Annotated in this window: 51 protein-coding genes (2 of these 51 cut by a window edge); 10 read left to right on the plus strand and 41 right to left on the minus strand. The window is 50.2% G+C overall.

All coding sequences use genetic code 11. The features are described 5' to 3' along the window. From KI362_RS05140 to KI362_RS05180, 9 genes are all read right to left on the minus strand, one after another. Nucleotides 1-36: the 5' portion of a beta-mannosidase gene (locus tag KI362_RS05140; RefSeq protein ID WP_301625395.1), read on the minus strand. It extends 2,502 nt beyond the left edge of the window; the window shows 36 of its 2,538 coding nt (coding positions 1-36); its start codon is at nucleotides 34-36; the stop codon falls past the left edge of the window. Nucleotides 37-216: 180 nt separating this feature from the next. Continuing rightward, the gene (locus KI362_RS05145) at nucleotides 217-378 is read right to left on the minus strand and encodes an aspartyl-phosphate phosphatase Spo0E family protein (RefSeq protein WP_233500767.1); all 162 of its coding nucleotides are present in this window, start codon (nucleotides 376-378) and stop codon (nucleotides 217-219) included. 252 nt (nucleotides 379-630) lie between these two features. Next, the gene (locus KI362_RS05150; RefSeq protein ID WP_301625397.1) at nucleotides 631-2,049 is read right to left on the minus strand and encodes a helix-turn-helix domain-containing protein; all 1,419 of its coding nucleotides are present in this window, start codon (nucleotides 2,047-2,049) and stop codon (nucleotides 631-633) included. Nucleotides 2,050-3,554: 1,505 nt separating this feature from the next. Continuing rightward, complete coding sequence (locus KI362_RS05155; protein WP_301625399.1) at nucleotides 3,555-4,442, minus strand: aldo/keto reductase; 888 nt, start codon at nucleotides 4,440-4,442, stop codon at nucleotides 3,555-3,557. Between the two features lie 31 nt (nucleotides 4,443-4,473). Further along, complete coding sequence (locus KI362_RS05160) at nucleotides 4,474-5,868, minus strand: aldehyde dehydrogenase (protein WP_301625401.1); 1,395 nt, start codon at nucleotides 5,866-5,868, stop codon at nucleotides 4,474-4,476. A gap of 370 nt (nucleotides 5,869-6,238) precedes the next feature. Beyond that, a complete protein-coding gene (pyk, locus tag KI362_RS05165; RefSeq protein ID WP_301625403.1) occupies nucleotides 6,239-7,657 on the minus strand; it encodes a pyruvate kinase in 1,419 nt (472 codons plus the stop codon). Nucleotides 7,658-7,759: 102 nt separating this feature from the next. Next, nucleotides 7,760-8,887, minus strand: a complete 1,128-nt coding sequence (locus KI362_RS05170) for a threonine aldolase family protein (protein WP_301625405.1) — start codon at nucleotides 8,885-8,887, stop codon at nucleotides 7,760-7,762. 198 nt (nucleotides 8,888-9,085) lie between these two features. Next, nucleotides 9,086-9,211 (minus strand): hypothetical protein, encoded by a 126-nt coding sequence (locus KI362_RS05175; protein WP_301625407.1) that lies wholly within the window; start codon nucleotides 9,209-9,211, stop codon nucleotides 9,086-9,088. A 2-nt stretch (nucleotides 9,212-9,213) separates the two neighbouring features. After that, nucleotides 9,214-10,938 (minus strand): methyl-accepting chemotaxis protein, encoded by a 1,725-nt coding sequence (locus KI362_RS05180; RefSeq protein ID WP_301625408.1) that lies wholly within the window; start codon nucleotides 10,936-10,938, stop codon nucleotides 9,214-9,216. Between the two features lie 251 nt (nucleotides 10,939-11,189). On the opposite strand from KI362_RS05180, the gene udk reads away from it, so the two are divergent. Next, nucleotides 11,190-11,825, plus strand: a complete 636-nt coding sequence (udk, locus tag KI362_RS05185) for a uridine kinase (protein WP_044480505.1) — start codon at nucleotides 11,190-11,192, stop codon at nucleotides 11,823-11,825. Between the two features lie 15 nt (nucleotides 11,826-11,840). Here the strand turns inward: udk and KI362_RS05190 are convergent, their stop codons facing one another. The 4 genes from KI362_RS05190 to KI362_RS05205 form a co-directional block, all read right to left on the minus strand. After that, nucleotides 11,841-12,806 (minus strand): GGDEF domain-containing protein, encoded by a 966-nt coding sequence (locus KI362_RS05190; protein ID WP_301625410.1) that lies wholly within the window; start codon nucleotides 12,804-12,806, stop codon nucleotides 11,841-11,843. Nucleotides 12,807-12,989: 183 nt separating this feature from the next. Further along, complete coding sequence (locus tag KI362_RS05195; protein ID WP_301625412.1) at nucleotides 12,990-13,994, minus strand: HD-GYP domain-containing protein; 1,005 nt, start codon at nucleotides 13,992-13,994, stop codon at nucleotides 12,990-12,992. A 147-nt stretch (nucleotides 13,995-14,141) separates the two neighbouring features. Then, nucleotides 14,142-14,774, minus strand: a complete 633-nt coding sequence (locus KI362_RS05200; protein ID WP_301625414.1) for a polysaccharide deacetylase family protein — start codon at nucleotides 14,772-14,774, stop codon at nucleotides 14,142-14,144. A gap of 10 nt (nucleotides 14,775-14,784) precedes the next feature. Continuing rightward, complete coding sequence (locus KI362_RS05205) at nucleotides 14,785-16,173, minus strand: MATE family efflux transporter (RefSeq protein ID WP_301625416.1); 1,389 nt, start codon at nucleotides 16,171-16,173, stop codon at nucleotides 14,785-14,787. A gap of 251 nt (nucleotides 16,174-16,424) precedes the next feature. Between KI362_RS05205 and KI362_RS05210 the strand changes: the two genes are divergently transcribed. Then, nucleotides 16,425-17,333, plus strand: coding sequence for an EamA family transporter (locus KI362_RS05210; protein ID WP_301625417.1), 909 nt, complete (start codon nucleotides 16,425-16,427; stop codon nucleotides 17,331-17,333). A 316-nt stretch (nucleotides 17,334-17,649) separates the two neighbouring features. Here KI362_RS05210 and KI362_RS05215 read toward each other — a convergent pair whose 3' ends face one another. The 3 genes from KI362_RS05215 to hemH all read right to left on the minus strand — a co-directional run bounded on the left by KI362_RS05215 (nucleotide 17,650) and on the right by hemH (nucleotide 22,121). Continuing rightward, nucleotides 17,650-17,862 carry a DUF378 domain-containing protein gene (locus KI362_RS05215; protein ID WP_044480508.1) on the minus strand — a complete coding sequence of 71 codons (213 nt, stop codon included), beginning with the start codon at nucleotides 17,860-17,862 and terminating at the stop codon, nucleotides 17,650-17,652. Between the two features lie 333 nt (nucleotides 17,863-18,195). After that, entirely contained in the window at nucleotides 18,196-20,976 is a 2,781-nt protein-coding gene (locus tag KI362_RS05220) for a glycoside hydrolase family 3 protein (RefSeq protein ID WP_301625419.1), read from the minus strand. 110 nt (nucleotides 20,977-21,086) lie between these two features. Then, on the minus strand, nucleotides 21,087-22,121 hold the full coding sequence (hemH, locus tag KI362_RS05225; RefSeq protein ID WP_301625783.1) for a ferrochelatase: 1,035 nt from the start codon (nucleotides 22,119-22,121) through the stop codon (nucleotides 21,087-21,089). 281 nt (nucleotides 22,122-22,402) lie between these two features. Here hemH and KI362_RS05230 point away from each other — a divergent pair, with 281 nt between their 5' ends. Together KI362_RS05230 and KI362_RS05235 are read left to right on the plus strand one after the other, a co-directional pair. Then, entirely contained in the window at nucleotides 22,403-24,121 is a 1,719-nt protein-coding gene (locus KI362_RS05230; RefSeq protein WP_301625785.1) for an ABC transporter ATP-binding protein, read from the plus strand. Further along, nucleotides 24,111-25,940: an ABC transporter ATP-binding protein gene (locus KI362_RS05235; protein WP_301625421.1), complete on the plus strand. Its 1,830-nt coding sequence runs from the start codon at nucleotides 24,111-24,113 to the stop codon at nucleotides 25,938-25,940. The genes KI362_RS05230 and KI362_RS05235 overlap by 11 nt, the downstream gene beginning before the upstream one ends. Nucleotides 25,941-26,090: 150 nt before the next feature. Here KI362_RS05235 and KI362_RS05240 read toward each other — a convergent pair whose 3' ends face one another. The 7 genes from KI362_RS05240 to KI362_RS05270 form a co-directional block, all read right to left on the minus strand. Further along, nucleotides 26,091-26,939 (minus strand): aldo/keto reductase, encoded by an 849-nt coding sequence (locus KI362_RS05240; protein ID WP_301625423.1) that lies wholly within the window; start codon nucleotides 26,937-26,939, stop codon nucleotides 26,091-26,093. A gap of 161 nt (nucleotides 26,940-27,100) precedes the next feature. Further along, nucleotides 27,101-28,396 (minus strand): glycoside hydrolase family 125 protein, encoded by a 1,296-nt coding sequence (locus KI362_RS05245; protein ID WP_301625425.1) that lies wholly within the window; start codon nucleotides 28,394-28,396, stop codon nucleotides 27,101-27,103. Between the two features lie 38 nt (nucleotides 28,397-28,434). Further along, on the minus strand, nucleotides 28,435-29,280 hold the full coding sequence (locus tag KI362_RS05250; protein WP_158297345.1) for a carbohydrate ABC transporter permease: 846 nt from the start codon (nucleotides 29,278-29,280) through the stop codon (nucleotides 28,435-28,437). Continuing rightward, the gene (locus KI362_RS05255) at nucleotides 29,280-30,134 is read right to left on the minus strand and encodes a carbohydrate ABC transporter permease (protein ID WP_158297346.1); all 855 of its coding nucleotides are present in this window, start codon (nucleotides 30,132-30,134) and stop codon (nucleotides 29,280-29,282) included. The genes KI362_RS05250 and KI362_RS05255 overlap by 1 nt, the downstream gene beginning before the upstream one ends. Before the next feature lie 146 nt (nucleotides 30,135-30,280). After that, nucleotides 30,281-31,579 carry an ABC transporter substrate-binding protein gene (locus KI362_RS05260; RefSeq protein ID WP_301625429.1) on the minus strand — a complete coding sequence of 433 codons (1,299 nt, stop codon included), beginning with the start codon at nucleotides 31,577-31,579 and terminating at the stop codon, nucleotides 30,281-30,283. A gap of 97 nt (nucleotides 31,580-31,676) precedes the next feature. Next, on the minus strand, nucleotides 31,677-33,446 hold the full coding sequence (locus KI362_RS05265; protein WP_301625430.1) for an L-fucose isomerase: 1,770 nt from the start codon (nucleotides 33,444-33,446) through the stop codon (nucleotides 31,677-31,679). A gap of 50 nt (nucleotides 33,447-33,496) precedes the next feature. Next, on the minus strand, nucleotides 33,497-34,693 hold the full coding sequence (locus KI362_RS05270; protein WP_301625432.1) for an ROK family protein: 1,197 nt from the start codon (nucleotides 34,691-34,693) through the stop codon (nucleotides 33,497-33,499). A gap of 287 nt (nucleotides 34,694-34,980) precedes the next feature. Between KI362_RS05270 and KI362_RS05275 the strand changes: the two genes are divergently transcribed. The 3 genes from KI362_RS05275 to KI362_RS05285 are packed head-to-tail and all read left to right on the plus strand — an operon-like array spanning nucleotide 34,981 to nucleotide 37,762. Then, nucleotides 34,981-36,144: a hypothetical protein gene (locus tag KI362_RS05275; RefSeq protein WP_301625434.1), complete on the plus strand. Its 1,164-nt coding sequence runs from the start codon at nucleotides 34,981-34,983 to the stop codon at nucleotides 36,142-36,144. Further along, nucleotides 36,144-37,100 (plus strand): ribokinase, encoded by a 957-nt coding sequence (locus tag KI362_RS05280; RefSeq protein WP_301625435.1) that lies wholly within the window; start codon nucleotides 36,144-36,146, stop codon nucleotides 37,098-37,100. Before KI362_RS05275 ends, KI362_RS05280 begins: the two co-directional genes overlap by 1 nt. Continuing rightward, nucleotides 37,097-37,762, plus strand: coding sequence for a ribulose-phosphate 3-epimerase (locus tag KI362_RS05285; protein WP_301625437.1), 666 nt, complete (start codon nucleotides 37,097-37,099; stop codon nucleotides 37,760-37,762). The genes KI362_RS05280 and KI362_RS05285 overlap by 4 nt, the downstream gene beginning before the upstream one ends. A 115-nt stretch (nucleotides 37,763-37,877) precedes the next feature. Here KI362_RS05285 and KI362_RS05290 read toward each other — a convergent pair whose 3' ends face one another. Together KI362_RS05290 and KI362_RS05295 are read right to left on the minus strand one after the other, a co-directional pair. Next, complete coding sequence (locus KI362_RS05290; RefSeq protein ID WP_187375167.1) at nucleotides 37,878-38,054, minus strand: hypothetical protein; 177 nt, start codon at nucleotides 38,052-38,054, stop codon at nucleotides 37,878-37,880. Between the two features lie 69 nt (nucleotides 38,055-38,123). After that, entirely contained in the window at nucleotides 38,124-38,639 is a 516-nt protein-coding gene (locus tag KI362_RS05295; protein WP_301625439.1) for a hypothetical protein, read from the minus strand. A gap of 611 nt (nucleotides 38,640-39,250) precedes the next feature. On the opposite strand from KI362_RS05295, the gene KI362_RS05300 reads away from it, so the two are divergent. Next, nucleotides 39,251-40,507, plus strand: coding sequence for a saccharopine dehydrogenase family protein (locus KI362_RS05300; RefSeq protein WP_044480527.1), 1,257 nt, complete (start codon nucleotides 39,251-39,253; stop codon nucleotides 40,505-40,507). A 1-nt stretch (nucleotide 40,508) separates the two neighbouring features. Continuing rightward, a complete protein-coding gene (nspC, locus tag KI362_RS05305) occupies nucleotides 40,509-41,636 on the plus strand; it encodes a carboxynorspermidine decarboxylase (protein ID WP_301625442.1) in 1,128 nt (375 codons plus the stop codon). Between the two features lie 157 nt (nucleotides 41,637-41,793). On the opposite strand, the gene KI362_RS05310 is transcribed toward nspC, so the two are convergent. From KI362_RS05310 to KI362_RS05350, 9 genes are all read right to left on the minus strand, one after another. Then, nucleotides 41,794-42,852 carry a suppressor of fused domain protein gene (locus KI362_RS05310; protein ID WP_301625443.1) on the minus strand — a complete coding sequence of 353 codons (1,059 nt, stop codon included), beginning with the start codon at nucleotides 42,850-42,852 and terminating at the stop codon, nucleotides 41,794-41,796. A 209-nt stretch (nucleotides 42,853-43,061) separates the two neighbouring features. After that, complete coding sequence (locus KI362_RS05315; RefSeq protein WP_301625445.1) at nucleotides 43,062-44,777, minus strand: ABC transporter ATP-binding protein; 1,716 nt, start codon at nucleotides 44,775-44,777, stop codon at nucleotides 43,062-43,064. A gap of 49 nt (nucleotides 44,778-44,826) precedes the next feature. Continuing rightward, nucleotides 44,827-45,846 carry an ABC transporter substrate-binding protein gene (locus KI362_RS05320; RefSeq protein WP_374705627.1) on the minus strand — a complete coding sequence of 340 codons (1,020 nt, stop codon included), beginning with the start codon at nucleotides 45,844-45,846 and terminating at the stop codon, nucleotides 44,827-44,829. A gap of 86 nt (nucleotides 45,847-45,932) precedes the next feature. Beyond that, nucleotides 45,933-46,694, minus strand: a complete 762-nt coding sequence (locus tag KI362_RS05325) for an ABC transporter ATP-binding protein (RefSeq protein WP_044480531.1) — start codon at nucleotides 46,692-46,694, stop codon at nucleotides 45,933-45,935. A 4-nt stretch (nucleotides 46,695-46,698) separates the two neighbouring features. Continuing rightward, entirely contained in the window at nucleotides 46,699-47,700 is a 1,002-nt protein-coding gene (locus KI362_RS05330; RefSeq protein ID WP_374705628.1) for a FecCD family ABC transporter permease, read from the minus strand. Between the two features lie 264 nt (nucleotides 47,701-47,964). Further along, nucleotides 47,965-48,708: a PLD nuclease N-terminal domain-containing protein gene (locus KI362_RS05335; protein ID WP_301625447.1), complete on the minus strand. Its 744-nt coding sequence runs from the start codon at nucleotides 48,706-48,708 to the stop codon at nucleotides 47,965-47,967. Further along, a complete protein-coding gene (locus tag KI362_RS05340; protein ID WP_301625449.1) occupies nucleotides 48,698-48,991 on the minus strand; it encodes a hypothetical protein in 294 nt (97 codons plus the stop codon). Before KI362_RS05340 ends, KI362_RS05335 begins: the two co-directional genes overlap by 11 nt. A gap of 25 nt (nucleotides 48,992-49,016) precedes the next feature. After that, complete coding sequence (locus KI362_RS05345; RefSeq protein WP_301625450.1) at nucleotides 49,017-49,544, minus strand: RNA polymerase sigma factor; 528 nt, start codon at nucleotides 49,542-49,544, stop codon at nucleotides 49,017-49,019. Nucleotides 49,545-49,780: 236 nt separating this feature from the next. Further along, a complete protein-coding gene (locus tag KI362_RS05350; protein ID WP_301625452.1) occupies nucleotides 49,781-50,155 on the minus strand; it encodes a hypothetical protein in 375 nt (124 codons plus the stop codon). A 223-nt stretch (nucleotides 50,156-50,378) separates the two neighbouring features. On the opposite strand from KI362_RS05350, the gene KI362_RS05355 reads away from it, so the two are divergent. After that, nucleotides 50,379-50,831 carry a hypothetical protein gene (locus tag KI362_RS05355; protein ID WP_301625454.1) on the plus strand — a complete coding sequence of 151 codons (453 nt, stop codon included), beginning with the start codon at nucleotides 50,379-50,381 and terminating at the stop codon, nucleotides 50,829-50,831. On the opposite strand, the gene KI362_RS05360 is transcribed toward KI362_RS05355, so the two are convergent. The 7 genes from KI362_RS05360 to ahpC form a co-directional block, all read right to left on the minus strand. Next, on the minus strand, nucleotides 50,798-51,580 hold the full coding sequence (locus KI362_RS05360; protein WP_301625456.1) for an IucA/IucC family C-terminal-domain containing protein: 783 nt from the start codon (nucleotides 51,578-51,580) through the stop codon (nucleotides 50,798-50,800). The two genes, KI362_RS05355 and KI362_RS05360, sit on opposite strands and share 34 nt — an antisense overlap. After that, entirely contained in the window at nucleotides 51,522-52,370 is an 849-nt protein-coding gene (locus KI362_RS05365) for an ABC transporter ATP-binding protein (protein WP_301625457.1), read from the minus strand. Before KI362_RS05365 ends, KI362_RS05360 begins: the two co-directional genes overlap by 59 nt. A 15-nt stretch (nucleotides 52,371-52,385) precedes the next feature. Next, nucleotides 52,386-53,429 carry a FecCD family ABC transporter permease gene (locus KI362_RS05370; RefSeq protein ID WP_301625459.1) on the minus strand — a complete coding sequence of 348 codons (1,044 nt, stop codon included), beginning with the start codon at nucleotides 53,427-53,429 and terminating at the stop codon, nucleotides 52,386-52,388. Further along, complete coding sequence (locus KI362_RS05375; RefSeq protein ID WP_301625460.1) at nucleotides 53,426-54,436, minus strand: FecCD family ABC transporter permease; 1,011 nt, start codon at nucleotides 54,434-54,436, stop codon at nucleotides 53,426-53,428. Before KI362_RS05375 ends, KI362_RS05370 begins: the two co-directional genes overlap by 4 nt. 73 nt (nucleotides 54,437-54,509) lie before the next feature. Beyond that, entirely contained in the window at nucleotides 54,510-55,529 is a 1,020-nt protein-coding gene (locus KI362_RS05380; protein WP_301625462.1) for an ABC transporter substrate-binding protein, read from the minus strand. Nucleotides 55,530-55,832: 303 nt separating this feature from the next. Continuing rightward, on the minus strand, nucleotides 55,833-57,362 hold the full coding sequence (gene ahpF, locus KI362_RS05385) for an alkyl hydroperoxide reductase subunit F (protein ID WP_301625464.1): 1,530 nt from the start codon (nucleotides 57,360-57,362) through the stop codon (nucleotides 55,833-55,835). A 13-nt stretch (nucleotides 57,363-57,375) separates the two neighbouring features. Further along, nucleotides 57,376-57,671 carry the 3' portion of an alkyl hydroperoxide reductase subunit C gene (gene ahpC / locus KI362_RS05390; RefSeq protein WP_044480542.1) on the minus strand. It continues 268 nt past the right edge of the window, so the window shows 296 of its 564 coding nt (coding positions 269-564); its start codon lies off the right edge, out of view; it ends in the stop codon at nucleotides 57,376-57,378.

Raw genomic sequence — 57,671 nt, forward strand, 5'->3', positions numbered from 1 at the left:
TCTAAATTGCCAATCCTTCAACTTAAGCTCTAGCATCTTATAAAGCAGCTCCTTCTGGTGAAATAATAACTATCTTATATCTTTGTTATTGTTTTGTTATTCTATCATTATAACAAAATTATTGTATAATAAAAATAACAAGAGCCATGTCCTCATATAGGCACGGCTCTTGTTAGTATTCCCTTCGATATCCATTAAGAATGATTAATTGTTTTCTCATGCAATCGGCTGCTTTCTTTTTAAATCATCATATTTGATCTTATTGTATTTATTAATTAATGTATCCAACAGCATGGATTGATGAAGAACAGCTTTATGGCGAACCCCGTATTGCTCAGCCAATTGATTGAGCTTCTGTCGCTCCTTCTCAATAGTCATCTTCATATGCTCCTTATTATTCATAAGTTTCTCACCCTATGAATATATTAGTCATTGTTGCTAAAAACTGCATATTGAAACATTTTGCAACTGATAAAATATCCCAAATTTTGAAATCAAACCTTTTCTGATAGGAAGGAAATGGGATTGGCTGGTTGCCAATCCCATTCTCAAGCTTATTTGATTAACTGAACTGCTTAGCCCCAACCATGCATAAAAGTTGTAATAACATTCGAACCTACTACCGCGAAACTAAACATAAGCGAAGCCGAAACCACCCAAGATATTTTCTTTTTCATTTTCCCACACCTCTCTACAAAGTTTAGAATATTCCTTGCACTGTGCCTCTGAAGCATACTGTCTGTAAAGCTCAAAGATCGCCATGCTATTAGTAAGTAGATCCTTGCTGCTCAATTTTAGGGACACTCTCATGCTGTATAAAATATCCTTAATCCCTTCCCGAAACAGACCTTTTCTGAAATTATACAGGGCATAATCCTGAAAAAAGACAGAGTATCTGAAATAGTAAGGAGGTGCCTTGGTGTTATCATCTGTACTCAATCTGCTGGATAGCCAACGATCCTTGCCGGTAAGCCGGTATTTCTCAATCTGGCTTGAAAATCTAGTGATGGCATCATCGACAAAAAAATGATGGCGATTTGCCGACTCTACTAAAGTAATCAATCCTTCAACAATCTCATCCGGATGCTGCTCCAAAAATTCAATATATTCCGGAATTCTTGAGCGATTGCCGGATTTGATATCCAAGCAAATAAAGTTTGCCCTTGCAAAGATTTTTAGTTGTTCAATCTCTGCTTTCCCCGCCTCATCCAAGCCTTCAAACCAACTCAGATCTGCATACTCGTCAATCCATTTTCGGGATTCCTCGTATCGTCCCCGATACTCATAGGCACCAGCAATATATAATGCGGCTTTCCCATAGTAATAGACGAGCGATTTCACAGGGGTGAATTCGGGGTCTTTCCATATTTTCTTATCATACATCACTCTGGCCAACGTCCTAAGTTCACAGGCATAATTCTCAACCTCTGCCCAATCCAGCCTGACTGCATAAGTCTCGGTCAGCATCAGCAAGCCATCCAGAGAGATAGCTTCAGGCACGCGATACCTGTAAGGCAAAAATTGCATCGCAGCCTTGAATCCTTTAATGACGTCGTTCTGAAAAATTTGATACAGCCTGAAGTAGCTCATAGCCAGCCGTTCGGAGTGATTGGATCTCTCGCATTCGATGACGCTTTCATACAAAAGAGAAGCGGCTTGCTTCCAGCCTTCGCTGAACATCATCTCGGCCGTATCATAAATACCGCCAATTTGCTTCAAGTCCTCCAACAAACAGTTCAACACTTGCTTGAGACAGTCGTATCTCTCCAGCTCGGCGCATCGAAGCAAAAAAGGTCTAAGACGCCGCCAATGGGCACCGGGTGGAATCAGGCATTCATTGACATACAAATCGTAGAAATGCCCTTCCGGAAACCCCATAACTGTGGTGATTCGATCCAACTGTCCTACTGAAATTGGTCGATTTCCACTGATAATGCCGCTTAAGGTTCCGACATTCACTTCCGCAAGTTCCGCAAACTGATGAAGGGTTGTCCCCCTCTGCTTGATGTGATCTTCAATTTCTGCGCGAATCGTGGTTGTGGAAATCAAATGGCTATCACCCCCGGAATCTCGCATATTGGCCTCAAAACTCTTCATCCAGAATCTAGAATATGATGTATATATATGGAATTATATTCGTGTATTTTCGATTCGTCAATATGAATTATGTAAAAAATCAATAGTTTTTTAGTGATTATGTTTAAATTTATCATAATATTGCATATATAGTTATAAAAGGTAATATGGTTCGACAATTTTCCCGTTATTCTGCGGAAAAGGAGCATTCAGAAGATAATCCCAGTGCTCCATTCGTTGCAGTTTCTTGCAAGTGAGCAGCAACAGCCAATAGCCGATATAAAGCGATCAATGATTCTGCGTGCTGGGGGTAACGTGTGAAGGTTGCCTTCGATCGCTGTTGTTCGCGGATTCCTTGATTTACTAAGCCATAACAAGGAAGAAATCCGCTCACAAAGGCGAACACTCCGTTTCTGCAGCAACCTTCACACTTATACCCTTTTACGCAGCACTTTAGATCGGCATTGTATTGCGCCGCCGAATGCACTTAGGTAGCTCCACACGCCCCTCCGCAAGTCTGAGGCATGGCAGAATGCACCAGTGTCACTTGCCTAGTCTACAGGCTCGTTCATTCAGCATAGCATCTTGATGCCTGATGCATTACAAACAGTCCAACTCCGGGTCATCATTGGGATGCCCCGATTTTCACAAATCCGCAAAGCAAGGCTATTCCCGGAGATTCTGCAAAATACCGACCAAGTACGCATGAGTACACCTCGCACCCGAGCGCAGCTTCCAGCACGCGGTGTTTCGCAGTATGACGGGATCGGTCGACTACATGAAAATATGACTATTACGCATGTAATGAAAAAAGTTACCTTAAATTCAGTGAAAATGATAGAAATGCGAATATAGTGAATTTTTTGTACTTAAAGTTGACTAAAACGCGGGTTTGGCTAGTTACTGGCGATCTAAGGGAAGTTTTTTCACTAAAGGTGGGTTCGAGTGTCGAATGAAGATTTTAAGGGAAGGAATTTCACTGAATCGCGACCGGATGAGCATGAGCAGAATGAGGGAATGAGGTGCTCATATCGTCTTGGGGGCGATTGAAGTTCGGAGCAAGACCTAGAATGGCAGTGGACAAGTAAAGTTTGAAGGAAAATTTGAGTACTGGCAGAACAGGCAAAGTTTCGGCGCAAGACCGGAGCGTCGTGAGGCGGAGGCGCAACTTTAGGCGCGGTAGGTCATTGGCATCGTGTATAAGCCATCGCGCAAGCTGCCGTTCGCGCTTAGCCCAAGGGATGCGCTTAATCTCCTGCTTGTATGCTGGGAGGTAAGTTAATAGCAGTGCAATTATTGCAATGCGGCTTATGGTTCAGCTATGTGCAAACTGCATTGCCGTTGAACTGCAAAGGCGAAGCGATCAGGGCATAAGTGTGAAGGGTGATCGCAGCAACCCTTCACACGTTGCCCCATCTAACTCGCCCTCTTACGTTTAACTATTTTCCGAGTCGCCCCGCTTAACTCCCCCTCTAATATTAAAGCTGAACCGCAGCTGCATTGGCCTCGACTTGAGCCGGATTCTTGCAGCCCGGAATGACAGCGGTGACCGCCGGGTGACGAAGACACCAGGCCAAGGCCCACTGAGCCATGTCTACGCCTTCCGGAACCTCGGTCTGAGCGATGCGTTCCACCTCTTCCAGCTTGCGGCGAGTTGCCTCAGGGTCATGCCGGTGGCGGACATCCGTGCTATCGAATACAGCGCCCGGCTTATATTTGCCGCTTAGATAACCGCTTGCCAGCGGAACCCGTGCGAATACGCCCAGATCCTGGCGTTCACAGGACGGAAATACCCGCTGCTCAGGAACGCGATCCAATCGATTATAGACAACCTGGATGACCTCGGAGCCGACCTTGGTCGAAGCATCCGTCTGGTGAAGGTTATCATTGTTCCCGATGGAAGTGCCCAAATGGCGAATTTTCCCGGCCTGCTTCTGCTTGTCCAGTACCGTCCACAGTTCATCATTATCAAATACCGCATCCGGACCGGAGTGGAATTGATAGATATCAATATAGTCCGTACGCAGTGCTTTAAGAGACTTGTCCAGTTGCTCCAATACTTCCTTCGCTCCAAATACATCGGTTCTGGTAAAGCGTTCATGGAAATGATGTCCGAACTTCGTAGCTACGATCCAGTCCTCCCGTTTGCGCCGGGACAGATAATCTCCAATCAGCGATTCCGAGAGATGGTCTCCATAGCATTCTGCCGTATCAATCAGATTGATTCCAAGCTCCTTGCCCTTATCCAGAATGGAATCCACATCCTTCTGATCGAACTGGATTCCCCATTCTCCTCCAAACTGCCAGGTTCCGATGCCAACCACGGACACCTCCAGCTCTGTCTTGCCAAGTCTACGATATTTCATTTGAACTCCTCCTGTTCATCTGGGATTAAGACTATTTCAGAAAACGTCTGACAAGCTGCAGCTTCTTCGGAGTATAAGGCGGATACATCATGTCCGGATTAAAGCTTGTTGACTTGTGCAGCACACCCTTCCGGTGAGAAAACGCCTCAAAGCTGTAATGGCCGTGATACGAGCCCATCCCCGAGTTTCCAACCCCGCCAAAGGGCAAATAGGGGGTCGCCAGGTGCATCAACACATCATTCACGCATCCCCCGCCAAAGGATACCCGGCCTAACACTTCGTGCTCTGCATACTTGCTTTTGGTGAAAAGATATAATGCCAGCGGCTTGGGACGACAATTGATCATCTGTATCGCCTGATCCAGACTATTCATCTCCAGTATAGGCAGAATAGGCCCGAAAATCTCCTCCTGCATGACCGGATCCTCCCATGTAACTCCGTCCATGATGGTAGGAGCAAGATATCGCTCTTCTCTGTTGCCGGTTCCTCCCGCGACCACCTTCTCGGCATCCAGCAGTCCGTGAAGCCTGTCCCAGTGCCGTTCATTTACGATTCGTCCGAGATCCGGACTCTTCTGGGGAATCTCCCCATAGAAGGCGGTGATCTGTTGCTTCAGCTTCTCAATCAAGGCTTGTTTAATAGCTCGATGGGCCAAAACATAATCCGGCGCCACACAGGTCTGCCCCATATTGACGAACTTTCCCCAAATGATCCGCTTGGCTGCAAGCTCCAAGTCAGCATCTGCATCGACAATGCATGGACTCTTTCCGCCCAGCTCCAGAACTACAGGCACCAAATGCTCTGCCGCGGCCTTCATGACCACCTTGCCAATCTGCGGACTGCCGGTAAAGAAGATCATATCGAACGGAGCGTGAATTAGCTCTGAGGTCGTCTCTTTCCCGCCTTCGATCACTTGAATCATATCCGGGCTGAAATGAGCAGAGATCATCTTCGCAATGACGGCAGAGACATGCGGGGTATATTCCGACGGCTTGAGCACCGCACAATTCCCAGCAGCAAGCGCTCCGACCAACGGATCAAGCATCAGCATGAACGGGTAGTTGAACGGTCCGATAATCAGCACCGAGCCATAGGGCTCACGGTAAACAGCGCTTTTCGAGCCGAAGTGAACCAGCGGTGTCTTGACGCGCTGTGGTCTCATCCAGCGTCTCAAATGCTTGAGAGTATAGCTGATCGTATCATATAAATATCCGATTTCCGTCATGTAGCCCTCAAATTCGGATTTGCCTAAATCCTGAAGCAGCGCCTCTCGGATCGCCGATTCATGACTTTTCACAGCCTCTTTAAGCTTTTGAAGCTGCGTTCTGCGGAACTCCAGTGTTCTAGTGCCGCCGGCGGCAATGAAAGCTTGCTGCGAAGCAATCAATTCTCCCACTGCCTCCCTTGTCCACACAGCCGTCCCCATGCTTTGCTCCTCCTTGGTATAGGATTAGACCCTTCGTTGCTATACAAAACCACCTTCCCTAAGTGTATGCAACCAGCCCCTGCGAAAGCAAGCGATTGAAAGATTAAGCACGCTTTCCGCTTATGTTCAGTTCTTTTTCAGATAGGCCAAGTAATATGGCCCTATGCCTCAAGCGTGTATGCCCTGATGACCGGCAGCGGTCTTCAATGATACGCAAACAGGCCTCCGCGGATATACGCCAGACATGCTTAAATGGCTGTGCGGTATTCCGGGAGACCGGTTTGAATATGAATATGTGCGGCTCTCATCGACTTCATCTTATTGCTGCATTGCTGCTAAACAAGCTGCCGGCAGCTTGCTCTTCGATATATTAAGCCTGCTGGATTTGCAGCAGGTTCGTGGTGCCCGGTTGACCGAGGGGCAGTCCGGCAGACAGAACTACGGTATCGCCCTTATTCACATAACCGCTTTGAACTGCCGTCTCAATGGCCGCGCGGAACATTTCATCCGTAGTCGATACAGACGGTCCCTGAAATGGAAACACACCTGACAGCAGGCATACCTTCGCCAATACGTGAGGATTATGAGTAATAGCCAGGATCGGCGCTTTTGGACGATATTTCGATACCATCCGTGCCGTGAACCCGCTCTGCGTCGATGTCAGAATCGCTTTGGCATCCAGCTCCAGGGAAGCGCTGACCGCACTTTGGCTCACGACCTCGGTAATATTGGCGGTATGCTGGCTTCTTCGAAGGCTGAACCGTTCCCGGTAGTCGATGGCACCTTCCGCTTGCTGCGCTATCCTGGCCATCGTCTGAACCGATTGCACCGGATATTTGCCGGCCGCCGATTCCCCCGACAGCATCACTACATCCGCTCCCTGGATCACCGCATTGAACACATCGCTCACCTCCGCCCGAGTCGGGCGAGGGTTGAGCTGCATTGATTCCAGCATGTGTGTAGCCACGATGACCGGCTTGCCCGCCATGTTGCACTTATCGATCATTTCCTTCTGCATCATCGGCACCTGCTCGACAGGCACTTCTACACCAAGATCGCCGCGGGCCACCATGATGCCGTCCGAGGCTTCAATGATGTCGTCCAAAGCTCGAATTCCTTCCTCGTTCTCTATCTTGGAAATAATCTGGACATGACCAGCCCCGCTGTTCTCCAGAATATTTCGAACCTGCCTGATGTCGTCACCCTTTCTCACAAAAGACACAGCGATCATCTCAATCTCGTTCTCCACACCAAAGGCAATATGTGCGATGTCCCGCTCCGTAACACCTGGCAGCGTCGTTCGTATGCCTGGCAGATTAACTCCCTTGCGCGGCTTCAGCATCCCCCCGCTGACAATAAGACAGCGGATTTCAGTGCTCCCTTCGACTGCAATAACCTTTAACTCAATCAGTCCGTCATCGATCAGAATCCGATCATGCTCCTGGATCACCTGAGGCAGTTCCGGATAATTCACGGATACCCGATGACAATCCCCATCGAGGATTTCCGTCGTCAGCACGATCTCCTCGCCGGCAATTAATTGGCAGGAGGCCTCCTTCAACCTGCCGACCCGTACCTCCGGCCCCTTGATGTCCATCATGATCGGCACAAATGTCCCCAAGTCCTTCGCGGCCTGTCTGACTAGTTGAATCCGCCGAATATGCTCCTCCGGCTCGCCATGTGCCATATTAAGTCTGCCTACCGTCATTCCGCCCCGAACCATATCCTTAATGGTCTCCAGTGATTCGCATGCAGGGCCGAGTGTGCAAATCATTTTTGTACGCAGCATCGTATCAATTCCTTTCCGCTCATCAGTTATGGAACAATACTACACAGTCTGTACTTCTCTACACATTCTATATACCCTGAAGAGGAGGTTTGCCCTGCATGTTTATAATGACGCGGATAAATCAGCCAGCTGACGAAACATTTCATCGATCCGCTCGGCTGGCACATGAGCTGCCTGATCTCCAACACTAAACTCGAAAGAGCAGGACTTGCCCCCTTCAGCTTCCCGCAGATTGCCCGTCAGCCCCACGCCACTCTTCTCGTACACCAAACAGAGCAACTGCTCCATCTTCTCCTTCGGCGCTGCAAAGTGGATATGGAACATATTTGATACCGGAACCGAGGGACGTACGGACACCTTTGGACAAGCCTCAAAACGGGCTGCCAGTTCAACGGCCCCCCGGTAATACTGCTCCATCTTGCCAATCCGTTCCTCAAAATAATATTTACTGCTCAAAATATAAGGGTACAGACTGATCAAATCTCCGCCATGGCGCCGTTTCCACACCTTGGATTCCTCAGTAAACTGTGATTCGCCTGCCAGAATCGCCCCGGCCAACCCGCCGATTGTCTTGTAGAAGGAAACATAGACACTATCGAACAGCGCACATACCTCGGCAGCCGTCTTGTTGTAGTAGGGCAGAATTTCGAACAGTCTTGCTCCATCCAAGTGAAGCTTGATTCCCTTGCTGCGGCAATAGGCAGAAATAGCTTCTAATTCGGTATACGCAGGCAATTGCCCGCCGATCTCGCGTTGCGGCAGCTCGAGAAGCAGGCAGGCGACCGGTTCGGCCAATGACTTCACATCCTCCAGCTTGATCAGTCGTCCGCTGTCCGCCAACAGAATGGGCTTAATGCCATGCAGCTCCTTGAGACCATCCTCCTCGTGAATCTCCAGGTGGCACAGAGGATGGTAGGCAACCCGCTTATTGTCCGCCCGGTCACACCAAATCCGCAGGGCAATCTGTTGGGCCATAGTCCCGCTTGGAAAAAACACCGCACTCTCCTTGCCCAAATACTCCGCCATTTCCCGCTGAAATTGTTCAATAGTCTCGCCTTTACCGTACATATCGCTGTCCATATCACCGGAAATCCCCTCGAATGCACGCTTTAAAACCTCGACCTTCCTTGGACCATGACCGGACAAGCGGTATTGCGCCGTATTAAAAGCATCGGCCAGGCTTTGTTGTATTGAAGTTACACGTTCCTCTTGATCTTTAGGCTCGTTCATCGTTAAATAAGCTCCTTCCCGTCTCGGGCATTGTTCCATTCTGACTCCAGTATAAAGAAGACGGGCATCGGTTCCAAGGGAGATCATGATTTAGAGCAGTACCTGCCCATACAAAAAATCCGGGCCTGATAGCAGCGTGCTGCCCAAGGCCCGGTCGATAGACAATACTCACTTATGCTTATGCAATTTGAGTGCGTCCTATTTTGTTAGCAGGTTATACAAAATTTGTGCAGTCTCGGCATAATCGGCGATGTTCGCTGCATCGCTATAACCCTCCAGCGTTCCCGCTGTTGCTCCGGCAGGGAGGCGATCCAGCACGCCCAAGTCTACGCTTTAAAACGCTCCGTCAACTGTTCAAGCTGCTTCCCTTTCTCCTGAAGCTCGGTCAGGGAGGACCAGGTTGCCTCTCCGGCCTGGTCCTGCTCTGCCACAGCGCTGGTCATCTGCTCTGCCGAGGAGAAAGCTCTGCCGGACAGCCGCGAAATCTCCTCAACGGAAGCAGCCACCTCCTCCGCTGCAGCGGCGATTTCTTCAGCGACAGCAGTAAATTCCTGCGCTTCTCCTGCCACCACATTCACTTCCTGCTGAATAAGCTGGAAGGCTTCCCCTGCGGCCTGAGCCACGCTTCTGCCCGCTTCAACCTCAATATACTCCTGTCTTGCAGCCTCTACTGCACGCTCCACGCCTTGAATCGTCTCATTAATCAGCTCTGCAATTCGCAGGGTGGAGTTGCCGGACTGGTTCGCCAGCTTACGGATCTGGTCTGCGACAACGGCAAAGCCTCTGCCATGCTCGCCCGCACGAGCGGCTTCGATGGAGGCATTCAATGCCAGAAGATTGGTCTGAGCTGAAATGTCCTGGATCGCCTCGATGATCTCGCTCATTTCCTCCGATTTTTCGGCTACTGCATCAATATCTTCGACTACCCGTTTTGTTGCGTTGTGGATTTTATCCATCTGCTTAACGGTATGCTTGACTGCGATAGAGCCCTGCTCCGCCATGCTGGCCGCCTTGGCGGAGCTCTCGGCGACAAGCGCTGAAGATGCCGCTACCCGCTGTACGCCCGAGCCAACCTCATCCATGGCTCTTGAGGTATCCTCCGCGGCCTTACGCTGAATATCCGCACCCTCAGAGACCTCAACCGAAAGACTGTAAATGCTCTCGCCAAGCTTGCGGGATTTACCGACATTATTGAATAGAACCTGGGCGGAATCTCCGATCATTCCCGAGCTGTCTTTAATGCCAAGGATCATGGAGCTCAGGTCCTCGGACATCCGGTTGAAGGACTGCCCCAGATCCGCAATCTCGCCTTTGCCCAGAACTTCAGTCTTGACGCCCAGTTCACCCGTCTGCACCTTGTGCATATCACGCTTCATACGGATCAATGGATTAACCAGCGAGCGAGCCATTAAGAGCGTAAGGATTAATGCAACTGCCAGAATGCCGACCGAGATCCATATGATCCGGCTGCGCGTGTTGTGAAGCAAAGCATACGCCTCCGAAGCATTGTAATCGGCGCTCATGACACCGAGAATTTCTCCGTTAGCGTCGAGAATCGGTACGTAGGAGGTCATTGTCTCTCCATATTCCTCCGAGGACGTCATCTCTCCCAACTGCGGCTGCTTGCTGTCATAGACCGCCTCCAAGGACGGGTAGGACTCTGTCTCTGCTTCCCCAAAGCCCGATACTTCCTCATCCGGCGCGTCTAATGCCGCTCCGTCAACAACATAGTAATATTCGTAGGATCCGCCCGTATCCCGACGATGCATAATGTACAGATAATCCAGTCCATTAGCCTCTCTGACCGCGCTCATTTGTTCGCGAAGCGTACGATAATAGACCGCAGATTCGCCTTCATCAGCAATCGTCTTGTATTGCTCCGTTTCCACCATAGCTGCCGCATGCTCAGCAACCTTTAACGCTTGCGTGCCAATCGAGTTCAAGAGCAATTTCTCGGAGGAATTGTATACGGTATACGTAAGCACGGCTCCGGAAATAAGCAGCAGTGAAGCAAAAAAGACAATCAGTTTCCACTTCAGACTATGCAGCAAGCGAACGACCCCCATTTTATATGTAGTAATTGGATTTATAGGACAATATTACTACACAGCATGTGAATTTTCTATGGATTTTGACATGGATTTCAAGCAAATTTCTGAGATTTCCTCAGGGAATGGCCCGGTGAACGTTCATTCGACATGAATGCCTTAGACTTGATCAATGGGGGTGAAAAATGTCGCTCACTATGCTACAATACGAAAATGTTCAACGGGAAAATACCTAGGGGGTTATTCGAATCACCATGCTAATTATCGGTATCGCCGGCGGCACCGGCTCTGGAAAAACGACAGTGGCCCGCTCCGTGATCGAGCAGCTAGGGCCGGATAAGGTTACATTCATCTCACAAGATAACTATTACAAGGATCAGTCGCATTTGACGATGGATCAGCGGGTTCTAACGAACTATGACCATCCCTTTGCTTTTGACAATGAATTGCTGATCGAGCATTTGTTGATGCTGAGGAACAGGCAAACTGCGGCGGCACCGGTATATGACTTCACCAACCATACCCGTTCCACTACGGAGAACATCGTGCTGAAGCCAAACCGGATCGCAATTGTCGAAGGATTATTCGTCCTTTATGATGAGAAGCTGCGGAATATGCTCAATATTAAAGTGTTCGTCGATACCGATTCCGATGTCCGGCTCCTTCGCCGCGTGCTGCGGGACATGGAGGAAAGAGGACGCTCTATCCATTCCATTCATCAGCAATACCTGGCCACCGTCAAGCCTATGCATGAAGCTTTTATTGAGCCTTCCAAAAAATATGCGGACCTCATCATCCCCGAAGGAGGACATAATGAGGTAGGTATTCAATTACTCTCGATCTTAACGGAGAAATATTTGTCAGGCAGCGGAAACTGGCCGGAAATCTAGCCTGCAGTTATACAGCTACACGGAAGGACTGGATGACTTTCTGGCATGTTGCTTCGCCACCATCTGGTTCTTGCCGTGTTTTTTTGCATAATACAGACAAGCATCCGCTTCCTCGAACAAGGCAGAGCTGGACTTGCCTCTCACATGCTCCGCCACGCCAATGCTGACCGAAATTCGGCTCCCTTTCATCTCTTCATGCGCTATAGAATAAATAAGCTCCCGGGTCCGCTCCATTTCCTGACAGGCTTCGAACAAGGTCTTGCCGGGAAAAATGACGACGAATTCCTCACCGCCATATCTTGCAATGATCTCATTCTGGGACAATGAATCCTTTAGCGCCTGGGCTACCCGGCTCAACACTGCGTCTCCCACAGCATGACCGTACGTATCATTCACACTCTTGAAGTTATCAATGTCCATGATCGCCAGCTGCAAGGGCATGACGTTATTGTTGCTTTGCTCGATCAACTGCTCCAAATATTCATGCAGCGTCTTATGGTTGTATAAATCGGTCAGCGCATCAATCTTGGCCAGCCGGTCCATGACCGCATTCTTCACCACCAAATCCTGCTCCGAGGTCATCATGCGCATGAAATCAGCAATCATTTGTTTGCCTTGCCCAATAATCTGCAGCGCAATATACAGAATGCCGATCATTATAGCGAAAAAGATGCAAAGATCATAAGGGGTCATGATCGTTCTGAACTCGGAATAGCCGTAATAAATGAGGAAGAAGGTTAACAAGTTCGCTGCAAATGCCAAGTAAAGCAGTCTTTTCCTGAAAAAAAACAGAGAGATCAGGATCGGAAGCACCAGAATATATTCCAGATGCAAGCCCTGATTGCCAATCATTAAGGCGGCCGCGATCAGCGTCCCGCTAAGCACGACCCATTCCGGCTTCTCCAAGGAACGATAATACAAGAGCTCATTCGTCCCGATAATTGCTAGCTGGACCAGTGTGGGCACAATAATTCTCTCCATGAGATACCCCAAGTCTAACCGTTCAATTCTTCCTTCTGCCCACAATAGAGCCCCAAGCCATTCTGCCAAGAGAGAAAGAAACAATATAATCCAATATGTAGTTATGACTTTTCTATATATTTTCCTGCTGTCCGCCAGAAGCGGGACTTTTGCTATCATCTCATTTCTCCCTGCAGCCCGATATTAAGCGGGTATAAAAATACTTTTAATATGTATGTCCGTTCTTCGGCTCAAGTCGATGAATTCTTCTCCGACCTTCACGAGCGGAGCCAACGGCTGATGCGGATTCAAGCTAATGACTTCACCGTGATGTCCGTCTGTCAGCAGCACCGTCTCGCCGATCAGCTTCTCCATTACTTTATCCAGGAACAAAGTGACAACCATCGGGTCTAGCAGGCCAAAGCTGTCGTCTCTCATCTGATCTGCAATCTCATAAAATGCTCTTGGCTCATGGTAGGAGCGCCGGGAGGACATGGCATGGAAAATGTCAGCTACCGCAATGATTTTGCTGAACAGCTCAATGTCATGCTCTTTTGCTCCAAACGGATAGCCCCGGCCATCATTGCGTTCATGGTGCTGAAGCGCGGCGAGCGGAATGCGAGGATCCAAGTGGGGGACCTGGCACAGCAAATCATAGCCGAACTGGGCATGCCGCTTGACCTGCTCGTACTCCTCTTTCGTCAGTTTACCCGGCTTGTTAAGGATATCACCCGATATGTACACCTTGCCTACATCATGCAGCGTTCCAGCCAGAGACAGGATCTCCAGTTCCTCATCCGGCAGCTCCATCCATCTGCCAATAAGCGTCGACAGGATGCCGACTCCGATATTATGCTGATAGGTATACTCATCGACAGCCTTCACGGATTCGAAGAGCTGGAACAGATTGGAGTGCTGCGAGACCTGCAGGATGAGAGGGATTACCTCTCCCTTGATATCCTCCACAGGCACCTTGCCTGTCAGCCCAATGGACTCGAATAATTCTTTGGATCGCAGCACGGCCTGATCCACAAAATTAATGACCGGTCTTGGCCCGGAATCCAAAAGCTCCAGGCTATACAGATCAACCTGATGATTCCCCAACAGCCCGATCAATTCCTCATCCAGCATACTTCCCGCAGAGACTAATGTCACACCGAAATCACTGACTATATCATCCCTAACCTTTTTTCCGACAAATTTCATCATGGAAGTTCCCCCATTAGTGTAGGAAAATAGTCTCACACCCTTACGTCATTGTACAACAACTTGCAAAAAAACGCGCTATACCAAAATAGATTGTCGAATAAAAAAAGCCGCTGGCATAGGCATCTACACCAACGGCTTATCATTTTTTTAGTGAGAAGATGAGATTAACTCGCTGACCGTAATGAGCTCATATCCATCAGCGATCAGCTCAGGTACTAGAATAGAAACTGCCTTGACCGTCTGGGAACGGTCATCAAAGCCATCATGAAAGATCAAGATGCTCCCAGGCTTGACTTCACTTCTTGTCTTCTCCAGAATATGTTCCACACCCGGCATCTCCCAGTCGTTCGCCTCCGAATTCAGCGCGCCTATCATGTAATATTTCATATCCTCCGATACGCTGCCGACCATCTCGTTCTGGTCGAAATAGGGCGGACGAAAAACCTTGGGCCTCACGCCTGTCAACTGTTCAATCAGCACCTCGGTTTGAACAAGCTCTTCCTTCGCCTCCCGCTTCTGAAGTCCTGTCAATGAAGGATGGGTGAAGGAATGGTTGCCGATCTCATGACCCTCTGCATGGACCGCCCGAACCACCTCGGGATGCCGCTCCATTTGACTGCCGATCATGAAGAACGTTGCCTTTCCCTGAGCCTTTCGAAAGATCTCCATCACCTCGGGCGTATATACAGGATTCGGTCCATCATCAAAGGTGATAGCGACGGCCTTTCTTCTTGTAGGAACCTGATGGATCAGTGTATTATACGGCAACATGTTGAACATCCCTTCCGTTCTAGATCAACTTATGCTGATACCATTTGGTTCCGCGGTAACGCCACATGAAGATGGCTCCGCGGACACCCCATTCGCAGTTCATAGCCAGCCAGACGCCTAATATGCCGAAGTTGAAGGTAATCCCCAGCAGATAACCAAGCACGACCCGGAACAACCACATGGTCAGCATGGAAGTGATCGAAGTGAACTTGGAATCGCCAGCCGCGCGAAGCGCCGAAGGGGCAATAAAGCTGATCGGCCAAAGGAACATCTGAACAATAGTATTGATCAGCAGGATGATGAAGATATCATGGACAATTTCTGTTGGCGGATCAAAAATACCGACAAGCGGATAAAAGAACGGCATAATCAAAATACCGATCAAGAACAAAGTGATGGAGCCAATCACCAGAAATGACCTGATGAATTTTCGGGCATCCGCCACATTGCCTCTCCCGATACATTGACCTACGACCGTAACAATCGTCAAGGACAGCGCACCCGCAGGAATTTGCAGCACCGCTGCCAGCGAGCCGGCTATGGCATTGGTGGCTATCGCATACGTTCCCAGGCTGACAATGAACACCTGGGTCAGCAGCTTACCGCCATTAAAGAACATTTGCTCGGCGGCGAATGGCACACCGATAAACATAATCTTGCGCAGCATGGACAACGGAAGGGTGAACAGATCGCGGATGCCCAGATGCAGCGCCGCATCCAGCTTGAATATATAATACAGCGCACATATTGCTCCGGCATAGCGGGCAATATTGACGGATAATGTCATCCCGAATACACCCATATCAAGTACATTGATAAACAATATGTTGAGCAAGACATACAAAAGATTCGTGATCAGCGATAATGCCAAGGAAGCTCTCGACTTGCCTATGCCTCGCAATGCACCGCACACAGCCTGCACAATGGCAATCCCCATGTATGACACACCGCTCCCGATCAGATACGTTCGCGCACTATGGAGCACGTCCGCATCCGCCCCTCCGAAGAGCAGACTGAGAATCGGGGTGTGAAACACGACCAGAAACATACCGATCACCAGAGCCGTGAGCGAGACTGCCGTAACACTGCCGGCGGCAGACTTAGACACCATCAGTTGATTCCCGCTGCCTTTATATTGGGCTACTACTACGGTTCCCCCCGTCGCAATAGCCACAAAGACATTGATCAGGAACATATTGATCGAATCCACCATGTTCACCGCACTGACAGCCGCCACACCCGAGGAGCTGATCATCGCCGTGTTTACCAGGTTCAAGCCGACAATGAAGGCCTGGTCAATCAGGATCGGCAGGAACAAAGCAATGACCTGGCGGTAGTCCATCGTCTCGCCCGACAGATGCTTTTCGAGAAAATTACTGTATTTAGGGCTTAGTCTGAGCTGTTTCATAGAATCACATTCTTTTCTTATAAGATAATATAAATTGAAAAAACCCTTCCTGCGAAGAGCTTTCACGAAATATATATCGGTTTCTATCAACTTCAAAATGCTGGTAGAGGTCAGTTCGACGATACCACTCCAAATGCCTAATGTCAATGAATCCGGATACATTCCGGCGCCTTCCTCTTGACATTTTTACTCCGGCATATATAATGATACAGTTTTCACAAAGTAGACTGAATTCAGGAGGGTGCATCGTTATGTGGTTTCTATTTGCGCTGCTTACCGCCTTCGCTTGGGGCGCGGCGGATTTATTTTATAAGAAAGGAAGTGATCCGGGGGACCGGTACAGTCATATCAAGATCGTTATTATGGTCGGTCTGGTGATGGGGATTCATGCTATCTCCTACATGCTCATTCAGGGAATCGCTTTTGATCCCCTCGATATGCTTCGGTATTTGCCGGTGTCAGCGCTCTACATTCTATCCATGACCCTTGGCTATATCGGGTTGCGGTACATGGAGCTGTCCATTGCTTCTCCCGTACAGAACTCCTCCGGTGCAGTGACAACGATCCTGCTCTTTATTTTCTTTACCCATGTTCTAAGCGGCATCCAGGTAACGGGAATCATCCTTATTACGGGCGGTGTGGTGGCTATTGCAGTATTGGAGAAAAGACAGGAGCTTCGCATGCTCCGGGCGGATTCCGCCGTTCTGGACAAGAAATATCAAATCGGAGTCATGGCGATCCTGTTCCCGATTCTCTACTGTATCATTGACGGGCTGGGCACCTTCGCCGACGGGATCTATCTCGATGAGCTCAGTCTGATCAGCGAGGATGCGGCGCTGCTTGCCTATGAATTCACCTTTTTCCTCTGTGCGGTCATCGCCTTCATTTATTTAAAATGGATCAAGAAGCAGTCCTTCCATCTGTTCCGTGAGCGTGTAAAAGGGTATGCTGCCATCTTCGAGACAATCGGCCAGTTCTTCTATGTCTTTGCTATGGCCAATAACGCAATTATAGCGGCGCCACTGATCGCTTCGTACAGCATCTTCTCCGTTATCCTGTCCCGACTCTTCTTGAAGGAGCGGCTCAGCAAGCTTCAGTACAGCGTCATTGTTGTCGTCATGATCGGTATCGCACTGCTCGGCATCGCCGATGAATTGTAAGTTGAACTCATGATCATACATTGGAGGCAACGTGTAAAGTGTTCTTACGATCGCTGTTGTTCGCGGATTTCTTTGATTGAACTAAGCCATCATTAAGTAGAAATCCGCTCTCAAAGGCGAGCGCTAACGAGCTTATGCTCTCGAAGTAGCTTTCTTTCAGAAAGCTTTTACTGCAGAACACTTTACACTTATGCCTATTCTATGTAGCCGCTTTAGTTCAACTTATATATTCATCTAAATAAAATGAAAGAACGACCATTCAGGATATCCCGAGAGGCCGTTCTTTCATTCATACCCGATATTAAGATCTTAAGCCTTAGCGGGCTCGCTCCTCTTCGTTCACGTCGCCGTAGAACTTGAGCGAATAAAGCGCGCATAGTCCGACGATGACGTAGACAATTCGGGATAGCATGGCGCTCTGTCCGCCAAAGATGGCTGCTACCAGATCATACTGAAACAGCCCAACCAGAAGCCAGTTCAGCCCTCCCACAATTAAAAGCGTAAGCGCGATATTGTTCATTGTTCTCATGTCTGCCCACTCCTCGCAATGGTGTTCATTAAGAAAATGCCCAGGAGTGGACAGAATTATTCAAACCTTCAAATGATTGTCATTAACGTTTCTTCCTCTGCCGTGAGAACACCCAGAGAGCGGCTAATACCATGGCCATTGTCCCCAGACTGCTTGCCGAATCCTGATTCATTCCAAACAGCATGCATATGGATGTAACAGCAAAATTTGTCAAGACTGCAATCGCAATCAACATCAATGGGCGTGTAAAATTGTATCCCCTCATGCTCCCCTACTCTCCTGACTCAATAATGTCCTTTGATAAGTAACATTATATCAGTTCCCGGGCCTCTTTTAAAATGTACGTTTGAACTCAATCCAATCTAACTGAATACCTGGCTTGGTATGATCAAATGTCATCTCGTATCCGCCGGCTTCCAGCTCTACCTTCACCAGCTTCTGCTTGATCCATCGGCCATCCGTGCCGTTCGTCTGAATCGTCGTAACCACCTGGTTATTCAGAATCAGGTTGCATGCACTTTGCGCCAGGTTATTGTCCGGGGACATGATATTGACAATGATCCGGTATTGCCCGGCCTCCGCCACCTGGAACAAGGTCGGCTCCTTCGCCGCTGGATGGAGCCGTCCCTCTTCGGAAAGCTCCTGTGCAGCAGCAAGGTGCTTAGCGGCAACCGCGTTAACCTTCTCTTCAATAATCTGCTCTCTTGAGAATACCGGGGCATGCATCAAGAAGTTGCAAATGGTCATAGCGCTTCGTTGCAATTCCCCGACGGTTAAAGTGCCATTTTCCAGCGATTCCAAGGTATTGTCATCCAGCGAGTTAATCTCCGCGCCGTAGTTGTTCACAACCATGTACAGATCGTTCTGAGCCCGAACCATCCAGTTCGTGTATTTATTGCTTGGAGCGCCGCCGAAGGCGACATCATTCATGAGGGCCCACCAGTCCGTCATCACAATTCCTGTGTAGCCCCACTCTCCGCGCAGGATCGTCGTATTCAGGTCATAGTTCGATGCTGCCCAATGACCGTTGATCGGATTGTAGGAGGTCATAATCGAATTGGCTCCCGCCTCCTTCACCGCTATCTCGAAGCCCTTGAGATAGATCTCGCGCAGTGCTCGCTCGGAGACGACCGCATTGACTTTTGTCCGGTACTTCTCCTGGTTGTTGCACGCGAAATGCTTCAATGTAGCATTGGAGCCGCCCTGCTTGATTCCGCGCGTACATGCAGCGGCGAATTCTCCCGTAACCAAAGGATCCTCCGAGAAATATTCGAAGTTCCGGCCGTTCAGCGGGCTGCGGCGAATATTAAGTCCCGGTCCGAGCAGCGCGTCAATCTCATTTCTCAGCAGTTCCTGGCCTTCCATAACGTACAGCTCTTCTACAAGCTCGACATTCCAGGTAGCCGCAAGCAGGGTTCCGATCGCAACCTGGGTTGCCTTCAGGCCGCTGTCCATCCGAATGCCGGACGGTCCGTCAGCGGTGCATCCTACAGGAATGCCATAGCTCAGCAGCGAATCGCTTACACCGCCGAATGCCGAAGCTGTTCCCGGCGTAACCAGCGGACTGCTCATGCCCTCGCCGCGAACAATCGCCGCCAGATCCTGGTTGCTGAGCTGTGCAATGAAGGTCTCCATGCTTACCTTGCCTTCATGAACATCCTTTAGCTTATAGCCTTGATCTCCTGTCTGCTCCAGACTCTTCGAAAGATTGCGCTCGATACGCTCCTCCATCGAGACGGTTCTAACCGGAACCGCAGAATAATCCGCCTCATAGGTTCCATCCGGTCTCCGCGCGCCCGGCTTCAATCGGGAGAAGCCCTCTACCGGAGCCATTGCCTCTTGAAGCTGCTGGACAACCTGAAGCGAGTTGACCGAATATCCGCCCTGACCGTCAATGGCCGCCGCAACCGTATTTTTCACGCTCGTCCCTACATGCATAACATAAGTCCCCGCTTCAAGCACATAAGCCGAACGGTATCCCGTCATGCCGGCATCATCATAAGAGGCCATACGACGAGCCGGGAAGCTCAATGTTAATCGCTGGGATTCTCCCGGCTGCAGGACACGTGTCTTGGCGAACGCCGCAAGAGCTCTTGCAGGCTGGCCCAGCTTGCCCTGAGGGGCTTCATAATAGAGCTGGACGACCTCTTTACCTGCATAGACATTCCCTGTATTCGTAACCGTCACATCAACCTCGATGACATCTCCATCCGATTTGTTGATGGTTCTTCCTTCTTCTGCTTGATAAGCAAATGTCGTGTAAGATAGCCCAAAGCCAAATTCATACTGCACCTTCTCCGGACAGAATGTCTCAAAATATCGATACCCGACATAAATATCCTCTTCATAGATGCTCTTCAGCTCATCGCCGTAATTTTTGGTGGACGGATAGTCCTCGATCCGGTAAGCGATGGTATCGGTCAGCTTGCCGCTAGGCGACACTTCGCCTGTAAGCACGTCAGCAATTGCATTGCCTCCCTCCATGCCCCCTTGCCATGCATAAATCACACTGGCAATCGGATAAGTATAGCGGCTATCGTCCAGCCAGCCCATATCAATAATATTGGACACATTGAGCACTACAATGGTCTGGTCAAAATGATGCGTTACCTTGTACAGCATATCCTTCTCATCATCTGTCAGCAGATAGCTCCCCGGTGCATTGGCATTATCCTGATCCTCGCCTGCGGTGCGGCCGATAACGACAACAGCCTTCGAGGATTTGCTTCTTGCCGAGGCCACCAGCTCATCACTCAGCGGCATTTCCTTCTGATGCCACGGTTCAGCGGCCCAACCCCCGCCCCCGTTGTCAAAGGGATTCTGCTCAATCCATTGTTCATATACGCCCGCCAAATCCTCATTCAACCGAATTCCGCTCTTGCCGCGCAGTCCATTCAACAGATTTGTCGTATGCGTTACATTCACGCTTCCGCCGGAACCGGTTCCGCTGCGGTAATAATTGATCTGGGTTCTTCCGAATACCGATACGGTATCCTGCGGAAGTAAAGGAAGGGCTTGCAAATCATTTTTTAACAACACCGCCCCTTCTGCGGCAACAGTTCTGCTGAACTCGGCGAAACCTTCTAGCGGGACTCCCAATTTCTTTGTTGTCAAAGTATTCTCTCCTTAATACGTTGTTTATAAAAACGTTTTTATTCTCTTTACTCTATAAGTTACCTTATCTTTTTGAAAAATACCATTGTTTTCGTAAACATATACAATCATTAGGGGCGAGGTACTGTCTGCCACCCCCCAGCGTTGCGCTCTACCAATTCCGTCAGGAAGCCCAGCCATTCCGGCTGATCATTCAGGCAAGGGGCATACTGAAAACGCTCAGCCTGTCCGCCAGAAGCTTGAAAATGCTCACGGCCTTCAATATTCAGCTCATGCAAGGTCTCCAGACAATCGGTGACAAGGCCTGGCGAGAAGACCATAGGATTGGAAATCCCGCGGTCATGCAAGCCCTTGAGAGTCTCTTCGGTAGAGGGACCTACCCATTCCTCCGGACCAAATCGGGATTGGAAGGATATCTGCCATTTTCCGTCTTCCCATCCCATGGCTTCGGCTAATAGCCGCCCTGTCTCCATGCACTGCTGAGGATAAGGGTCACCTGTATCGGCATACCGCTTGGGAATGCCATGAAAGGTAAGCACCGTATAATCCGGACGGCTCTCTTGCCCTTGACGGTGCAAAATTCGCTGCAAATGAGCCTTCATAGCGTCAATATATCCCGGATCGTCGTAATAAGGCTCGACAAAGCGCAGCGCGGGAATAAAGCGCTTGGCTGCTTTCCCGCCAAAGCTCTTGCGTCCCAGTGCCGCAAAGCAGGTCTGGTCATACACCGACGCCGTCGTTGTTGAGGAGTATTGCGGGAACATCGGCACGATCAGAATACGGCTGATTCCTGATTTCTCCAATGACTCTATAGCCTTCTCAATACTGTGATCACTATATGCAAGGCCTAATTCGACCTGATAGTCCGATCCCAGCTTGTCCTGCAACGCGGTTTGCTGCCGGAGCGAATAGACCCATAAAGGCGAGCCTTCTTCAGTCCAGATTTGGCGGTACAGGCTTGCTGATTTCTTGGGGCGTGTACGCAAAATAATTCCTCTTAGCACGGGCTGCCACAGTAAAGGATGCGTGTCTACGATCCTCCGATCGGAGAGAAACCGCCGCAAATACGGACGCACCGAGCGGGCTTCGGGAGCCGAGGGTGTTCCGATTTGAGCCAGGATCACACCGATCCGAGCGTGCTTCATCAACATTTCCATCCTCCATTCACTGCTTCACATCAGATGTATGGGCTATAGTATTGACTATATTATAATTCTTGGCTATCAATCTTCTCTCTTTTTCTTGCACAAATTTGAGGCATTTTCCCTGAATAGTAACGTGATAGACCGCAGCCTGCCTTTTCCTCCCATGGTATACTTATACATGACCGATGTTGGCCGAAGCAAAAAGTCATCTTTTGATCACGATGCACTATATAAGGAGAGGACAGGTGTCTGTGCGTGGAAAAACATTACTGTTGAATCACATGAAGGCCCATTTCTTGTTCTATCTGGCTGCGGTGTTATCTCTGATTGCCGCAAATGTTACGTTTGCCTACTTCCCGAAGGTGTTGGGTGATTTCACCGACCATCTGCAAAGCGGGGAGCTGACCCGACCCGATGTTGGGTATTATGCGATACTTCTGGTCGCGATCGCGATTGTATACGGACTATGCTTCGGCATTGGACAGTATATCAATCACCGCTTGGGGCGAATCTTCGAGTTCCGGGCAAGACAAGAGCTCTTCCATCATTTTACTCAATTAAGCGAGTCTTACTACTCCCGAAACGGAATTGGCAAGCTGCTCAGCTATGTCATGAACGACGTGACCGGCGTGCGGGAGTCGATTGCCAACGGGCTGAATCAGATGACCAATGCATCCGTGCTGATCATCTCCGTCATTGTCATGATGGCTGCGAGTGATATTCCGGCACTGCTCATTCTGGTCTGTGTGCTGCCGCTGCTCGCGATCCCCTTTCTGGTCATCGGCTTCGGACCGAAAATCCGCGACCGTTCCCGCCGGGTTCAGGAGGCATTGGCTTCGATGACAGAATCAGCTGAGGAACAATTTGAAGGCGTAAAAGTGACCAAGAGCTTCGCTGCGGAAAATATAGCTCGCGACCGCTTCGGGGCTTCTGTGGATCACATCCTGCAGCGTCAGCTCTCCCTGGTTAAGATCACCTCCATGTTCCAGGCGATTCTTCCCTTTACAGGGGCTGTCTCGATGGCTGTTGCAATCGCTTACGGCGGACTTCTGGTCACCCGCGGGCAGTTGTCGCTGGGTCTCTTCGTGGCCTTAACCTTGTACCTTCGCATGATTATGAATCCGCTGCGACTCATCGGGAACGTCATTAATACCATGCAGCGCTCCCGGGCATCCCTGGACAGATTAAATCGACTGCTCGCGGTAGAGCCGGAAATTAAGGAGGGTAATGATACTCTCCCGCCGTCCGAGCAGCACCTTGGCATCGATATACACCATTTGACCTTCGCCTATCCTGATGCCGGGGAAGCGAGTCTGGATGATATCAGCTTCTCGATCAAGCCCGGCGAGACCCTGGGAATTGTGGGACGCACCGGGAGCGGCAAGACGACCCTGGTTAAGCTGTTGCTGCGTCTATATGATGCACCTCGCGGAACCATCTATATCGGAGGCCGGGATATTCGGGATCTGTCTCTCAGCAGTCTGCGCACGCAGATTGCGTATGTTCCCCAGGATGGCTTCCTGTTCAGCACCACCATCCGCGATAATATCGCTTTTTTCAACCGGGACGCAGAGCTGCATGAGGTCGAGGAGGCTTCAAGGCTGGCGGAGCTGCACGAAAGTATCGCCGGGTTCTCCGATCAATTCGATACGAAGCTTGGCGAACGGGGGCTTACCCTCTCCGGCGGGCAGCGCCAGAGAACCAGTCTGGCCCGGGGGCTTATCAAATCGGCGCCGATCCTGCTGCTGGACGACAGCGTGAGCGCCGTGGATGCCGTAACGGAGACAAAGATTCTGGCTAATCTACGGAAGTCCAGACAAGGAAAGACAACGATTATTATTGCCCATCGGATCAGTGCCGTTAAGCACGCCGATCATATCCTTGTGCTGGAGGACGGCAAGCTGTCCGAGCAGGGAACTCACAAGGAACTGCTTCGCCTCCAGGGTCTGTATGCTTCCCTGCATAAGATTCAGGAAGGAGAGGGTAACCATGCCGGCTGAACCCAAGCAGCGCGAGGATAACAAGCACACCGTCTCTCCGGAGGAACGCCGTCAAGCCTTCAAGGCCTTATTTTCATATGCCAAGCCTCACCGCAAATCCTTTCTAGGGGTTTTCATCTGTGCATTCCTAGCCATTTCGGCGGACCTGCTCCAGCCGTTCCTGATCAAATACGCGATTGATGAAAAGGTGCTCTTCGGTGCGTACGGGTCTAAAATTCTGATCGGGCTGGCGGTGGGATATCTGCTTCTCGAAGCGCTTAGCGGTGTGTTCTCCTATGTTCAAGCGAACCTGCTGCAGCGCGTTGGCCAGAGCATTGTGGCTCTCCTGCGGAAAGACCTGTTCAAGCATATCACCGGACAGTCCATGTCCTTCTTCGACCGGAACTCCATGGGAGGGCTTGTCACGAATGAGTCCAGTGATACTGAGACGATCAATCAGTTCTTCACCCAGGTTCTGTTCAGTCTCGTCCGGGACGGACTCTCCCTCATTCTTGTTATCGTCTTTATGTTTGCGCTGGATGTGCGGCTTGCCCTGTATTGCCTGATCCTGTTCCCGATCATTACGGGTATCGCGGTGGCTTTCCGGAAGCATCTGCGATCCTGCTACCAGCAGGCCCGCACGCTGCTCTCCCGGCTCATTGCCTTTACCGCGGAGAATTTATCCGGTATGAGCCTGATTCAGTCCTTCCATCAGGAGCAAGAGCAGGAAGACCGTTTTACGAGCCGGAACACCTCCTACTTGAAGGCGAATCTCCGGGAGGTCCGGGCATCGGTGCTCTTTAACCGCTCCTTTGATGTCCTCGGCAATCTGGCCGTTGCATTTGTCGTCTGGCTCGGCGGGTTTGCCGTGCTCGACCAACAAATCGAATTCGGCGTACTGTATGCATTCACCAGTTATATTCGTCAGTTCTTTCAACCGATCAACCAGATTACTCAACAGTGGAATACCCTTCAATCCACCACAGTGTCCATGGATCGGCTGTGGCGCATCTTCTCTGCCCAACCGGAGGTTAAGGAGCCTTCACCGGAAGAGAAGAAGACGCTTGCTCCTGCCGCTGTACGCGGCCGGGTAGACTTCAAGCAGGTTCGATTCTCCTATGTAGACGGGCAGGAGGTGCTTCATGGTCTGAATCTGCATATCCAAGAGGGGGAATTCATCGGCATTGTCGGCACCACAGGGGCCGGGAAAAGCTCTCTCGTGAACCTGTTAGCCCGTTTCTATGATGTTGATCGCGGAAGCGTGGAGATCGACGGCACCGATATTCGGCAGCTGCCTCAGCACGATCTGCACCGAATCGTGGGATTGGTCCAGCAGGAGCCTTACCTGTTCTCTGGTACGATCGTGGACAATGTCCGTCTCTTCCAGGAGCATATTACCCGCGAGGAGGTTATCAAGGCCTGCCGCCAGGTCGGCGCGCATCCGATGATCAAGCGGCTGGGACGCGGCTATGATACGAAGCTGTCCAATCGCGGAAGCGGGCTTTCCGCCGGAGAACGCCAGTTGATCTCCTTCGCCCGGATCCTGGTTTTCCGTCCGAAAATCCTCATTTTGGATGAGGCAACCGCCAATCTCGATTCTCAGACGGAGCAACTGATCCAGCATGCGTTAAGCGTCGTAGCTGCCGGCAGAACCACCCTGGTTATTGCCCACCGGCTGTCTACTGTACAGCATGCGGACCGGATTATCGTCATCGATAGCGGACGGATTGTGGAAGCAGGCTCTCATGAGCAATTGCTTCAACAGGATGGGTATTACGCCGAGCTGACTCGCCATTCGCGGTTGGATCACGACACTCCGAGCGCGCGCGTCCAAGGCTAAGCGCGCGTGCCTTCATACAAAAGGGGCGGACCGGAAGCTCGTGAACACTAGCTTCCGGTCTGCCCCGTTTTCATGTTTGTCGCATCCAGCTATGATCCTTCGGGTTGTGGAACACGACATCTTGTTATAGAACAACATCTTGTTACATCATCAAAACTCCTCATACTCAGCCGGGTCTTGCCCCCACAAGCGTCCGCTTCCGTCTCCATCGCCGAAGCTGCGGATCACGTTCATTTCCGCTTCTGACAGTTCAAAATCAAACAGCTCCAGATTTTCCTTCTGATGCTGCAGGGAGCCTGCCTTCGGAATCGGAATCGACCCGAGCTGAGTATGCCAGCGGAGAATCACCTGGCTTGGCGTCTTCCCATGGGCTGCCGCGATCCGAGCGATCCGGTCATCCTGCAGCATATGGTGACCGCGGCCAAGCGGACTCCAGGATTCCGGGATGATGCCGTATTCCGTATCCTTCTGACGTTGATCAGCCTGGTCAAAATAAGGATGCAGTTCGATCTGATTCAGGCTGGGCGCAACCCCTGTCTCCCGCACCAGCCGTGCATTATACTCAGGCAAGAAGTTGCTGACGCCGATGGAGCGGATATATCCCCGCTTTCTCGCTTCGATCATAGCCTGCCATGCTTCAACATAAAGGTCCTGCTTCGGGTTCGGCCAATGAATCAGATACAGGTCATAATAATCCAGCCCGGCACGATACAGCGATTCTTCAATCGTGACAAGCGCCTCTTGATAAGCATGACGGCGTCCCGGCAGCTTGGAGCAGATCAGCAGCTTCTCACGAGGAACGGAGCTTCGCTTCACGGCCTCACCGACAGCTCCTTCATTCTCGTAATTAAACGCGGTATCGATCAGCCGATAGCCCAGATCAATTGCTCCTGCAATTGCCTTTACACCGTCGGCGCCCTTCAAGGAATAAGTGCCAAGGCCAATGGCGGGCACCTTCAAGCCATCGTTCAATGTAATTTCCGGAACATGTTGATTCATCTTTTTCAGCCTCCTTTTCTATGAATAGGTTACCCCTTCATTAATGGAATAGCAAAAGTTCGAGTAGATTCCCTGGCCGAACTGCAACAAACCCAGCACCGAATCGATACTGGGTCATCTTCACAAAATTTATGTTCATTTTAGGGTAAGTCTCTGAGCTGCTATTTAGACTTCTTTCCGTGTTCCACATCAGGCTCCAGCCACTGCAAAATGAATTGTCCCACCAGGCTGTTGGCCCAACCGAACCATTCGCGTGTGAACTGGTCGGGATGATCCGGATGGAAGCTCTCGTGCATGAGACCTGTTCCGGCAGTGGTGGCCAGCAGTTGGTCCAGCAAGTCGAGCTGCTCCTGCTTGTCGGTGGAGGTCAGGCCTTGCATAATGAGTCCAATATGCCAAACGTAACCCTCCGGCGTATGCGGGCTACCTACCCCTGCGGCATGACGTCCCTTGTAGTAGTACGGATTGTCCACGCTAAGTACAAATTGCCGCGTACGTAGGTATTTAGGGTCGTCATAGCTGCAATAGCCGAGATAAGGCATGGACAGCAGGCTTGGTACGTTGGCATCATCCATCAAATTATAATTGCCGTAGCCATCGGTTTCATAGGCATAGATCGTGCCATGGCGCGGGTGCTCCACCGTTCCGTACGTTTCGATCCCGAAGCTGATCTCCGCTTCCAGCTTGCGCGCGCGTTCAGCCAGCTTGGCATCGGCATAGTAGGACTCGGCGAAGCTGGCCAAATGACGCAGAATGACCACCGCGAACATGTTGGCAGGAATCAGGTAGCCGAACTTGCAGGCATCGTCGCTGGGACGGAATCCCGACCACACCATGCCTGTCACATTCGTTCTTGTGCCTCGGCCTGCCAAAGGCAGTGTATCCGATGGCAAGGTAATATCATCGCGCTCAAAGCTGTAAGAAGAGCGCTCATCGTGGTTTTGCTCGGTCTGCATCGTCCGCACGATAACATTCAGCATCGCATGAACTTCCTCGGTGAACACGCTGGTATCGCCAGTAGCTTCAATATAATCCTGAAGCAGTTGCACCGGGTAACAGAGCGAATCCAGCTCGAATTTGCGTTCCCAGATCCATGTCCCCATCTCGGTACGGTCCTGCTGGTGTCCATGCCCATTGCCCTCCCGGTTGAAGGCATTAGCGTAAGGGTCCAGCAGCAGGCAGCGGGCCTGACGCCAGATCAAGCCCCGAATCATCTCCGCCAGTTCTTGGTCCTCGTGAGCCAAGCGGATATAAGGTCTTACCTGGGCCGATGAATCCCTCAGCCACATGGCCGGGATATCGCCGGTAATGACGAAGGTTGTTCCATCCTCCATCCGTTCTACGGTTGTATCCAGTGTGTTGCTATAGCCATTTTTGAATAACTCGGCCAATTCCGGTTTAATTTGCTGCAGGTCAGCTACTGTTTTCTCCACCTGGCGCGAAATAGCGTTGAACATCCGTGTTTCTCTCCTTTAATCTTTTCTCTATGTGCTTGTTACCCCTTCACGGCACCCGCGGCGATGCCCTTAACAATATGCTTCTGCATCAGGATATAGAAAATAACAATCGGGATGGTCGATATCACAAATCCGGCCATAATCAAGTTCCATTGCTGATTATAGCTGCCATAAAAGTATTGCTGGGATAGCGGAATGGTCATTGGCTTGTGATTACCGTAGACGAGGAATGCCACCAAAAATTCACCCCAGGCCCATAGCGCATTCAATACAGCTGCGGTCGCGGTAATTGGCTTCATCAGCGGAAATACAACTCGGAAGAACATCTGAATGCGACTGCATCCGTCGATGGCGGCAGCTTCCTCTATCTCCTTGGACATGGTTGCGGCATAGCTCCGATACAGGAAGATCGGTACGGGCATGCCAAGGGCAATGTAGATCAGGACTAACCCAACGGGAGAGCCAGTGAGAGAGAGTTGACGGGCAATAACGATCAGGGCCACCATGTAGACCTGGAAGGGCACAAACAAGGTGGTCATGAAGATAAGCATGATGGCGCTGGAGAACTTGCTCTTCCAACGGGCCAGTGCGTATCCCGCCAACGCCGAGACTAGAACGGTAAGCGTTGTGGTCGCGACGACTACGATAACACTGAACCATAGAGAGGAAAGAAAGTCATTGTTGGTAAAGATCGTCACGTAATTATCTAAATTAAACTTCTCCGGCAATCCGATGGTGGACACCATAATCTCCGGCTTGGTCTTGAATGAATTCAGGATTACAATCACGATAGGAGCGAAGAATAGGATCGCGAGAAGCCATACAATCGTGTACAATCCTGCTTGACGCCATCCTTTTTTCTTACTTTCACCGGCAGTTTTCATCATAATTTCTCCTCCCGGGATTTCATCAGTCTGGTCAGAATTAAAGTAATACCGGCAATCAGAAGGAAGAAGATCGTCGATTGCGCTGTTGCAAGCCCGGTTTGGTTGGCACTAAAGGCCGTATTGTATATTTTCAGCACCATAGTCATCGAAGAGCCCGCCGGACCACCGGAGGTCATGGTGAACGGCAATTCGAAGATTTTAATATGAGCTGCGGTTGACAGAATCAAACACATCACAATGATCGGCGAGATGAGCGGCAGCTTAATTTTGAACAAAATGTCCTTGGTACGAGCTCCGTCGATTTTAGCAGCTTCCATCAGATCATCGGATATGCCTTGCAGCGCTGCCAGATAAATGATCATGTAATAACCGGCTACGTTCCATACCGCCGTAACGGCCAGCGCATAAATAACAATATCAGGATTGCCCAGAATCGAGGCCTGCCAGGAGGCGGGCAAATGCAGTGCTTCAAACAGGTCTGGCAAAGCATTGCTATATACGAAAGACCATACATAACCTACGACCAGCAAGCTCATCACGTTTGGGATGAAGAAGATAGAGCGCAGAAAGCTTTTGGCGCGGATTTTGGTATCCAGCAGCAAAGCCAGGATCAGGGAAATCACGTTTCCGAGTACAACAGCAGTGATCGTAAATTTCAACGTCGCACTAATCGTATCTATAAAGCTTCTATCCTTGAAGGCGGTGATATAATTCTCTAAACCAATAAACTTATAATTCGGTCTCATTCCGTAAGCGTCCGTGAAGGACAAGGAAAGACTTTGCACTACGGGGATGATGAAAAAAACAGTAAACAGCAACAAGGCGGGCAGCAATATGAGAAAGTAAAACATATTTTGGCCTTTAGGCTTCATCAATATCATTCCTTTTGCCACTGGGAGTCATTTGTGCGTGGCTTAAAGCTGAATGCCCCGGGAGAGGAACAGAATGGAGCTCGTCCCCCGGAAGGCATCCGCGCAAACATGGCATTGTCGTTGTATTATTGTCCGGAAGCCTCAACTTCCTTGGCTCTGTCCCATGCAGCATCCAAATCCTTGGCTAATGTATCCCAGTCCGTTCTATCCAGCATGTACTTGGAGAAATCCTCCCACAGCTTGTCCGTAAATACGGAACGTAGTACACGGTCCCCATATGGAGTGAACTGACCGCTGGAGATGTATTGGTTGATATCAGCAGCAATCGGATCATAATCCACGTTGACGCCATTGACAGTGGAGGATACTTTTGCATTCTCTGACCAGATTTCGCCAGCTTCCTGTGAAGCAACAAACTCAAGGAATTTCTTGGCGGCATCCGCATTTTTGCTATCCTTCATGATAGACAATGAAGTGTCCGGAAATACCAGCAGCTTGGATTCTTCAGGATTATCCGAAATGGGGAAGGCCATCAGACCAATATCCGCATCAGGTCCCACTTGACGGATCGGCTCCAGCGCCCATGATCCATTGCCGTAGAAGGCGGCTTTTCCTTGTGCCAGCATAGCGTTGGCATCATCGTAGCCAATGTTGAAGGAAGCGTTGGTGTCACTGTATCCATATACATAATCCTTATGCAGATCAAATGCCAGTTTCCAGCTCTCGTCCGTGGCAATGCTTACGTCCCCGGCGTCGCGCTCCGCAGACCAATTCACATTGCGGCCAAAGACCGTCTCAGAGAACAGGGCGATCAGCGGCATATAAGCTACGGACAGGTCTTTGGAGCCTGTAGCAAAGGCAGGAATCCCCTTGGCCTTCAATGCCTCAGCCACTTGCTTCATCTCAGTCAGCGTGGTTGGAACCTCCAGATTGTTGTCCGCAAGAACAGTCTTGTTGTAGTAGAAACCAATGTATCCATTATCAATTGGCATCGCATAGACTTCATCATTGTAAAGGGCATTAGCAGCTTCGATGCTCTCTGCATTAAGATTGCTAAGGTAGCTTTCGCCCTTCAGGTCGAGCAAATATTCCGGGTCAATCTCTTTCATCCAGGTCACCAGGTCCGGCATTTCGTCAGAAGCAGCTCTGGCCCGCAGCGTCGTCTTTAGCTGATCCGCATTCATACTTTGAAGATCAACAGTGATATTAGTATTAGCGCTTTCAAAACGCTTAATAATCTCTTTAAACGCTGCTTGGCTTGCTTGCTCTTGCTTCAAAGACAGAAATTCCAGCTTAATTTTCTCTGTGCTGTCTGTACCTTGATTGTTGGTATTGCCCGATTGCGCATTGTTGTTGCCCCCGCATGCAGTCAGTACTGTGACACTCATCATAACTACAACGAGTGCAAATAACCATTTTTTCATGATGCAATTCCTCCCTTTTGTATGCAAAGCATAAAAGCATGTATGTGAGTTGCGGGCCGCGCTCGGCCGATACGCAGTCCCGCAAATTACACCATTGTTACTTGTACAAAGGCCCTAACTGTGAGCAGGCGCGATAGTCCATGCCCATTGAGCTGTTCTCCAGACCAAAGGCCTTCCAGTAGCTTGGTCTGAACAACCGCTCTTCCGGCACATTGTGCATGTTGACGGGAATCCGCAACATGGCGGCGAGGGTAATCAGGTCGCTGCCGATATGCCCATAGCTGAATACGCCATGATTAGCGCCCCAGTTATCCATGACGGCATAGACATTGCGGAAAGCTCCGCTTCCTGTAAGATTAGGGACGAACCAGGCGGTTGGCCAGGATGGGTCGGTACGCTCATCCAGCAGCTCGTGCACATGATCCGGCAGGTCTACAGTATGACCTTCGGCAATTTGCAGCACCGGACCTAATCCAGCGACCAGGTTGATCCGGTAGAAGGTAATCGGCATGCCACCCTTGGTTAGTACACGGCTGGAAAATCCGCCGCCTCGGAAATATCCTTGATGGGCAGCATGCCAGGTAGTGGCTTGCAAGCTGCGGTCCACTTCGTCCTGGGTGATGTCCCAGTGTGGCTTCATAGCCGGCTGGCCATTGATTTGTTGTTCACCGGAGCTATCCAGCGCAACCGAGCCGGAGTTCTTCAGATGAATGACGCCACCGGCTGCCAAGCCTTCAAGATCATATCCGGCGACCCGCTTCACAGCTTCAGGGCTCCAATAGGTCCGGACATCCACGAAGGCCTGCGCGGTATGGGTCAATAGATTCCCCAGCAGCATCGAGGCTCCGTTCAGGCTGTCATTCTCGGTAGCCATCACATAAGGAGCACGTCGGCCGTTCCAGTCGAACGAGCTGTTCAGGATCGCTTCGGAGAAGTCGCCATTGGGCAGGTAATCGTTCCAGTGGCGTTGCCCTTGAAATCCTGCAGCAATGGCTTCATGTCCCAGCGCTTCTTCCGTGAAGCCCGCTTCCGCCAGCTTCGGATTGCCTGCCATCAGATCCCGCATAATCAAGGTCATCTTCACGACGAACGCCCATACCTCATCCTTGCGTTCGCGGGAGAATTGGGTCGCTTCTTCGTTGTAATCGGTGCCTTCCAGGCAATGCTGGCGGGTCCAGGCCAGTGCGCGCTCGAATTCCTCCTGATCGAAAATCCCCAATTGAATCCGGCGGTTGATCTCGCTCATATCAACGTATTCATTGCGCATGCCCAGGTACTGCTGGAAGAAGGATTCATTGACGATGGATCCGGCAATACCCATGCTGACGGAGCCAATGGCCAGATAAGATTTGCCGCGCATTTGAGCGACGGCCATGGCTGACCGGGCGAATTGCAGCAGCTTGGCTTGTACATCTTCGGGAATGCTGTCATCATCCTTGTCTTGCACATGACTGCCGTAAATGCCGAAGGCGGGCAGGCCCTTCTGGTTATGTGCGGCGAGTGCTGCAGCCAGATAGACTGCACCGGAACGCTCGGAGCCGTTAAAGCCCCAGATCGCCTTCGGGCGATGCGGGTCCATGTCGATGGTTTCACTGCCATAGGCCCAAGCGGGGGTTACGGAGATGGTAACGCCTACATTTTCGAGCCGGAATTGCTCGTCCGCTTGCCGAGCCTCCTTGATACTGCTGATACATGTAGATGCGATCACGCACTCTACGGCTGCACCGTCGCTGTAATGAAGCTGCTCGCTCAGCAACCGGGCCACCGCTTGAGCCATTGAGAGCGTTTGCGGTTCAAGCGCTTCCCTGACGTTGCCGATACGGGCGTCAACGACCGGTCTGATACCGATCCGAATTCTGTTATCCATCACTGTTGTCTCCTTGCTGTCTTTAGGTCAGCTTCAAATACAACGCATTGTTATATTTGAAGCTTTAATCTTGGTTTATGAAAGATATGATCAAACACCAAATAACAGCCGCCTAACGCATACTCGTATTCCAGTAATTGACCAGGCACGATGCTTAGCCGATTAAAGTGTTCCTTCAATAAATCGCTGGCCGTTTCTTGCAAGGACTTAAGCAAGATCGAACCCTCCAGGTTCGGGCAGCCGCCAATCACAAAATTAGGAATTTCAAAAATGCGTGCCAGATTCACCAGGGCAAGTCCCAGGTAATGACCTGCTTCTTGCAGCAGGGAGGAGGCCAGTTCATCTCCTTCTTGCGCAAGTTGAACCAGATTCTCCATCCGTAGTGGAAGCTGCTTAGCCGAAGCGGTATTTCCGCTTCCCTCACGGTAACGACGAATCAGATTAAGTTCGCTGGCAAATACGTTCAAGCTACCCTTGGGACCGCCAAGCCCTTCCGGTCCGCTGACATCCAGAATCATTTGACCGATGAAGCCTGCGTTGCCATTCTCCCCGCCATAGATCCCGTTCTTCATAAAGATCGCACTACCTACGCCAGAGCGCAGCCCAATATAGATGAAGTCTTGATTCTCGGCGGATAGATAGAAGCGCTGTTCGACCAGCCCCATCAAGTGAACATCGTTGCGCACATAAACCGGTAGATCAAGACGATCTTCCAGAATGGACTTGATGTCCACGTTATGCCAATCGTTAATCCGTTCGATGAAGATGGACAAGCCGTTATTCTTGTCGACCACACCGGACATACCGATGCCAATGCCTTCGATCTTCAGCCGATTTACACCGGATTCCTCAATCAACCGGGCAATTTCATCGGACAGACGATCGGTGATGTATTGCACCGAGCTATCGAGCGGATAATCATAGTGGCGCGAGGCCAGAATCTCGCCGTTGGAGTTGGCCATTGCAATCCGCACCTGCGGGAACTCAAAGTCAACTCCGATGCCGTAGTATGCATCTGAATTAATAGCGAGCAATGCTGCTGCTCTGCCCCCGGTGGACTCGGCTAGTCCGCCCTTGATAATGATATGGTCGTCGGTTAATTCCTTGACCGAATTAATGACCGTAGGCCGGCTCAAATTCGTCTTCTTCACAATATCCTCAACGGTGATTGGCTGGTAGCTGGATATGCATTGCAATACCAAATACTTGTTAGCCTCTTTTAAAATTTTGGAATTATTCTTTCCCAATCCTTTTCACCCTTTGCAAAAATAATACGCCCTCTTAATTATAAGCAAATCTACCTTCTTCTTATAGAGCAGGCATTATTTTTCGCTTTTAGGTACGCTTTCATTTGTTCATTTCTTGCGGCGGCATTGTGTTTGATCGGGCTTGATGATGCAAGTATAGCAAGAACAAAAAGTTTTGTAAACACATTTTACTAAAGTGTTTTTTAAATGTGTTATTGAAAACTATTTTGTTTATGTTAAAATGACTCTCGTAAGGCCTAAAACGCTATCATTAGGACGGTGACAAGATGAGTAATCACAAACTGGCGCAATTGCTTGCGCAAAAATCCGATCAATTAATTCAAGGCTGTATCAAGGTGGCTCATGATGGTACGAAATTATTTACCCCTGACGGGATTGCTAGTTATGATGCGCTGTGGGTACGCGATTTTGCTTATATGGTTGAATACGCTTCCGAGTTCCTCCAGCCGGAGGATATCCGGGCTGCGGTTGACTTCGTTATAGGGGGGCGTCGCGAGGACGGCTGGTTGCCTGACCGTATTTATGCCGACGGATTAGGCGTGTATGCCGCAGGCGTGGTAGAGAAGCCGGTGGGGGAAGCCAATCTGGATAATACACCGTTCCTGGCTTATGTCGTATATTTCTATCTCCAGTCTCTGGACGAAGCGGAAGCTCGCCAGCTATTCGGCAAGTGGGCTGGGGCTCTCGATCAAGGCATGTCGCTGATTCCGCTTAGTATGGAAGGACTAGTCTACAATGATCCGGCCAAGCCGCATTCTCCATATGGATTTACCGATACCATCGGCAAGACGGGCGAGCTGTTCATGGAATCGCTCCTCTTCTGGCGGGCCTGCCGCTTCCTGCAGGAATTGCACGAGAAGTACGGGCAATCGGCTGTAGCAAAGTCATATCGTGAGCAGGCAGCCGCGATTGAACGGAGCATCTTCAAGCTCTACGATCCGTCCCGCAAGGGCTTCTACGCGGCTACCGGAGAGTGCAAGCAACTGGACATCTGGGGCATCGCGTATTTGCTATACATTGGCTTCCCGGCGGGTGACATCCGTGAGGATCTACTGACCTTCCTGCATGATAACTATGAGGCCTATGCCTACAAGGGCCAAATTCGTCATCTGCTGCAAGGGGAATACTGGGAGCGCCTGCTCATCGATGTCCCGCATGAGGAATATCAGAATGGAGCTTATTGGGCGACGGCCAGCGGCTGGGTGATCTGGTGTCTGGCTCAGAAGGATGGTAAGCTCGCGGCTCAAGCCTTGAAGGATGTGGCGGACAGCTTCGTGAATGACGGCATCTTCGAGTGTTTAAATGAAGGCTACAGCAAGCTGGACAGCTTCGTCGTCAGCGCCACCAATGTGCACGGCGCCTATCAACGGTTGGTGCAGGAGCAAGCGCAGTCCTTCATCCAGGCTGTGGATGAGCTGGAGCAGCTCTAATGTCATCCCGGGATCAAGTGCTGGTGGCTGGAAGTGCCAACATCGATGTCGTGCTCCAGGTTCCACGCACGCCACATCAAGGCGAATCGTTGGTGGCGGCCGGGCAGCGCACCGGACTTGGCGGCAAGGGCTCTAACCGGGCCATTGCCTTGCAGCGGCTGGGACTGGACGTGCAGTTCTGCTGCAAGCTGGGACAGGATAGCAGCGGGGACCTTGTATTTAGCAAGCTACAGGCTGAAGGAATCGGAACCCGGCTGGTGAAGCGGGATGAGCATGTCGGTACGGGAACCGCTTATATCATGGTTGAACCCAGCGGCAAGAATACGATTTTGTCTTATTTGGGCGCGAACAATGCCTTTACCAAGACGGATATTAACGAGATCGTGGATCAATTGCCGTCTTTCTCATTTTTATCCCTGGAGCTGGAGTGCAGCCTTTCCTTAATTGAGCAACTGCTATATCACGGCCGGAAGCAGGAAAAGGTCATCATTGTGGACGCAGGACCTGTGCGTGGGATCGAGCTTAGTGAATTTCGGGATGTGGACGTGTTCAGCCCGAATGAGACGGAGGCGGCTCAGTGGACGGGCTTTGCCGTAGATACGGAAGCAGCGGCGCGCGAGGCTTGCCGCTACTTGTATGAGGCAACGGGCAGTAAGCGGGTGCTGCTCAAGCGTGGAGAGCATGGCGCTATGCTGTATGATGGTCAGGATATCCGGAACTTCCCTACCTACCGCGAGGCGGGACAAGTGGTCGATACCACGGCGGCAGGAGATTGCTTCATGGGCGCATTGACGTTAGGTATGGCCCGGAAGATGCCGCTGGACCAGGCCATTTATTATGCCAACGTAGCAGCGGCCATTGCGGTGACCCGTTCGGGTGCGGCTACTTCGCTGCCAACGGGAGCAGAGGCGGATGAGATGTTCACCAAGGCTTGTGAAGGGGGTTACGTCAAGTGACAAACAAACTATCGTTATCCATTATGTGCGCGGATCAGCTTAACCTGAAGGGAGCACTGGAGGATGCGGCGCACATTCGGGCGAACTTTATTCATGCCGATATTATGGACGGCAACTTCGTGCATAACATCACGCTGGGCTTCGACCAACTGCGGATGCTGGCCGAGAACTCGTCTGTTCCGGTGGATGCCCACCTGATGGTCAGTAATCTGGATATGGCGATTCCGTTGGTGCTTGATACGGGATGCAGCCATGTCTGCTTCCATATCGAGGCAACCCATACGCCGATCCGTTATTTGCGTCAAATCCGCGAGAGCGGCAAGCAGGCCGGGATAGCTATCAATCCGCACGGCTCTATCGACTTCTTGCAGCATTTGCATCAGTACGTGGATTACGTCCTGGTTATGACTGTAGAGCCTGGCTTTGCCGGGCAGAAGTTCCTGGAGCATACGGCGCTGAAGATCAAGGAAATCCGCGAGCTAATCGGTCCGGACAAGGACATAATGGTCGACGGCAATATCGGTCTGGACAGTGCCCGGCTCTGCCGCGAATACGGGGCTAACGTATTTGTACTCGGCACCTCGGTAGCCTATAGCCAGCAGCAGATCAATGAAGCACAGATCCAGACCTTCCGCGATAAGCTAGATGTTCCGGTACAGTGATCGTGCCGATTGGCAACCCTCGAGTTGAAATCATATCACAAGCAAGTGACTGTGCGCTGGGATGCATCTGTTCACTTGCTTTTTTTTTTGCCGTTTACAACGAAAAAAATTTAGTTTAAGTGCGTTCATCTAATATCGACTCCGGATATGTCATCGTATCGGTTGTGGTCTCCTCAATCAGCCCGTTGTCCCGGGTTACATTTCCGCCTCCGAGTCCTTCGTTGATCATACGGTCAATGTCCAGAAAATACTCTTCCCTGCTGTCCTTGTCTTTTTGCTTACGCGTTGTCATCTTGCATGCGCTCCTCTATATGGTGATTGATCTGTCCATAACAGTGTGCCCGGAGTCGGAAAGATCATTCTACTTTTCTTTTATAGCAAAAATATACGTTTTTCCCCCTGATTCCCACGTTGCATCGATTTTGAAGCCTCTGTAATTCATTTTACCGGGTTCAAACTGTGAATTTAGGGCAGATGTTGTGTTCTTGCCAAGAACAAAGCTGAAACTATTATTTTTATTAGTCAAGGAAGTCTCAGGAGATAGCTTGTCCGGATATAAATAATTCCCATCAGAACTGAGCAAGATATCTTTAACTGTAACCTCGATGGGTTGATCTCCCTCAAATTTCAGGAGCGCTGTCTCTGTTGTCTTTATACTTTTGATTTCTGCCAAAGATTCATCTGCAAAGAAGGCTTTGAAGGCATCCATCGAATCCAGTTCTTGATTTAAGGGGGTACAAGCAATTACATGTTCTCCGGCAATTACTCTGAGTTTATGCTCTTCGCTCATTTCCCATACTTCTTCATTGTCTCCTGCACAGCCGCTCAACCCCAACAAAAACAGCAGAAGCACTACACCTTGTTTGATATAAAACAACTCCTTTACTTCATTTCAATTTTTTAAAAATTTCCTGTTGCTGTTTGACCATGTTCCTGCTAATATAAAAGAGCATTAATTTTGGAAAGCTAATATTCGGTATATTTCAGGAGTCTTTCCAAGCAGATAATTTTTGACCACTTCCCTTTTGGGGTAAGTTAAGGCCATACGGACAGCCGGGTCAAATGCCGATTGGCAACCCTCGAGTTGCCTTATTGATTGAGTTAAAAGCTCAAATTTTATAAGTTGGTTACTTTACAACCAGTGCATTTGCACATCAACTTGTGAAACGGTCAATAAGAGTGGTAAAGGCGATTATTTGCTATATAGACTCTGATCAACGGGATATATTTGAATATTAAGGGACTTTCCATGAGATTAAGTATTTTATGGACTGGCGGATGACGGCCGAGGACTGGCCTGCGTCTGTCATTAGAGCCTTCTTAATATTGAAATCATATCACAAGCAAGTGACTGTGCGCTGGGATGCGTCTGTTCACTTGCTTTTTTTGTGCCGTTTACAACGAAAAAATTCAGTTTAAGTGCGAGTTCAAAAGTCACGAAAGATGACTTTTTGAACATCCTCTTACAGGACAGGAGAATGATGAATAATGGGAAAAGCGTTAATTATCGGATGTGGCGGCGTGGCTTCAGTAGCCATTCATAAATGCGTCCAGAACAGTGAAGTATTTGAAGAAATCTGCATCGCCAGCCGGACGAAGTCCAAATGTGACGACCTGAAGGCCAAGCTCGACGGAGGCAAGACCAAGATTACGACCGCTCAAGTCGATGCTAACAATGTCGATGAGCTGATTGCGCTCATTAACGAAGTGAAGCCTGACATCGTGATGAACCTGGCTCTTCCTTATCAGGACCTGACGATTATGGACGCTTGCCTGGCAACCAAGACCAACTACATGGATACCGCGAACTATGAGCCGGAGGATACGGCGAAATTTGAATACAAATGGCAATGGGAATACCGGGAGCGCTTCGAGCAAGCCGGAATTACCGCCCTGCTGGGCAGCGGCTTCGATCCGGGTGTAACCGGCGTCTTCTCCGCTTACGCGCTGAAGCACTATTTTGACGAGATTGAATATATCGACATTCTGGACTGCAATGCCGGCGATCATGGCTATCCGTTTGCAACCAACTTCAACCCTGAGATCAATATCCGTGAAGTATCGGCTAACGGAAGATACTGGGAGAACGGGGAATGGATCGAGACGAAGCCGATGGAAATCAAGCGCGTCTACAACTTCCCGGAAGTCGGAGAAAAAGATATGTACCTGCTGTACCATGAGGAGCTTGAGTCCCTTGCAGAGAACATTCCTGGCTTGAAGCGCATTCGCTTCTTCATGACCTTTGGTCAAAGCTACCTTACCCACTTGAAATGCCTGGAGAATGTCGGCATGACCTCGATCGAGCCGATCGAATTCGAAGGCAAGCAGATCATTCCGCTGCAATTCCTGAAGGCTGTGCTGCCTGATCCATCGTCCCTCGGTCCTCGTACCAAGGGCAAGACGAATATCGGCTGCATCTTCAAGGGGAAGAAAGACGGCAAGGATAAAATGTACTACGTATACAATGTGTGCGACCATGAGGCCTGCTTCAAGGAAGTCGGCTCTCAGGCTGTAGCTTATACTACCGGTGTCCCTGCCATGATCGGTGCGATGATGCTGATGACAGGGAAATGGAACAAACCGGGCGTGTACAATATTGAAGAGTTTGATCCGGATCCATTCATGGATGCGTTGAATAAATGGGGATTGCCATGGCAGGAGAGCTTCGATCCGGAGCTGGTGGATGCCTATCCGGAGGACCAACCCTCTTCCGAGACTGCACGGGAAACGGAGTTCGTAAGATAAAATGCGCTTTGATGACCTGCCTACACCATGTTATGTAGTAGACGAGAGTCTACTGGAAAAAAACCTGAAGATTCTAGGCGGTATCATGGAACGCACCGGGGCCAAGATCATATTGGCCCAGAAGGCGTTCTCGATGTACACCACCTACCCGCTGATCGGCAAATACCTGAGCGGTACAGCTGCCAGCGGCTTGTATGAGGCCCGTCTGGGGCATGAGGAAATGGGCAAGGAGAATCATGTGTTTGCCCCTGCCTACCGGGATGATCAGATGGATGAAATTGTGGAGCTATGCGACCATGTTATCTTCAATTCATTCTCCCAGGTGGAGAAGTATCGGGAAAAGGTGCTTGCGGCCGGCAAAAAAATCGGTCTGCGCATCAATCCGGAATGCTCCACTCAAGTAGGTCATGATATTTACAACCCTTGTGCCATTGGCTCCCGGTTCGGCGTAACGATCGGGCAATTCCGTCCAGAGCTGATGGAAGGCGTCTCCGGCTTCCACTTCCATACTCTGTGCCAGCAGGATTCTGATGATCTCGCGACAACGCTCGATGCGATTGAAGAGAAATTCGGTCCTTGGCTCTCGGAGCTGGAGTGGATCAACTTCGGCGGCGGTCATCATATTACCCGTGAGGACTATAATATTCCCCTGCTGGAGCAATGCATCAAGCGTATGCAGGAGAAGTACGGTCTGGAGGTCTATCTGGAGCCGGGCGAAGCAGTGGCCTTGAACGCCGGATTCCTGATCACCACTGTACTGGATACGATGCAAAATGGAATGGACATCGCCATCGTCGATGCCTCCGCCTCCTGCCATATGCCGGATGTGCTAGAAATGCCTTACCGTCCGCCGCTGCTCGGCTCCGGCGAGCCGGGAGAGAAGGCGTACACCTATCGTCTAGGCGGACCGACCTGTCTTTCGGGCGATAACATCGGCGATTATTCGTTCGACCAGCCGCTGAAGCCAGGCGACCGCCTGGTGTTCGGCGACATGGCCATCTACTCGATGGTGAAGAACACCACCTTTAACGGCATGCCGCTGCCTGCCCTGGTTTACCAAGACAAGAACGGTGATTGTGAAGTGATTCATGCATTTGGCTATGAGGACTTCAAGATGAGATTGGCTTAAAAAGATTAAGCGCGAGGGCTGCGGCCTTCGCGCTTTTTTTGAGTGATGTATTAGTTCGAGGTCGTGGAGTACTACACTAACTCAATCCCCATCCTCCGTTCCTGCAATACCGGATATTCCATTCCTGTAGTCGACAAAAGGCAGCTACTTGTACGGCTTAGCCAACGGTCGAGACCACATTCCCTTCCTGATCCTTGATATAAGTTTTCACGATTTGAATAATCAACCCGTCATAAGAGGATAACTCGATGGCACCTTCTTTGGCTTGCAGCTTCTGGGACAGCTCAGCGGAGATCTCCGGACTCAGATACAATTGGACAATCTCCTCACCCTTTTCGTAAGAGGTTGCTTCTGCAGACTCCAGAATGATCTGGCAATCGCGGCTGGCCAGGGTCAAGTCCTTGCCCTTTAGCAGCCGTCCCCGCAGCAGCTTGCCCACTGTCTCAGCCTGCTTGGCTCCCAGGGTCAGCTTGGCTGGCGTCTTGCCGAATAACTTCTTCTTGCCAGGCTCAAAGGCCAGTTGGTCGACAAACAGGAATCCCGTATTGGAGCCATCTCGCTCAATCCCTTGCTCTACAGCCTCGGCAATAGCAGGAATTTGCAGCATGGAGTCCCGCGACAAGTCGGTGATATACCCCGGAATGACGGATTGTCCCGCTTCCAGCAGACCTGTGGTACTCCAGGTTTTCATCGCCTCAAGCTCATCCTCGGAAATACCGATCATCTGCAGAAATTCCACTCTGCCGTGGGGAGTATGTATAGCCGGTAGCTCAGGGTCTTCTGTGAAAGCCAACGCCGTCAACAGCGTGTCCGCTCCCAGGCAGATAGGCCCATTGGCATCCATGTAGTCGCCGTCCGTAAAGATATTTCCGCTGTTAAAGACGTAACGTCCCATATTTTGCAGCAGATTCAGCGCCCACATCGGAGGCTGCTCCTCATCTTCTTCCCGGGCAACACGAAAGGTAAGCTCAAATCCATAGCCGCTGTAAGCCGTATCCTCGGATTCCTTGGCATACAGCTCAGAGAAGCCAAAAGTGACGATATGCCAATGCGGAACCGGATGGGTGGCTTTGTACGCGCTAAGACCGTCCAGCGGGTCATTTCCTCCAAGCTGGTAGGGAAGTGAAGTGCCGTAATGCTTAGGCTCCTGTTCCCCGTATAGACGCTTCATTTGCTCCTCGATCGCGTCCCAACCAACTACAACATCCTCGCTCATGTAATCCCTCCACAATCTCTTGTCTTATTTCATTCAGTATAAGTCTTCCATAGATTTACATTCAACTCTATAGCCCTATCGGATGAGAAAAGGATTCCTTTGTCCTAGCTCAAATAGACCCATTGGCATAAATACTCGAGTGAGCCAATGGGTCTATTTGGTGTTAGGAAATGAAGTTGTACCGGTAAGCAAAAGAAAACGAACCCGGTCTAGCTGCCAAATTGCGCCTGATGCAAACGGCTGTAGACGCCGCCTGCCGTCACAAGCTCCTGATGTCTTCCCTGCTCTGCAATGCCCTCGGCGGTAACGACCACAATCCGGTCGGCCTCCTTGATCGTCGCAAAACGATGGGCAATGATCAGCGTTGTCCGGCCCTGAGACAGCTCCATTAACGACTGCTGGATGGCCTGCTCCGTCTCGGTGTCGAGCGCAGAAGTCGCCTCATCAAGGATAAGAATGGGCGGATTCTTCAGGAACATTCGGGCAATGGCAAGACGTTGCTTCTGTCCTCCGGACAGCTTCACGCCCCGTTCCCCGATTACCGTATCCATGCCTTGCTCCAGCGTGCGGATGAACTCATCCAGATGTGCACGCCTCGCGGCCTCCCACACCTCTTCCTCCGAAGCTCCAAGCTTGCCGTACAGGATGTTCTCGCGAATGGTCCCGGAGAACAGAAATACATCCTGCTGTACAATCCCGATCTGACTGCGCAGCGAGTCTTGTGTTACCTGACGAATATCTACACCATCAATGGTAATCGCTCCGCTCTCCACCTCATAGAATCGGGGCAGCAGACTGCACAGTGTTGTCTTCCCGGCGCCGGACGGCCCGACGAAGGCAATCGTTTCGCCCTTGCGAATGGTCAGGCTCACCCCGTTCAGCACCTTCTGATCTTCATCGTAGCCGAAGGTAACCTGCTCATAACGGATCTCCCGCTCGAACGGCTTCATCTCCCCAGCACCCGGGGTATCCTCTACATCCGGTTCCGTATCGAGCAATTCCGTATACCGTTTAAATCCGGCAAAGCCTTGTGGATAGCTCTCCACAATGGCATTGATCTTCTCTATCGGACGGAAGAAGACGTTGGTCAACAAGAGAAAGCCAACGAATTCGCCGTAGGAGAGCTGGTCCTGAATCACGAACCAGGTGCCACAGACCATAACGAATACCGTCACGAACCGCATCATCACATAGCTGATGGAACCGTTGCGGGCAATCAGCTTGTAGGAAGCCAGCTTTGTGAGGCGAAACCGATTGTTGTTCACAGCGAACTGAGCTTCCTCATGAGCCTCATTCGAGAATGCCTTCACTACGCGGATACCTCCGACGTTATCCTCGATGCGAGCATTGAAATCGCCGATATCGCTGAATAGCTGATGAATGGCCTTGGTCATTTTCTGATTGAAATAGATGACAACCCACAGAATGGCCGGAACGACAACAAAGGTCAGTAAGGCGAGCTGCCAGTTAATAGATAACATTAATGCAAAGGAACCCGCCAGTGTCATCACTGCAATGAACAAATCCTCCGGTCCGTGATGCGCCATCTCGCCGATCATGTTCATATCATTGGTCAGACGTCCGATCAGGTGGCCCGTCTTCGTATTGTCAAAGAAACGGAATGACAGCTTCTGAATATGGGCAAACAGCTTATGGCGCATATCAGTCTCGATATTAATTCCCAGCATATGGCCCCAATAGTTAACCACATAAGTTAGTATGGCGCTTAAGGCATACAGCACGATCAGGCCGATTGAGGCCCAGACGACGATGTCCCATTTCCCCCCTGGCAGAAAATCATCAACGAACATATTAACTGCCATCGGAAAGGCGAGTTCCAGCAAACCAGCGATAATGGCACAGCCAAAATCGAGGAGAAACAACCATTTGTAGGGCTGGTAATAGGCAAAAAATCTGCGGATCAACGGATATACAACCCCTTTCGGCGTTTCCGCCCCTCTAGCTCATGTATTTTTATTTAAACAAATCCGGGTACATCTCACGGGCCAGCCTCTCCATCCCGTCAATCGTGTTGTAGCTGTATCCGAACATATAATTGTAATCCACCGCAAAAATCTGCTTATTCTTGATCGCTTTCATGCTAGAGAGCTTCGGATTACTGTAGAGCGCATCCTTGAGCACCTGGGCGCCGATACTGTCATCGCCCGTCCAGTCCGGAATAATCAATACGTCAGGGTCGGCATCGATGAGACTTTCCACGGTGACCTCTCCAGGGGTATCCTTGAAGATATTATCCAGCTTGACCATATTGAACGAGTCATTAAAGAAGGTCTCCTTCTGGGCTGCATATACATAAACCTCATTCGGATCGCTCATATGCAAATAAGCAAACGTCTTCTGCTCTGTAATACTGGACAAGCGGGAGGCAATCTCGTCCTGACGGTCCTTCAATTGCTTGGCAAAAGCAGCAGCCTTGTCCTCCACATCGAATATTTTTCCGAGGTTTTCGATATCCTTATATATTGAATCATAACTTCCCCCGGTTACCGATGATTCCCATACATACGTCTTGACGCCGATCTCATTCAAGGAATCTACCGTTCCTACGCCCCAATCAGCATTATCGAACAGTCCTCCCCGGCCGTAGACCAAATCCGGGTTCGTCCCCAAAGTGACTTCCTTGCCAACATATTCATCCGCGAGAATGTTCAGCTTGCTATATTCCTCTTCCACCGTCGTGTCAGGAGCTCCAAAGTTGGCCCCGACTCCAACAATTTTGTCGCCCAGTCCCAGATGCAACAGCAACTCGGCTGCCGGTCTTGTGTTCGCCATGACGCGTTCAGGAGCTTTGTCGAATACCTGCTCCTTCGGTTCCCACTCTGTCCCCCCCTCGGCCTTGGCAAAGTTCTGGATGGTGATCGGATATTTACTGGCCTCCGGGGCCGGTGTCTCCGATTGTTGTGTTCCGGTGGGTTCAGCCGTATTACCACAAGCACTCAACGCTAAAGCCAGTGTTAATGCAGCGCTCACCATGACAAATCTATTTTTCATCGCTGATTTTCTCTTCATATTGAAGTTTCTCCCCCTTAAAATGTTCCGTAGTGTTCTTAAAATATTCTTTAGATGCCATAAGCAAAACCCAGTCCATGTGTGACCGGATTAATGTAGGTTTGGCATTTGACTTGATACAACGATTCGATGGTCTCCGGCGTCAATACCTGCTCCGGTGTTCCGTGGGCATAGATTTCCCCCTGCTTGACGGCATAAATGTAGTCGCAGTAATACGCGGCCATCTCCAGGTCGTGCAGGGCGGCCAGCACGCCGATATTCAGTTCCTTGACACAGGATAGAATCTCTAGCTGATAGCGGATATCCAGGTGATTCGTGGGCTCGTCCAGAACCATGAATTGCGGCTGCTGGGCAATCGTTCTGGCCAAGATCACCCGCTGCTTCTCACCGCCGGATAGGGACAAATAACTGCGATCCTTGTAATGGAGCAGATTCGTTCTGGCGAGCGCATCCTCCACAATGTCATAGTCTTCTTGTTTATCCGACTCTAGCAGCTTCTTATGGGGGGTGCGTCCCAGCATCACCATCTGGTGTACACTCAGATCAAAATTCATTTCATTGAATTGCCCCACGACACCCAAGCGGCGGGACACCTTTTTCTCCGTGGTGTTCAGAATATCCATGTCGCCTAGATGGACTGTGCCGCTCTGGGGAACGATACTCTTGTAAATGCTCTTGAGCAGCGTTGATTTCCCGCAACCATTTGGCCCGATCAGGCCTACGAACTGACGTTTCTTCACCAGAATCGAGACGTTTCTCACAATCTCTTTCTTGCCGATACTGACGCCCATTCCTTGCGCGCTCAATTCCATTTATTTAGCCTCCGAAATTGTAGCCTTTTTTCACAATCATATAAATAAATAGCGGTGAACCTATTACCGATGTAATGATACCGATAGGCAACTCCACATTAGTGATCAGCGTTCTGGACAAAATATCGGACCAGATCAGGAACAACCCGCCAAGCAATAACGTGCCTGGCATAAGACGCTTGTGATCCGCGCCGAACATCCCCCGAGAAATATGGGGCACAATCAAGCCTACAAAGCCGATCATTCCGGCATAGGCAACCATCGTTCCTGTGATCAGGGCCGTTACGATCATATACAGCTTGCGATAGACGCTAAGGTTGATGCCAAGCGTAATGGCCGACTCGTCACCCACCAGCATGGTGTTGAGTACCCGATGCTGGAACAGAAATACCAGGCAGCCAACTAGAACGATTACTGCCAGCACGGGAGCTTTCTGCCAGCTTGCTGACGCCAGACTACCCATGGACCAGAAGGTCACTGTTTTGATCCCCTCGGCGTTATTCGCAAAATAGATAATCAGGCTTGAGAAGGAACTGCACAATGCTCCAATGACAACCCCCGACAAGACCAGCTTCACCGAGGTTGCCTTGCCGCCGATACTTGACAGCACCAGTACGGCTACTGAGGTGATCATCGCACCGACGAAGGCTCCGAATGCAACACCTAGTTGCGCCAGCATTGCGCCGCTGCCGAACCCGACCAGGATGGCAAAAGTAGCTCCCAGCGAAGCCCCTGACGAAATCCCGAGAATATAAGGATCGGCAAGCGGATTTTGAACAATCGCCTGCATGATCGCTCCACACAAAGACAACCCCATGCCTATGAGTAAGGCGAACAAGACGCGGGGCATTCTCACTTGCATAATAATGTTCAAGTAAGACTCGTTATCGATCCGGTCAATCGAACCCAGATAACCGTGGGTTAACGTATGCAGCATGATGTTCATAGATTGCGTGAACGGAATATGTACCTGCCCGATTGAGACGGAGAATACGGCGGATACCATAATCGACCCGATCAAACCACAAATGACCGTATAATAAAGACGACCTTTCTCTCTTTTTTTGGCGTCAATCACACTCAAAAATTCACCTCCCTGTCCTTCCTCTATCAGCGACAAATGTCAATGATAAATATAAATGATAACGATTATCATTATCATACTACACGATCCCTATCAGCATTTCAATCCTTTACTATGCAAAAACTCCCCAACCCAGCTTCTTTGCTGAGGAGGGGAGCTTCATTGTTTGCTTGTAAATGCTGTACTTTAGCGCCAATCCATATTCACTTTGCCTCTGGCCTCTTCGGCATACAGATGCAGCGTTATCCTGCCCGAATCGGGGAGGTCGCTTAAATCCCAAATATAAGGTGTGTCCAGCCCGTTCAGCAGGAGCCGCTTCTGCTCTTTGCCGTCCAGGGATATAACGGCTTCCACTGTGCCTTTTTTGATCTCGGTGTCCAGAGTGATCTGCTTTGATTCTCCCTGCTTGATTTTAATAGCCTGAACCTTTTCACCGTTAAAATACCAGAAAGACAGCTTCCATGCCCCCGGCCGCATCGTTTGCGTCTGTCCGATCGAAACATTCTTAGCCGCAAACATTTCGGGCTGAGCGGCATATAGACTTCCGAAGACGACCCCGAGCACTAGCAGACTGGTTAAGATCATACCCACCATTGCGGCGATCAGCGGCTTCTTGCTGTGTTTCGCATCTGAAGGCACGGTCATACCCGGTTGAACTAAGGAAACGCCGCAATTCGAGCAGTAGTGCTTGCCCAATTCCGTCTGCCCTCCACATGAAGCACAAAGCGCTCGTTGCTGTTTGCGCCCAATCAGGAAGTAGAGCAGCAACCCTATCAAATTGGGCACTAGAATAACGATAATTGTCCATATTCCGGCATCAAGGCCGCGGGCCTTCGCATCCCGATACGTCCATATTCCCAAACAAGCTATAGATCCCAGTACCAACAGCAATGCAGCGCCAAGTCCAATCCATATTTGATCATAACTCATCCACGACATAGATATTACGCTCCTTTCTGGTCCACAACCGGGCTGTTGCCGATAATGCCACCGAACAGAGGATGAGGCAGGCTCCAGCCGGCAGCGATAGCAAGGACAACCATGAATTTGGAAAAATAAAATTCACGCCAGCGACCAGGGTGATGGTCTGCAACCCTCCGATTACAGTCGGCAGCCACCATGATATCTCCCATTTGGCGGGTTGCCGGCGAATTTGCTCTAGGAGAACCGCCTGAACGGCTGGAGGCGGAATTTCTTCTTCCGTCAGAGACATACGGAGTAATCCATCTAACTTCTCGTCATCCGTCATAACCTGATTCCTCCAATCTCAATTTGAGTTTCTGACGCGCTTGATGCAACCGGCTCTTGACGGTGCCTTGAGGAATGCGCAGCGCGCTCGAAATATCCTGAACAGACATGTCTGCCATGTAATAGAGCAGCACGGGCACTCGCAAGGCATCGGATAATTGCTGCACCGCCTCCCGAAGCTCAATCTGAGTGTGCTTCTGTTCTACCATTCTTTCCGTGGACTTCTCATCAGGCACTTCATTCACTTGAGCATTATTGTAGTGCAAGGGAGCAATTCTTTGTCTCCGGGCAAATTTTCTCCGTTCATCCGACCATAATCTGGTGGCTACCGACATCAGAAACCCGGCCGGATTATGGGATAAATCCAGGGTCCCCTTCATATCAAGAATGCGAAGATAGGTTTGCTGATACAAATCATCCGCATCTCCCGGGGTAAAGGCCAGCCTTCGGCAGAAGGTGTATAACCGGGTGCCATAATCATGTACCAGTTGTTCGACAACTTGCCTCTCTGTTGCCACGCTCTCCCCTCCCTTCACTTATATATCCGCATGTGAATGAATTCGGTTCTATCGTTCAATTATCTTTTGTTATAATAGGACAAACATATCTCAATTTAAAAAACCGAACTATGCTACGAAATTCTATTTTAGAGTTTCGTCATAGTTCGGTTTTTTATGGATATTACTTCAATTAAACCTTATAAGGCTTCCTTTGTCTTGTTTCACTGTGTATTCAGGGTCTGTTTGTATTGTATTTAGAAAATAATCTTCCAGTTGCCATCAATTCTTCTTACTTCAAAGGTGCGATCTGTTTCCCAGCCGTTCATATTTATATCTACCAATACTTGATACGTATTCTCGTTTAATTTTGAGGAACCATTAATTTTGTATTCGATCAACGGATCACTATATAAAGTACCTTTAAACGTCTCAAAATCTAGTTTGCTATTCTTATTTTGAATATGCAATATTGGATAGGCATCCTGAGCATCTTTATTTTGAACTGACTTTAGGTAGTGATTAACTACTTTTACAGGTTGGGGTCTCCAATCGACAAAGTAGAACACCCCTAACAGGAGAATAATGAGAGCTGCAATAATGCAATTTCTTTTTCCAAACAGTTTGACCATATAAATTTTTCCTTTCTTATTTATTTTATGGTAACTATATCATAAAATTGATAACAACATCTTTTATGGGCTGGTATCCATACTAAGTTCAGGTTTTGGTACTCCTACTATTAAGAAGGAAGAAAATAGGCATGGAAAATTTAGTTGAAGTGGCTCCTAATTGCTTCAAAAGTCGTCTCAGTGATGCTATGAATTAATCATTCAAAGAAGCTTAGGATTCTCAATGAAATGTCGCTGCGAGTTTTATAAGCCAGATACACTTATTGAAATTGATGAATTTCAACAGATTTCAGGATTTGCTATACCAAATGATCTTCAAGACTTTTTTCTCATTCACAAATACGATGATGTACTGATTTGTATCCATAATGATCGCCAAGCAATCGGAAAAAGAGAGTATCTCTATGTACGTTCTATCTACACTCCTTCGGATCATGTTGGGGAGCACCTTCAATTGAGCTTCGAAATATTTCTAGATATGCTTCTTGTTTCAAATGGAGAACTTTTTGGGGACTGGCCTAAAATCACTTCCGAGTTTTTTACCGTAACAAGTAAAGAAAAACCGAACTATCCTACGAAATTCTATTTTAGAGTTTCGTCTCATAGTTCGGTTTTTTACGGTTATCGCTTCAATTCCATCGATCAAGAGGTTCGTTTAGGACAGGACGAGCAATAGTCCTCCTGTTTATCTGAGGTTACATAATAGAAGCAACAGGTTTTGCGGACTCTTATGGGCTTCTTGTATCCGCTTCTTACCACCTTGGGACCGTTGAACTGCATCAGGGGGTTTCGCTTCTCGCCAAACAGATGCGCCGGCGCGTCATGCAGCAAGTAATGATAGTCCTCCTCCAGCCGCTGCTTCTGCTCCAAGGTGGCATCCTTCCCAAAATTTTTCTCATATAGCCAATAGACATAGATCGCTGTGTTCTCCCACAGGATAGATTTCGGCACCTTGACAAGCTTGGCCAGAGCGCTCCATACCCGGGACAGGTTCCCGGCAAACATGCGTTCCAGCACCTCGTCCCGCCACTCCGCACGCCGTCCGGCAGCTGGCTCCGTCATCGTCCAATCCATCAGCCGCGCCTTGGGCAGCCATGCTCCGCCGAGATACACGGATTCGATCTCTCCGTTCTCCAGTTCCAGGTTGTACCCCTTGTTGAAATAGGATAGGGCATACAGATTGGCCGCGATTACTAAGTAGGCATACCGTTTGGCGAACATCGATACCGGCGCAACCGATGAATCCGTCTCATAGATTTGACCTACCTTCTGAAGGTAAGCTTGGCTTTTGTCCGGGTCCAGCAAATCCGTAAACGGCAGACAATAGGTTCGATCCTCCGTCACATCTTGGGTTAACCGATAGCTATCAGCCAGAACTTGATATTGCTCCGGCTGCAGCGAGTTGACTATAACGTGATTCTCCATGAATGCTCCTGCCCCTTCCATGCGGAATACATAACGGTGTGCCGAATAACGGATCCATCGTAATCTCGCATTCCATACCGAATACGTGCCGAACGAGCTCGCGAGTCACAATATCCTCCGGTTGCCCTTGAGCATATATCGATTTCTCATTAACGGCCACAATATGATGCGCGTAACGACAGGCCAAATTCAGATCATGCAGCACCATCACGATGGTGCGCTGCTCCTTCTCGTTCAATTCGAACAGCAGGTCCAGCACTTCAATCTGATGGCTCATATCCAGATAGGTTGTCGGTTCGTCCAGCAATAAGGTGTTGGCTCCCTGCGCCAGCGTCATGGCAATCCATGCCCGTTGCCGCTGTCCTCCCGACAACGCGTCTACGGGACGATCAGCCAGCTCGGTCAAGCGTGTGGATTCCAACGCCAGACGGACCATCCGTTCATCTTCACGCGACCATTGCTTGAGCCAGCTTTGATGGGCGTACCTCCCTTGTCTGACCAACTGATTGACCGTCAGTCCTTCCGGAGCGGACGGCCCCTGCGGCAAAATCGACATCCGCTTGGCAATCTCTTTGGTCGGCAGCTTGGCAATCTCCTCCCCGCTCAGCAGTACCGTGCCGGAGCGGGGTGCCTGCAAGCGTGCCATGGTGCGCAGCAAGGTCGATTTGCCGCAGCCATTGCTGCCGATCAGGACAGTGATTTGCCCTTGCGGTATCGTTAAGTTCAAGTCCTCGATGACCGGCTCCGGGCCATAAGCGATCGTAAGATTTTTGGCTTCCAATGTGCTCAAGCTTCTCTCCCCCAATCAAAATTGATTTCTGTTCTTGAACAGCAAATATAAGAAGAATGGCGCACCGATCCCGGCAGTAAATACTCCGGCAGGCACATCGAGCGGCAAAAAGGCCGTTCGTCCAATCAAGTCAGCTCCGCACACCAGCAGCGCCCCAATAGGGGCCGATGCCAGCAGCAGACTACCGAACAGGTTCCCTACCAGCCGTCTGGCGATATGGGGAGCAATGAGTCCGACGAAGCCAAGCGTTCCTGCCACGGATACGGCAAAGCCCGCCAGCAGCACGCTGCACAACAAGAGACCCACACGCTCACGCTGTACCGCTACGCCTAGCCCTGCCGCCAAATCATCGCCGAACGCCTGGGCATTAATGCTCCGCGCAAACCACAGCGATAACGGAAGGACAAGCAGAATGACGGGTAAAATGGTATAGACCTCGCGCCACGCTGCCCCGTAGACACTTCCTGTCAGCCAGATGTAAGCCTGCCCGGCGCTATAAAACGGGCTCAGGATCAACATGAACGTCGTGCCTGCCCCGGTGATCGAGGATACCCCGATGCCGATCAGCACCAGCCGAATGGGGGTAACCCCGGACTTCCAGGCCAACGCATAAATGATCAGCGAAGTCACCAATGCGCCGATAACCGCAAAGGCGGGCAATAACTTGATGCTAAGGGCTCCCCCTAATAGGGTCACGAAGCCAACTGCCGCAACCGCCGCCCCGCCCGTAATCCCGATCACATCCGGCGAAGCCAGCGGGTTGCGAATGATTCCCTGAAGGATTGCCCCGGACATGCCCAGGGCTGCACCCACCAATAGGGACAACAGCACTCGCGGCAGTCTCAGCGTCAGCACGACAAAGTCATGCTGCCCCTCATTTAGTCCCAGAATCGTCCACAGCACTTGAAGCGGGGAGATAAAATCACTGCCTATACTGGTTCCTACTACAGCGCAAATTAGCACTAATAGCATGAGCGCCGTTATGACCAGCACCGCCCGCCGCTCGATCAGGAAAGAAAATCTCTCTCCTTTACTGCGGATAACATATGTCTTCCTCATACCTTGCTCCCTCCCTTGCGCGCGATATAAACGAAGAACGGCCCGCCAATCAGAGCGGTAACCACGCCAATCGGCAGTTCATTCGGCAGAATAACCAGGCGCGCAATCACATCGGAGCAGAGCAGCAGCACCGCTCCCCCAAACAGTGAATAAGGAATGAGCCAGCGGTAATCATTGCCAACCAGGGCTCGCATCACATGAGGAACAACAAGACCGACGAGTCCTACGGAGCCGGCAACGGCGACAGAGCCTCCGGCCAGGAACACAACAACAGCTCCCATGAGCAATTTGACCAGCAGGACATTTTGTCCCATTCCTTTGGCGATATCCTCGCCGGTCAAGAGTAAATTAATCGCCCGGCCCATGAAGAGCGCGACCAGGGCAGCGACGGTCATGTATGGCAGTACAGGATACAGCATCTCCAGCGTCCTTCCGCTGACCGAGCCCGCAAGCCAGAACAACACATCCTGCAGGCCTGTCGAATTCAGCACAAGCATCGCCTGGGTGAACGACGAGAATAAAGCCGTAATGGCCGTCCCTGCCAATACAATCTTGATCGGAGTGATTCCGTCCCGTCCTAGCGAGCCCAGTGCATAGACAATAAGGGCGGCTAAAGCTGCTCCGGCAAAGCCGAACCACATCATCGTGCTCAAGGAAGAGACAGAGAGCACCACAATGGACAGCACAATAAAGAAAATCGCTCCGGCATTAATGCCAAACACGCTTGGTGAGGCCAGCGGATTGCGGGTCAATGCCTGCATAAGCGCTCCGGCAACCGCAAGCGCAGCCCCCACCACGCCGGCAATGACGGTTCGGGGCAGCCTCTCCGTATGTAGTACAATGTGTTCAATCGATTCTTCATTATAATTTCTGAACGCTTCCACAGCCGTGGAGAACGTGATTTCCGTGCGGCCAAGCATCAGGCTGGCAGCAGATGCTATAAGCAACAAGGCAAACAAGGCCGCAAGTCCCCATATCTTCGATTTATCTCGTAACAGCGGAAGCATATCCTCACTCTTTCGTATAATGAAATGCGGAGAGAGAGACCTGCCCTTTTAAAGGCAAATCTCTCTGCTGCAATTAATTGAGCTTGAAGTATTCATACAGGTCATCAAGCACCATATTGGCTGTCTTGTAACCCCCGGCACTATTCCATGCCACCTCATCCACCTGGACAAGCTGGCCATTCTTCACCGCATCGAGATTCGTCCACAGCTTGCTCTTGGTCCAATCCTCATAGTTCTTCTGGATGGCCTCGGTTTCGGTCCCCGAATTGAAATTGAAGATCAGGTCGGCGTTCATGTCGGGAATGCTCTCCTTGGAAGCCAATATGACTCCCCAAGTAGCATCGTCATCATGACCTTCTGGTCTGGTGAAGCCAAGCTCCTTGAGTATTTTCCCAGCATAGCCCATATAGAAAATCCGCACCTGATCTGCCCGGAAGTTGGTAATGGTCGCTTCAATCGGCAGACGATCGCCCATCTTCTCCTTGAAGTCAGTTACACGCGCCTCCCAATCGGCAAGCAATTGAGCGGATTCATCCTGCATGTTCATCGCTTCCCCGGCCGTTGCCAACGTTTCCTTCCAATCGTAAAGGGTTTCGGTCACCACCGTTGGTGCAATCTGTGATAATTGCTCGTAAATTTCTTCATGACGAATCTTTGTGGCAAGAATCAAATCCGGCTGCAGCTTATGAAGCTCCTCCAGATTCGGTTGGTTTTCTTGCCCGATAACAGGTACACCTTCCAAATCTGCCCTCAGGTACTCATATACCGGCTGCTGAACCCATGATTCTACAATCCCAGTAGGCGTAACCCCAAGTGAGACGACCACATCAGTCGCTCCTTGGAACAAGGTCACGACCTTCTTGGGTGTGCCTGTAATTTCCGTTTCCCCCATGGCATGCTTAATCACGCGGGTATCTTGGGCAGCACTGGCTTCCGCATTGCTGCTGGCGGTCTGTTCTGTATTCTCACTCGCATTGGTTCCCTTGTTATTCGTTGTACCTTCCGCCGCTCCTCCGGATGCACAACCGGATAAAACAGCAATAATTAAAAGAAGTGCTACCGAGCTGAACAACCCTTTTCTTAACTTCAACATAACGACCATCTTCCCCCGCTCCTACTAGTTGATATTGAAAATCATTATCATTTAGGATTGTAATAAAATCCGAGAACGATTTCAATATTTATTTTAAATTTAATTTTTTTATCCGACTTTTACAGCATCGTATCGGCAATCTCAGACAATGCAGCAAGGGTACGAGTTCGCCCCATTTTTAGATCCGCTTAGCATGCGGCTATAAGACACGGTAATCTGATCTGCATATAACAAAAAAAGGAAGACATCACCCCAATACATGGGAATGATATCTTCCTTTTCTATATAGAATCATGAAATTAATTATTGGTTCCGGATCATATAATCGAAGGCTCCAAGCGCTGCTGTTGCACCCGATCCCATAGAAATGATGATCTGCTTGTAAGCCGAATCGGTGCAGTCCCCTGCGGCGAATACGCCAGGAATTGTCGTCGCGCCATGCTTATCAACAACAATCTCTCCCATACGTGTACGCTCCAGAGAGTCGCCAAGCCAATCCGTGTTGGGAACAAGGCCGATTTGGACAAAGACGCCTTCCAGATCGATATGCTTCTCTTCCCCGCTCTCGCGCTCGATATAAGTGACACCGTTAACCTTGCTGGTACCGGTAACCTCTTTTACTTGCGCATTCTTGATCACGGTAGTGTTCGGCAAGCTGTTCAAGCGGTCTTGAAGTACAGAATCTGCCTTCAATTCCGGCATGAATTCCAGCACCGTCACATGGGAAGCGATCCCTGCCAGGTCAATAGCTGCCTCAATCCCCGAGTTGCCTCCGCCGACAACGGCTACAGGCTTGCCTGCGAACAACGGACCATCACAATGCGGGCAATAAGCAACGCCCTTATTCTTGAACTCGGCTTCACCCGGTACGCCCATATTACGCCAGCGCGCACCGGTGGAGATGATGACGGTCTTGCTCTTCAGCACCGCACCATTTTCTAGCTCCAGCTCGATCAGGTCTTTCTTCTCCAGGCGCTTTGCCCGCTGCGACTTCATGATGTCGATGCCATATTCCTTGGCATGCTCCTCCAGGCTGGCAGCAAGCTTAGGGCCTTCCGTGTACTTGACGCTAATAAAATTCTCGATGCCCAGGGTATCATTGACTTGTCCGCCGAAGCGCTCCGCCACGATACCTGTACGAATCCCTTTACGTGCTGCATAGATGGCTGCGCTTGCTCCAGCAGGTCCTCCGCCTACAACAAGAACATCGTAAGGCTCTTTATCCTCGAACTCTGACGGATCAGAGGTAACCAGCTTAGCCAGAATATCTTCAATGGTCATCCGGCCGCTGCCGAAGACTTCCCCATTCAGATATACGGTTGGAACTGCAAGGATCTCCTTGCTCTCAACCTCTTCCTTAAAGGCCGCCCCGTCGATCATCGTATTTGAAATGCCGGGATTGAGAATACTCATCAGGTTCAAGGCTTGCACGACATCAGGACAATTGTGGCACGATAGACTTACATAAGTCTCGAAGCGATATTCACCCTTGATACTCTTGATCTGGTCAATGACGCTCTGCTCAACCTTCGGAGCTCTTCCGCTTGTTTGAAGCAATGCCAGCACCAGGGAGGTGAATTCGTGGCCGAGAGGCACACCGGCAAAGACCACGCCAGTATCCTCGCCTGGACGATTCACACTAAAGCTTGGTGTTCTGGACAACGTGGTGTGTTCCACCTTGATTCGATTAGACATGCTGGAGAGCTCTTCAACAAGATCCAGCATGTCCTTCGATACGGTATCCGTCTGCGCACTGACCTTCAGCAGAATATCGCCTTCCATAAGCTGGAGATATTGCTCCAGTTGCTGTTTGATTTCTGCATCCAGTTTCATGGTTTCTCTCTCCTTAGATCTTGCCTACGAGGTCAAGACTTGGTTTCAGCGTCTCAGATCCTTCTTTCCATTTTGCAGGGCAAACCTCACCCGGATTGTTGCGCACATATTGAGCAGCCTTGACCTTGTCAATCAAATTACTTGCATCACGGCCGATGCCGTCAGCTGTAATTTCGACTGTCTGAATTACGCCGTCCGGATCGATGATGAATGTGGCACGGTTTGCAACACCTTCTTCTTCGATCAATACGTCGAAGTTGCGGGAAATGGTATGGGAAGGGTCGCCGATCATAATATAAGTAACCTTAC

The sequence above is a fragment of the Paenibacillus apis genome, from assembly GCF_018333295.1.
Taxonomy (GTDB): Bacteria; Bacillota; Bacilli; order Paenibacillales; family Paenibacillaceae; genus Fontibacillus; species Fontibacillus antibioticophila.

Excerpts from the sequence above, each read along its gene's own strand:
- KI362_RS05145 (WP_233500767.1), bottom strand. The coding sequence starts at position 378 with ATGACTATTGAGAAGGAGCGACAGAAGCTCAATCAATTGGCTGAGCAA.
- KI362_RS05155 (WP_301625399.1), bottom strand. The coding sequence starts at position 4,442 with ATGAAATATCGTAGACTTGGCAAGACAGAGCTGGAGGTGTCCGTGGTT.
- KI362_RS05160 (WP_301625401.1), bottom strand. The coding sequence starts at position 5,868 with ATGGGGACGGCTGTGTGGACAAGGGAGGCAGTGGGAGAATTGATTGCT.
- pyk (WP_301625403.1), bottom strand. The coding sequence starts at position 7,657 with ATGCTGCGTACAAAAATGATTTGCACACTCGGCCCTGCATGCGAATCA.
- KI362_RS05170 (WP_301625405.1), bottom strand. The coding sequence starts at position 8,887 with ATGAACGAGCCTAAAGATCAAGAGGAACGTGTAACTTCAATACAACAA.
- udk (WP_044480505.1), top strand. The coding sequence starts at position 11,190 with ATGCTAATTATCGGTATCGCCGGCGGCACCGGCTCTGGAAAAACGACA.
- KI362_RS05190 (WP_301625410.1), bottom strand. The coding sequence starts at position 12,806 with ATGGAGAGAATTATTGTGCCCACACTGGTCCAGCTAGCAATTATCGGG.
- KI362_RS05195 (WP_301625412.1), bottom strand. The coding sequence starts at position 13,994 with ATGATGAAATTTGTCGGAAAAAAGGTTAGGGATGATATAGTCAGTGAT.
- KI362_RS05200 (WP_301625414.1), bottom strand. The coding sequence starts at position 14,774 with ATGTTCAACATGTTGCCGTATAATACACTGATCCATCAGGTTCCTACA.
- KI362_RS05205 (WP_301625416.1), bottom strand. The coding sequence starts at position 16,173 with ATGAAACAGCTCAGACTAAGCCCTAAATACAGTAATTTTCTCGAAAAG.
- KI362_RS05210 (WP_301625417.1), top strand. The coding sequence starts at position 16,425 with ATGTGGTTTCTATTTGCGCTGCTTACCGCCTTCGCTTGGGGCGCGGCG.
- KI362_RS05215 (WP_044480508.1), bottom strand. The coding sequence starts at position 17,862 with ATGAGAACAATGAACAATATCGCGCTTACGCTTTTAATTGTGGGAGGG.
- hemH (WP_301625783.1), bottom strand. The coding sequence starts at position 22,121 with ATGAAGCACGCTCGGATCGGTGTGATCCTGGCTCAAATCGGAACACCC.
- KI362_RS05230 (WP_301625785.1), top strand. The coding sequence starts at position 22,403 with ATGAAGGCCCATTTCTTGTTCTATCTGGCTGCGGTGTTATCTCTGATT.
- KI362_RS05235 (WP_301625421.1), top strand. The coding sequence starts at position 24,111 with ATGCCGGCTGAACCCAAGCAGCGCGAGGATAACAAGCACACCGTCTCT.
- KI362_RS05240 (WP_301625423.1), bottom strand. The coding sequence starts at position 26,939 with ATGAATCAACATGTTCCGGAAATTACATTGAACGATGGCTTGAAGGTG.
- KI362_RS05245 (WP_301625425.1), bottom strand. The coding sequence starts at position 28,396 with ATGTTCAACGCTATTTCGCGCCAGGTGGAGAAAACAGTAGCTGACCTG.
- KI362_RS05250 (WP_158297345.1), bottom strand. The coding sequence starts at position 29,280 with ATGAAAACTGCCGGTGAAAGTAAGAAAAAAGGATGGCGTCAAGCAGGA.
- KI362_RS05255 (WP_158297346.1), bottom strand. The coding sequence starts at position 30,134 with ATGTTTTACTTTCTCATATTGCTGCCCGCCTTGTTGCTGTTTACTGTT.
- KI362_RS05260 (WP_301625429.1), bottom strand. The coding sequence starts at position 31,579 with ATGAAAAAATGGTTATTTGCACTCGTTGTAGTTATGATGAGTGTCACA.
- KI362_RS05265 (WP_301625430.1), bottom strand. The coding sequence starts at position 33,446 with ATGGATAACAGAATTCGGATCGGTATCAGACCGGTCGTTGACGCCCGT.
- KI362_RS05275 (WP_301625434.1), top strand. The coding sequence starts at position 34,981 with ATGAGTAATCACAAACTGGCGCAATTGCTTGCGCAAAAATCCGATCAA.
- KI362_RS05280 (WP_301625435.1), top strand. The coding sequence starts at position 36,144 with ATGTCATCCCGGGATCAAGTGCTGGTGGCTGGAAGTGCCAACATCGAT.
- KI362_RS05290 (WP_187375167.1), bottom strand. The coding sequence starts at position 38,054 with ATGACAACGCGTAAGCAAAAAGACAAGGACAGCAGGGAAGAGTATTTT.
- KI362_RS05300 (WP_044480527.1), top strand. The coding sequence starts at position 39,251 with ATGGGAAAAGCGTTAATTATCGGATGTGGCGGCGTGGCTTCAGTAGCC.
- nspC (WP_301625442.1), top strand. The coding sequence starts at position 40,509 with ATGCGCTTTGATGACCTGCCTACACCATGTTATGTAGTAGACGAGAGT.
- KI362_RS05310 (WP_301625443.1), bottom strand. The coding sequence starts at position 42,852 with ATGAGCGAGGATGTTGTAGTTGGTTGGGACGCGATCGAGGAGCAAATG.
- KI362_RS05320 (WP_374705627.1), bottom strand. The coding sequence starts at position 45,846 with ATGGTGAGCGCTGCATTAACACTGGCTTTAGCGTTGAGTGCTTGTGGT.
- KI362_RS05325 (WP_044480531.1), bottom strand. The coding sequence starts at position 46,694 with ATGGAATTGAGCGCGCAAGGAATGGGCGTCAGTATCGGCAAGAAAGAG.
- KI362_RS05330 (WP_374705628.1), bottom strand. The coding sequence starts at position 47,700 with ATGGTATCCGCCGTATTCTCCGTCTCAATCGGGCAGGTACATATTCCG.
- KI362_RS05335 (WP_301625447.1), bottom strand. The coding sequence starts at position 48,708 with ATGAGTTATGATCAAATATGGATTGGACTTGGCGCTGCATTGCTGTTG.
- KI362_RS05340 (WP_301625449.1), bottom strand. The coding sequence starts at position 48,991 with ATGTCTCTGACGGAAGAAGAAATTCCGCCTCCAGCCGTTCAGGCGGTT.
- KI362_RS05350 (WP_301625452.1), bottom strand. The coding sequence starts at position 50,155 with ATGGTCAAACTGTTTGGAAAAAGAAATTGCATTATTGCAGCTCTCATT.
- KI362_RS05355 (WP_301625454.1), top strand. The coding sequence starts at position 50,379 with ATGAAATGTCGCTGCGAGTTTTATAAGCCAGATACACTTATTGAAATT.
- KI362_RS05360 (WP_301625456.1), bottom strand. The coding sequence starts at position 51,580 with ATGGAGAATCACGTTATAGTCAACTCGCTGCAGCCGGAGCAATATCAA.
- KI362_RS05370 (WP_301625459.1), bottom strand. The coding sequence starts at position 53,429 with ATGAGGAAGACATATGTTATCCGCAGTAAAGGAGAGAGATTTTCTTTC.
- KI362_RS05375 (WP_301625460.1), bottom strand. The coding sequence starts at position 54,436 with ATGCTTCCGCTGTTACGAGATAAATCGAAGATATGGGGACTTGCGGCC.
- KI362_RS05380 (WP_301625462.1), bottom strand. The coding sequence starts at position 55,529 with ATGTTGAAGTTAAGAAAAGGGTTGTTCAGCTCGGTAGCACTTCTTTTA.
- ahpF (WP_301625464.1), bottom strand. The coding sequence starts at position 57,362 with ATGAAACTGGATGCAGAAATCAAACAGCAACTGGAGCAATATCTCCAG.